Origin of the sequence: Microbaculum marinum, assembly GCF_037855135.1 — a bacterium.
Classification (GTDB): Bacteria; Pseudomonadota; Alphaproteobacteria; order Rhizobiales; family Tepidamorphaceae; genus Microbaculum; species Microbaculum marinum.
In genome coordinates, this window is the sequence record NZ_JAZHOF010000005.1 from 57,672 (window position 1) to 114,666 (window position 56,995).

General features: G+C 66.5%; 52 protein-coding genes and 1 tRNA gene (1 of these 53 running past the window's edge). 30 read left to right on the top strand and 23 right to left on the bottom strand.

Translation table 11 applies throughout. From position 1 onward, the window contains the following. The first annotated feature begins 20 nt into the window (after positions 1–20). From V3328_RS13065 to V3328_RS13085, 5 genes are read left to right on the top strand one after another with little or no spacing between them, the layout of a single operon-like run. Entirely contained in the window at positions 21–1,841 is a 1,821-nt protein-coding gene (locus tag V3328_RS13065; RefSeq protein WP_452304561.1) for an ABC transporter ATP-binding protein, read from the top strand. A 17-nt stretch (positions 1,842–1,858) separates the two neighbouring features. After that, positions 1,859–3,769 (top strand): ABC transporter substrate-binding protein, encoded by a 1,911-nt coding sequence (locus V3328_RS13070; protein WP_340330119.1) that lies wholly within the window; start codon positions 1,859–1,861, stop codon positions 3,767–3,769. A gap of 55 nt (positions 3,770–3,824) precedes the next feature. Beyond that, positions 3,825–4,850: an ABC transporter permease gene (locus V3328_RS13075; RefSeq protein WP_340330120.1), complete on the top strand. Its 1,026-nt coding sequence runs from the start codon at positions 3,825–3,827 to the stop codon at positions 4,848–4,850. Positions 4,851–4,862: 12 nt separating this feature from the next. Beyond that, positions 4,863–6,029 carry an ABC transporter permease gene (locus tag V3328_RS13080; RefSeq protein ID WP_340330121.1) on the top strand — a complete coding sequence of 389 codons (1,167 nt, stop codon included), beginning with the start codon at positions 4,863–4,865 and terminating at the stop codon, positions 6,027–6,029. Between the two features lie 25 nt (positions 6,030–6,054). Further along, positions 6,055–6,642, top strand: a complete 588-nt coding sequence (locus tag V3328_RS13085) for a class I SAM-dependent methyltransferase (protein WP_340330122.1) — start codon at positions 6,055–6,057, stop codon at positions 6,640–6,642. 1 nt (position 6,643) lies between these two features. Here V3328_RS13085 and V3328_RS13090 read toward each other — a convergent pair whose 3' ends face one another. From V3328_RS13090 to V3328_RS13110, 5 genes are read right to left on the bottom strand one after another with little or no spacing between them, the layout of a single operon-like run. Continuing rightward, complete coding sequence (locus tag V3328_RS13090) at positions 6,644–7,405, bottom strand: polysaccharide deacetylase family protein (RefSeq protein ID WP_340330123.1); 762 nt, start codon at positions 7,403–7,405, stop codon at positions 6,644–6,646. After that, a complete protein-coding gene (locus tag V3328_RS13095) occupies positions 7,402–8,562 on the bottom strand; it encodes a glycosyltransferase family protein (RefSeq protein WP_340330124.1) in 1,161 nt (386 codons plus the stop codon). The genes V3328_RS13090 and V3328_RS13095 overlap by 4 nt, the downstream gene beginning before the upstream one ends. After that, on the bottom strand, positions 8,559–9,674 hold the full coding sequence (locus V3328_RS13100) for a glycosyltransferase family 4 protein (RefSeq protein ID WP_340330125.1): 1,116 nt from the start codon (positions 9,672–9,674) through the stop codon (positions 8,559–8,561). Before V3328_RS13100 ends, V3328_RS13095 begins: the two co-directional genes overlap by 4 nt. A gap of 10 nt (positions 9,675–9,684) precedes the next feature. Continuing rightward, positions 9,685–10,920, bottom strand: coding sequence for a glycosyltransferase family 4 protein (locus tag V3328_RS13105; protein ID WP_340330126.1), 1,236 nt, complete (start codon positions 10,918–10,920; stop codon positions 9,685–9,687). A 9-nt stretch (positions 10,921–10,929) separates the two neighbouring features. Beyond that, positions 10,930–12,180 carry a glycosyltransferase family protein gene (locus tag V3328_RS13110; RefSeq protein ID WP_340330127.1) on the bottom strand — a complete coding sequence of 417 codons (1,251 nt, stop codon included), beginning with the start codon at positions 12,178–12,180 and terminating at the stop codon, positions 10,930–10,932. A gap of 142 nt (positions 12,181–12,322) precedes the next feature. Between V3328_RS13110 and V3328_RS13115 the strand changes: the two genes are divergently transcribed. The 4 genes from V3328_RS13115 to V3328_RS13130 all read left to right on the top strand — a co-directional run bounded on the left by V3328_RS13115 (position 12,323) and on the right by V3328_RS13130 (position 16,884). Further along, positions 12,323–12,811, top strand: coding sequence for a class I SAM-dependent methyltransferase (locus tag V3328_RS13115; protein ID WP_340330128.1), 489 nt, complete (start codon positions 12,323–12,325; stop codon positions 12,809–12,811). A gap of 106 nt (positions 12,812–12,917) precedes the next feature. Then, positions 12,918–15,545, top strand: coding sequence for an ABC transporter transmembrane domain-containing protein (locus V3328_RS13120; protein ID WP_340330129.1), 2,628 nt, complete (start codon positions 12,918–12,920; stop codon positions 15,543–15,545). Between the two features lie 32 nt (positions 15,546–15,577). Further along, the gene (locus V3328_RS13125; protein ID WP_340330130.1) at positions 15,578–16,048 is read left to right on the top strand and encodes a cyclic nucleotide-binding domain-containing protein; all 471 of its coding nucleotides are present in this window, start codon (positions 15,578–15,580) and stop codon (positions 16,046–16,048) included. A gap of 23 nt (positions 16,049–16,071) precedes the next feature. Beyond that, the gene (locus V3328_RS13130; RefSeq protein ID WP_340330131.1) at positions 16,072–16,884 is read left to right on the top strand and encodes an MBL fold metallo-hydrolase; all 813 of its coding nucleotides are present in this window, start codon (positions 16,072–16,074) and stop codon (positions 16,882–16,884) included. Here the strand turns inward: V3328_RS13130 and V3328_RS13135 are convergent. After that, positions 16,860–18,200 carry an adenylate/guanylate cyclase domain-containing protein gene (locus tag V3328_RS13135; protein ID WP_340330132.1) on the bottom strand — a complete coding sequence of 447 codons (1,341 nt, stop codon included), beginning with the start codon at positions 18,198–18,200 and terminating at the stop codon, positions 16,860–16,862. The genes V3328_RS13130 and V3328_RS13135 overlap by 25 nt on opposite strands. A 93-nt stretch (positions 18,201–18,293) precedes the next feature. Here V3328_RS13135 and V3328_RS13140 point away from each other — a divergent pair, with 93 nt between their 5' ends. From V3328_RS13140 to V3328_RS13175, 8 genes are all read left to right on the top strand, one after another. Next, the gene (locus V3328_RS13140) at positions 18,294–19,232 is read left to right on the top strand and encodes an ATP-grasp domain-containing protein (RefSeq protein ID WP_340330133.1); all 939 of its coding nucleotides are present in this window, start codon (positions 18,294–18,296) and stop codon (positions 19,230–19,232) included. Positions 19,233–19,403: 171 nt separating this feature from the next. Continuing rightward, positions 19,404–19,733: a c-type cytochrome gene (locus V3328_RS13145; protein ID WP_340330134.1), complete on the top strand. Its 330-nt coding sequence runs from the start codon at positions 19,404–19,406 to the stop codon at positions 19,731–19,733. Between the two features lie 4 nt (positions 19,734–19,737). After that, a complete protein-coding gene (locus V3328_RS13150; protein ID WP_340330135.1) occupies positions 19,738–20,223 on the top strand; it encodes an MmcB family DNA repair protein in 486 nt (161 codons plus the stop codon). Between the two features lie 70 nt (positions 20,224–20,293). Beyond that, positions 20,294–21,040: an SDR family oxidoreductase gene (locus tag V3328_RS13155; RefSeq protein ID WP_340330136.1), complete on the top strand. Its 747-nt coding sequence runs from the start codon at positions 20,294–20,296 to the stop codon at positions 21,038–21,040. A gap of 29 nt (positions 21,041–21,069) precedes the next feature. Next, positions 21,070–22,296, top strand: a complete 1,227-nt coding sequence (locus tag V3328_RS13160; protein WP_340330137.1) for a lytic murein transglycosylase — start codon at positions 21,070–21,072, stop codon at positions 22,294–22,296. A gap of 121 nt (positions 22,297–22,417) precedes the next feature. Beyond that, entirely contained in the window at positions 22,418–23,839 is a 1,422-nt protein-coding gene (locus V3328_RS13165) for an adenylate/guanylate cyclase domain-containing protein (protein WP_340330138.1), read from the top strand. A gap of 408 nt (positions 23,840–24,247) precedes the next feature. Further along, complete coding sequence (locus tag V3328_RS13170; RefSeq protein ID WP_340330139.1) at positions 24,248–24,754, top strand: hypothetical protein; 507 nt, start codon at positions 24,248–24,250, stop codon at positions 24,752–24,754. Positions 24,755–24,872: 118 nt separating this feature from the next. Continuing rightward, positions 24,873–25,391: a hypothetical protein gene (locus V3328_RS13175; protein ID WP_340330140.1), complete on the top strand. Its 519-nt coding sequence runs from the start codon at positions 24,873–24,875 to the stop codon at positions 25,389–25,391. Positions 25,392–25,455: 64 nt separating this feature from the next. Here the strand turns inward: V3328_RS13175 and V3328_RS13180 are convergent, their stop codons facing one another. From V3328_RS13180 to V3328_RS13200, 5 genes are all read right to left on the bottom strand, one after another. Beyond that, positions 25,456–26,178, bottom strand: coding sequence for a DNA-3-methyladenine glycosylase I (locus tag V3328_RS13180; RefSeq protein ID WP_340330141.1), 723 nt, complete (start codon positions 26,176–26,178; stop codon positions 25,456–25,458). Between the two features lie 83 nt (positions 26,179–26,261). Further along, positions 26,262–26,738, bottom strand: a complete 477-nt coding sequence (locus tag V3328_RS13185; RefSeq protein WP_340330142.1) for a YaiI/YqxD family protein — start codon at positions 26,736–26,738, stop codon at positions 26,262–26,264. Then, the gene (locus V3328_RS13190) at positions 26,735–27,976 is read right to left on the bottom strand and encodes a serine hydrolase domain-containing protein (protein ID WP_340330143.1); all 1,242 of its coding nucleotides are present in this window, start codon (positions 27,974–27,976) and stop codon (positions 26,735–26,737) included. The genes V3328_RS13185 and V3328_RS13190 overlap by 4 nt, the downstream gene beginning before the upstream one ends. A gap of 150 nt (positions 27,977–28,126) precedes the next feature. Beyond that, the gene (locus tag V3328_RS13195; RefSeq protein WP_340330144.1) at positions 28,127–28,687 is read right to left on the bottom strand and encodes an ActR/PrrA/RegA family redox response regulator transcription factor; all 561 of its coding nucleotides are present in this window, start codon (positions 28,685–28,687) and stop codon (positions 28,127–28,129) included. A 17-nt stretch (positions 28,688–28,704) separates the two neighbouring features. After that, a complete protein-coding gene (locus V3328_RS13200) occupies positions 28,705–30,090 on the bottom strand; it encodes an ActS/PrrB/RegB family redox-sensitive histidine kinase (protein WP_378759311.1) in 1,386 nt (461 codons plus the stop codon). A 142-nt stretch (positions 30,091–30,232) separates the two neighbouring features. Between V3328_RS13200 and V3328_RS13205 the strand changes: the two genes are divergently transcribed. From V3328_RS13205 to V3328_RS13245, 9 genes are all read left to right on the top strand, one after another. After that, on the top strand, positions 30,233–31,114 hold the full coding sequence (locus V3328_RS13205; protein WP_378759291.1) for an ABC transporter ATP-binding protein: 882 nt from the start codon (positions 30,233–30,235) through the stop codon (positions 31,112–31,114). A 2-nt stretch (positions 31,115–31,116) separates the two neighbouring features. Then, positions 31,117–31,956 (top strand): ABC transporter permease, encoded by an 840-nt coding sequence (locus tag V3328_RS13210; protein WP_378759294.1) that lies wholly within the window; start codon positions 31,117–31,119, stop codon positions 31,954–31,956. 3 nt (positions 31,957–31,959) lie between these two features. Beyond that, positions 31,960–32,505: a cupin domain-containing protein gene (locus V3328_RS13215; RefSeq protein WP_340330146.1), complete on the top strand. Its 546-nt coding sequence runs from the start codon at positions 31,960–31,962 to the stop codon at positions 32,503–32,505. Positions 32,506–32,677: 172 nt separating this feature from the next. Further along, complete coding sequence (phaZ, locus tag V3328_RS13220) at positions 32,678–34,240, top strand: polyhydroxyalkanoate depolymerase (protein WP_340330147.1); 1,563 nt, start codon at positions 32,678–32,680, stop codon at positions 34,238–34,240. Between the two features lie 117 nt (positions 34,241–34,357). Beyond that, positions 34,358–34,765, top strand: a complete 408-nt coding sequence (locus V3328_RS13225) for a DUF2852 domain-containing protein (protein WP_340330148.1) — start codon at positions 34,358–34,360, stop codon at positions 34,763–34,765. A 139-nt stretch (positions 34,766–34,904) separates the two neighbouring features. Continuing rightward, positions 34,905–35,654 carry a M48 family metallopeptidase gene (locus V3328_RS13230; RefSeq protein ID WP_340330149.1) on the top strand — a complete coding sequence of 250 codons (750 nt, stop codon included), beginning with the start codon at positions 34,905–34,907 and terminating at the stop codon, positions 35,652–35,654. Positions 35,655–35,760: 106 nt separating this feature from the next. Continuing rightward, positions 35,761–35,836, top strand: a tRNA-Ala gene (locus V3328_RS13235). 806 nt (positions 35,837–36,642) lie between these two features. Further along, positions 36,643–38,307, top strand: a complete 1,665-nt coding sequence (locus tag V3328_RS13240; protein WP_340330150.1) for a zinc metalloprotease — start codon at positions 36,643–36,645, stop codon at positions 38,305–38,307. Between the two features lie 85 nt (positions 38,308–38,392). After that, positions 38,393–38,827 (top strand): hypothetical protein, encoded by a 435-nt coding sequence (locus V3328_RS13245; protein WP_340330151.1) that lies wholly within the window; start codon positions 38,393–38,395, stop codon positions 38,825–38,827. On the opposite strand, the gene V3328_RS13250 is transcribed toward V3328_RS13245, so the two are convergent. The 12 genes from V3328_RS13250 to V3328_RS13305 form a co-directional block, all read right to left on the bottom strand. Continuing rightward, entirely contained in the window at positions 38,808–40,400 is a 1,593-nt protein-coding gene (locus V3328_RS13250; protein ID WP_340330152.1) for a GSCFA domain-containing protein, read from the bottom strand. The genes V3328_RS13245 and V3328_RS13250 overlap by 20 nt on opposite strands. A 90-nt stretch (positions 40,401–40,490) precedes the next feature. Beyond that, on the bottom strand, positions 40,491–41,195 hold the full coding sequence (locus V3328_RS13255; RefSeq protein WP_340330153.1) for a CoA-transferase: 705 nt from the start codon (positions 41,193–41,195) through the stop codon (positions 40,491–40,493). Between the two features lie 70 nt (positions 41,196–41,265). Then, entirely contained in the window at positions 41,266–42,102 is an 837-nt protein-coding gene (locus V3328_RS13260; protein WP_340330154.1) for a CoA transferase subunit A, read from the bottom strand. A gap of 13 nt (positions 42,103–42,115) precedes the next feature. Further along, on the bottom strand, positions 42,116–43,516 hold the full coding sequence (locus tag V3328_RS13265; RefSeq protein ID WP_340330155.1) for a multicopper oxidase family protein: 1,401 nt from the start codon (positions 43,514–43,516) through the stop codon (positions 42,116–42,118). 226 nt (positions 43,517–43,742) lie between these two features. After that, the gene (locus tag V3328_RS13270) at positions 43,743–44,900 is read right to left on the bottom strand and encodes an iron-containing alcohol dehydrogenase (RefSeq protein ID WP_340330156.1); all 1,158 of its coding nucleotides are present in this window, start codon (positions 44,898–44,900) and stop codon (positions 43,743–43,745) included. Positions 44,901–45,150: 250 nt separating this feature from the next. Next, on the bottom strand, positions 45,151–46,548 hold the full coding sequence (locus V3328_RS13275) for an aldehyde dehydrogenase family protein (protein ID WP_340330157.1): 1,398 nt from the start codon (positions 46,546–46,548) through the stop codon (positions 45,151–45,153). Between the two features lie 84 nt (positions 46,549–46,632). After that, complete coding sequence (locus V3328_RS13280) at positions 46,633–46,803, bottom strand: hypothetical protein (RefSeq protein WP_340330158.1); 171 nt, start codon at positions 46,801–46,803, stop codon at positions 46,633–46,635. 334 nt (positions 46,804–47,137) lie between these two features. Then, positions 47,138–48,511: a glutamine synthetase family protein gene (locus V3328_RS13285; RefSeq protein WP_340330159.1), complete on the bottom strand. Its 1,374-nt coding sequence runs from the start codon at positions 48,509–48,511 to the stop codon at positions 47,138–47,140. Positions 48,512–48,786: 275 nt separating this feature from the next. Beyond that, a complete protein-coding gene (locus tag V3328_RS13290) occupies positions 48,787–49,851 on the bottom strand; it encodes a TRAP transporter substrate-binding protein (RefSeq protein WP_340330160.1) in 1,065 nt (354 codons plus the stop codon). 275 nt (positions 49,852–50,126) lie between these two features. Next, a complete protein-coding gene (locus V3328_RS13295) occupies positions 50,127–51,449 on the bottom strand; it encodes a TRAP transporter large permease (protein ID WP_340330161.1) in 1,323 nt (440 codons plus the stop codon). Continuing rightward, complete coding sequence (locus tag V3328_RS13300; RefSeq protein ID WP_340330162.1) at positions 51,446–51,988, bottom strand: TRAP transporter small permease subunit; 543 nt, start codon at positions 51,986–51,988, stop codon at positions 51,446–51,448. The genes V3328_RS13295 and V3328_RS13300 overlap by 4 nt, the downstream gene beginning before the upstream one ends. A gap of 93 nt (positions 51,989–52,081) precedes the next feature. Beyond that, positions 52,082–52,858, bottom strand: coding sequence for an N-formylglutamate amidohydrolase (locus tag V3328_RS13305; RefSeq protein ID WP_340330163.1), 777 nt, complete (start codon positions 52,856–52,858; stop codon positions 52,082–52,084). 181 nt (positions 52,859–53,039) lie between these two features. Between V3328_RS13305 and V3328_RS13310 the strand changes: the two genes are divergently transcribed. The 4 genes from V3328_RS13310 to V3328_RS13325 all read left to right on the top strand — a co-directional run. Beyond that, complete coding sequence (locus V3328_RS13310; RefSeq protein ID WP_340330164.1) at positions 53,040–53,894, top strand: MurR/RpiR family transcriptional regulator; 855 nt, start codon at positions 53,040–53,042, stop codon at positions 53,892–53,894. A 92-nt stretch (positions 53,895–53,986) separates the two neighbouring features. Beyond that, the gene (locus V3328_RS13315) at positions 53,987–54,847 is read left to right on the top strand and encodes a DUF533 domain-containing protein (RefSeq protein WP_340330165.1); all 861 of its coding nucleotides are present in this window, start codon (positions 53,987–53,989) and stop codon (positions 54,845–54,847) included. Between the two features lie 208 nt (positions 54,848–55,055). Further along, positions 55,056–56,306, top strand: coding sequence for a putative DNA modification/repair radical SAM protein (locus tag V3328_RS13320; protein ID WP_340330166.1), 1,251 nt, complete (start codon positions 55,056–55,058; stop codon positions 56,304–56,306). Then, on the top strand, positions 56,303–56,995 hold the start of the coding sequence (locus V3328_RS13325; RefSeq protein WP_340330167.1) for a UdgX family uracil-DNA binding protein. Its footprint extends 777 nt past the window's final position; only the first 693 of its 1,470 coding nucleotides appear in the window; its start codon is at positions 56,303–56,305; its stop codon lies beyond the right edge, outside the window. The genes V3328_RS13320 and V3328_RS13325 overlap by 4 nt, the downstream gene beginning before the upstream one ends.

The window sequence follows — 56,995 nt, forward strand, 5'->3', positions numbered from 1 at the left end:
TGACGATCGACTTCCGGTCGATGGAGGGAGGGCTGCGCGCCGTCGACGGCGCCAGCTTTGCCGTCGAACCGGGGCGCACGACCGCCCTGGTCGGCGAATCGGGTTCGGGCAAGAGCGTGATATCGCAGGCGGTGATGGGTATCCTTCCGACCGCCGCCAGGATCACCGGTGGCCGCATCCTGTTCCGCGACCCGGCAGACGGCAAGGAAACCGACATCGCCGGGCTCGATCCAGAAGGCTCCGCCATGCGCGACCTGCGCGGCAACCGGATCGGCATCGTCTTCCAGGAGCCGATGACCTCGCTGTCGCCCCTGCACACGGTCGGCGACCAGATCGGCGAGGCGGCGAGGCTGCATCTCGGCCTGACCCGCCAGCAGGCCCGCGCGGCAACCCGCGACATGTTGCGGCTGGTGCAGTTTCCCGATCCCGAACGGGCGCTCGACACCTATCCCTTCGAATTGTCCGGCGGCCTGCGGCAGCGCGCCGTCATCGCCATGGCGCTGATCTGCCGGCCGGCGCTGCTGATCGCCGACGAGCCGACCACGGCTCTCGACGTCACCATCCAGGCGGAGATCCTGCGGCTGATGAACCAGCTGCAGTCGGAACTCGGCATGTCGATCCTGCTGATCACCCACGACTTCGGCGTCGTCGCCAACATGGCCCAGGACGTGGTGGTGATCTTCCGCGGCCGGATCATGGAATCCGGGCCTGTCGACGAAATCTTCCGCGACCCCCGGCACCCGTATCTGAAGGCGCTGCTGCACGCGGTGCCGCGCTTCGACATGAAGGAGGACGAGCGCCTGGTCCCGCTGCGCGAGATCAAGCCCGAAACGAGCGGCCACCTGATGAAACCGCGCGCCGATACCGGCAAGCGCGGCGAGCCGATCATCGAGGTCGACAGAATTTCCAAGAGCTTCCTGCTGCGCAGCGGCGGACCGTTCAAGGGCGCCCGGACGGTGAAGGCGCTGGACGGCGTCGACTTCAGCGTGATGCGCGGCGAGTGCCTGGGACTGGTCGGCGAATCCGGCTCGGGCAAGACCACCACGGCCATGGCGATCCTGCGGGCACTGGAGCCGGACAGCGGGACGATCTCGTTCTCCATCAACGGCGAGATGCGGGATATCGCCACCCTCGAGGGGGCCGACCTGATGGCCTACCGGCGCAAGATGCAGGTCGTCTTCCAGGATCCGTTCTCGTCGCTCAATCCGCGCATGACGATCTACGACATCCTGTCCGAGCCGTTCATCATCCACAGGACCTGCGACCTGAAGGAGCGCAACGAGCGGATCGGCGAGCTGATGCGACTGGTCGGGCTCGACGAAAAGCATCTCGGCCGCTATCCGCATTCCTTTTCCGGCGGACAGCGCCAGCGCATCGGCATCGCCCGCGCACTGGCGCTCGGTCCGGAAGTCATCCTCTGCGACGAACCCGTCTCCGCCCTCGACGTCTCCGTGCAGGCGCAGATCCTGAATCTGCTCAAGGATCTGCAGGACAAGCTGGGGCTGACCTACATCTTCGTCAGCCACAATCTCGCGGTCGTCGACTACATCTCCGACCGGGTCGCCGTGATGTGCCGGGGCATGGTTGTGGAACTCGCCGACAAGGTGTCGCTGATCAGGGATCCCCGGCACCCGTATACGCAGGCGCTGCTGGCCGCCGTCCCCGAGCCGAGCCTCGACAACCTCCTCGATTTCGAGGAGTTGTCGGCGGGCCGTGCCTCGAACCCGACAGCCTGGCCGGACCCGTTCACGCCGCTGCCGGGTCCGGCTCCGGAGCTGACCGAGGTCGCGCCGGGACATTTCGTTCTCGCCCCCGGGCTTTCGAAGGCCGCGGCGGCGTAACTGGAGGAGAACTGTCGATGTGGAGTCGCGCAGGTGCATTGGGTGCCGGTATGGCATTCGCACTGGCTCTTGCTTTCAATCCGGCCGCAGCACTCGAATACAAGGAGACCGAGTCGCTCGGCCGCACGCACGATGCGGCCGCGTTGCCACCGGTCGCCGAGCGGCTGCCCAGGGAACCGCTGGTGGTCGATCTCCAGGCGCAGGGCCGCGAGATCGGCAAGCACGGCGGAGACCTCGAAACGCTGATCGGGCGGGCCAAGGACGCGCGCCTGATCAACGTCTGGGGTTATGCACGCCTCGTCGGCTATGACGGGAAGCTGAACCTCGTCCCCGACATCCTGGAGAGCGTCGAGGTCGAAGACGACAGGGTGTTCACCCTGCACCTTCGCGAGGGCCACAAATGGTCCGACGGCGAGCCGTTCACCTCCGAGGACATCCGGTACTGGTGGGACGACATCGTCAACGAGCCCTCGCTGACCCCCTCCGGCCCGGATCCCTTCATGCTGGTCGACGGCAAGCCGCCGACGTTCGAGGTGATCGACGAGACGACGGTGCGGTTCAGCTGGGACGGTCCGAACCCGCTGTTCCTGCCGACGCTGGCCGCGGCCCGCGATCCGTTCATCTACCGTCCGGCGCACTACCTCAGGCAGTTCCACACCAGGTACGGCGACGAAGCCAAGATCCAGGAACTGGTCGACAAGTACCGCGCCTCTAGCTGGGCGGCGGTGCACAACGGCATGGACGAGATGTACGACGCCACCAATCCGGACCTGCCGACGCTGCAGCCCTGGGTGCTGGAGTCCGACGGCGACGGCCAGCGCTTCGTCATGGTGCGCAACCCCTACTACCACCGGGTCGACACCGCGGGGCAGCAGCTTCCCTATATCGACAGGATCGTCATGTCGGTCGCCGACGGCCGCCTGGTGGCGACCAAGACCCAGGCCGGCGAAAGCGACCTGCAGGCCCGCGGCCTGTCGCTGTCCGATGCCACCGTGCTGAAGCGCGGCGAGGCCGACCAGCACTACAAGACGCTGCTGTGGCCGCTGTCCTATGCCTCGCAGGTGGCGCTGTATCCGAACCTCACCGTGAAGGATCCCGAATGGCGCAAGCTGCTGCGCGACGCGCGGTTTCGGCACGCGCTGTCGCTCGCCATCAATCGCGACCACATCAACCGGGCGATCTATCTCGGCCTCGGCAAGCCCGGCAACAACACCGTCCTGCCCGAGAGCCCGCTGTTTGAGGAAAAGTTTCGCATCGAGCACGCGACCCTGGACATCGAAGGCGCCAACAAGCGGCTCGACGATCTCGGGCTGGCAAAGCGCAATGCGGAAGGCATCCGCCTGATGCCCTCCGGGCGGCCGCTGGAGATCATCGTTGAGACGGCGGGCGAGAGCCAGGAGCAGCTCGATGTCCTCGAACTGATCGCAGGCGACTGGAAGAAGATCGGCATCGCCCTGTACGCCAAGCCCTCGCAGCGCGACGTGATCTTCAACCGCGCGCTGTCCGGCGATCTGGTGATGGGCGTCTGGTCGGGCTGGGACAACGGCATCGCCACCGCCGACATGGCCCCGGACGAGCTGGCGCCGGTCCACGGCGATTCCTCGCTGCTCTGGCCGGCCTGGGGAGACTACTGGGAGAGCAAGGCGGCGTCCGGCGAACCGGTCGACTATCCGCCCGCCCAGGAGCTGCTCGATCTCTACAAGCGCTGGCTTTCGTCCGGCTCCGATGCCGAACGCCGGGAGATCTGGAAGAAGATGCTGGAAATCCACGCCCGGGAGACGCTGATAATCGGCATCGTCAACGGCGTCCGGCAACCGGTGGTTGTCAGTGACCACGTCAGGAATGTCCCCGTCGACGCCTTCTACGGCTGGGATCCGGGCGCGCAGTTCGGTATCTGGCGGATGGACGAATTCTTCATGACGAACTGACCCCCCGGGACTCGTCGACAGAAGGCCGAAAAGGAAAAATGGACAGGGAGTCGTAATGCTCGTCTACGCCCTCCGACGAATCGCCGGAATGGTGCCGACGCTCTTGGTGATCAGCTTTCTCATCTTCTTCGTGATCGAGCTGCCGCCGGGCGACTACCTGTCCAACCAGATCGCACAGCTCAAGGCGCAGGGAGAGGCGTCGAGTGTCGCCCGGCTTGAATTCCTGCGCCACGAGTTCGCGCTCGACGCGCCGTTCTGGCAGCGCTACCTGATCTGGATCGGCGCCTGGCCGGGCCCGCACGGGTTCTCCGGCCTGCTGCAGGGCGACTGGGGCTGGTCCTTCGAGTTCGCCAGGCCCGTCGAGCAGGTCGTCGGGCCGACGCTGCTGCTGACGATCATCCTCAACTTCACCACTGTTCTGTTCGTCTACGTGGTGTCGTTTCCGATCGGCATCTACTCGGCGACGCGGCAGTACAGCTGGGGCGACTACGGCTTCACGCTGATCGGCTATTTCGGCCTCGCCACGCCGAACTTCCTGCTCGGCCTGATCATGCTCTACCTGTCGAACCGCTGGTTCGGCCTGTCGGTCGGCGGCCTGATGGCGCCGGAGTTCGTCGGCCAGCCGTGGAGCGTCGACAAGGCGCTGTCGGTGCTGGCCCATCTGATCATCCCGACCATCGTGATCGGCACGTCCGGGACGGCCGGGATGATCCGCAGGCTCCGCGCCAACCTGCTCGACGAACTGCACAAGCAATACGTGACGACGGCCCGTGCAAAGGGCCTGCGCGAGGCGCGGCTGCTGGTCAAGTATCCGATGCGCATGGCACTCAATCCCTTCATCGCCGACATCGGCAACATCATCCCCTCGCTGGTGTCGGGATCGGTGATCGTGTCGGTGGTCCTCAACCTGCCGACGGTCGGGCCGATCCTGCTGACGTCCCTGCAGAGCCAGGACCAGTTCCTCGCCGGCTTCATCATCCTGTTCGTCTCGGTTCTGACACTGGTGGGGATGCTGATCTCCGACCTTCTGCTCGCGGTCGTCGACCCGCGCATCCGGCTCGGCGCCGAAGCCGGGCGATAGGGAGGCTGGCCGATGAGTATGGCGGACGACAAGCCGAAGCATTTCGTCGATACCGAGCCGTTCGACCCGAACCGCGAGGCGCCGGCCGACCCCGATCGCGAACGATACTATCAGGCGTCGCAATGGCGGATCGTCTGGTGGAAGTTCCGGCGCCACAAGATCGCCGTCGCCGCGGGCATCGTGCTGCTCATCTTCTACATGGCGGTTCCGTTCGCCGAGATCATCGCGCCCTACGGCGCCAACCAGCGCAACGACGACTTTCTCTATGCCCCGCCGCAGGCCATCCACTTCTTCGATCAGGGCCGGTTCGTCGGCCCCTTCGTGCGCGGCTACACGGCGGAACTCGACATGGAGACGCTGTCCTGGCGGTACGGCCCCGACCCGGACGGGGTGCAGCCGCTCCGGTTCCTCTGCCTCGGCGCGCCCTACGAGTTCTGGGGCCTCATTCCGGGGCGGTTCCACCTGGTCTGCCCGGCCGATGGCGGCACGCTCTTCCTACTCGGCACCGACCGGCTCGGCCGCGACGTCTTTTCCGGCCTGGTCTACGGTGCACGCCTGTCGCTGACGATCGGCATCGTCGGCGTCACCATCTCGATCGTGCTGGGCATGTTCTTCGGGGGAATCGCGGGATATTTCGGCGGCTTCGTCGATTCCGCCGTGAACCGTCTGATCGAGATCCTGCGCTGCATTCCCGAACTGCCGTTGTGGATGGCGCTTTCGGCGGCACTGCCGGTGACCTGGAGCCCGATCTGGATCTATTTCGGCATCACGGTGATCCTGGGCATGCTCGACTGGCCCGGGCTGGCACGCGCGGTGCGCTCCAAGCTGCTGTCGCTGCGCGAGGAGGACTATGCCCGCGCCGCGGTGCTGATGGGAGCGCGGCCGCGGCGCATCATCGGCAAGCACCTGCTGCCCGGCTTCACCAGCCATCTGGTGGCGAGCGCGACGCTGGCCATTCCCAACATGATCCTCGGGGAGACGGCCCTGTCCTTCCTCAACCTTGGCCTGAGTCGTCCGGCGGTAAGCTGGGGCGTGCTGCTCAACGAAGCGCAGAACATCACCATCGTTACCGTCTATCCGTGGCTGATGGCGCCCGTCATCCCGGTGATCATCGTGGTGCTGGCGTTCAATTTCCTCGGTGACGGGTTGCGCGACGCAGCCGATCCCTACAAGACATAGCACCGACTCCACGAAAGGACCTGTCATGCCGAACGCCGCGACCGGCGAGGAATGGGATGCCGAGTTTCGCGAAGGCCGCTGGCGCTTCCTGCTCGACATCAAGGAGATCGCCCGCACCGGGGCCATCGCCGGCTGGCTGAGAGCGACCGATACCGGAGCCCGGGTCCTGGATGTCGGCTGCGGCGAAGGCGTCCTGTTCGGCCACCTCGACGGGGCGGCGCTCGAAACCTATGTCGGCGTCGACATTTCGAGCGAGGCGCTGGCGCTGGCCAAGGTCGATGAGGGTCGTTCGCGACTCGTGGCCGCCGATCTGTCCTCCTTCGCTCCCGATCCCGGCGAGGCGTTCACGGCAATCGTCTTCAACGAGGTCCTGCATTTCGCCGACGACCCCGGCGCGGAACTGCGGCGCTATTCCGACTGGCTCGCGCCCGGCGGCGTCATCGCCGTCTCGATGTACGCGCCCTGGAAGGAGACCGGCGGCGGCTACGCCAAGGTCCGGGCGATGGAGACGGCCTGCGAGGACCCCTACTGGGACATCCTCGACGCGCTCGAGCTGACGAGCCAGTCGAAGAACGTGCGCTGGCGCCTGCGGCTGATCCGGCCGGCCGCCTGACTCAGGCGCCCTCGCCGCCGAACAGGTCTGCGAGGGCCGGCCAACTGGCCGCAGGATGGGTGGCCGCGAGGGACAGGAAGCAATCCAGGAACGACCAGACCCCCTCGTCGTGGGCGAGGTGGTGCGTCAACAGCCCTATCGGAGACCTGTCGCCGGCCACGCGCCGCTCGAGTTCCTCGTCCAGCACTCTCGACATCTTATCGAACCCCGCGAACCCGCGGCTGCCCTTCCAGTCGATGACGTCGACATGGGTGTTCACGCAGGCGTCGTCGCCGGCGTGCATGCGGGCGAAGGTCGACAGCCAGGTCAGTCCGGCCTCGCCGCGGCGTGCGGCGACCTCGTCACCGACGCGATTCCAGGGCGGCGTCAGGACCGGGAGGAACCTCTCCCCGAACAGTTCGGTCAGCTTGTCGTTGCCGCTCCGCAGTTCGCCGAGCACGGTATCGGCGGCGCGGTGGGCACCGAGTTCGGCCGCCTTCTCGCCCTTCGGCGCATGATTGCGATGGACGAAGCCGTGCTGGAAGACGACAATACCCCCGGGCGCATCCGAAAGCCGCTGCCCGAGTTCGGGTCTCGCCGGTTCGGGAATCACGGCGAGCGCAACCGGAACGGCGTGCCGCTCGGCGATCGCGATCAGCCTGTCGAGGTCCGCCGTCGGCTCGACGGCATCGTCGTCGCGCCACCAGAAGTCAATGCTCTGGCCATCGCCGGCGAGCCCGTCCAGGCGGGAGACAAGACGGCTCTCGAACTCCGCCGGACTCATGCCGGCTCTCCGCGGATCTGGTTCAGGGTGTCGACGAGAAGGGCGGCGGCGTGACGCGCGCCGTCGCGGTCCAGCGCAAGCGTCGTCTTCGGCAGCGCCAGTGCCTTGTCGATCGCCGTCGCCAGCCGCTGCGGCGTAAGCCCGGTCTCCTCGACGACCGCCGCGGCACCGCGTTCGGCGAGAACGGCGGCACGCTGCGTCTGTTCGGTCTCCGCCCCGGCGGCGAACGGCACGAAGACGGCGGCGCAGCCGGCAGCTAGAACGTCGACGGCAGTGTTGTAGCCGCACTGGCTGACCGACAGGCGCGCGCGCCGCAGCAGGCCGGGAAAGTCACGACGCGCCCGCTCAACGAGGATGCCGGGACCCGCCCTGGTCTTCAGGTCGGCCAGCACGAGGTCGTCGAGATCGCTGCCGACCAGCACCCGCCAGCGCGCATTGCCTGCGCGTTCAGACAGGGCGCGTGCCGACAGCGCGGTCTCCAGCAGGGCGGCGCCGACGGCCCCGCCGCCGCAGGAGACGACCACCTCGTCCTGCCCGTCGCCCGGGGGCGGCTCCGGAGCGCCGGTACCGGTGTCGATATATCCGGTGTAGCGGACCAGACGGGCGATATCGGCGGCGAACGGGAAGCTCTCGCCGAAGGAAATGAACCGGGGGTCGCCGTGCACGAGCACCAGGTCGCAGAAGGACCGCGCGCGCTCGGCCATTCGCCGTTCCTTGTCAGCTTCCGGCTTGCGGACGAGAATGTCGCGTACCGAGGCCGCGACCAGCGGCCGCGGCACCAGTTCGCGCGTCGCCCGCATCAGCGGCTCCAGCTCGAAGGCGAATGCGTTGCGGCCGAACGGCCATGTCTCGGTGACCAGGATGTCCGGCGCCACCTCGTCGAAGAGCGACAGGAGCTGGCGGCACCGGCGGTCCTTCCAGCCCTCATCGATCCGTCGTCCCGCCTCGTCGACCACGGCGGAGAAGCTTTCGTCGGCCGATCGGGCAGCGGGCAGCTCGATCGCTCTCAGGCCGTGGCTATCGACCGTCGGCGGCACCCGGTTGCCGGACACCAGCGTGACCTCGACGCCTCGCGCCGTGAGCGCACGCCCGAGCGCGGCGGCGCGGACCACGTGGCCGGTGCCGAGCAGATGCTGGACGTAGACGAGGGCTTTCATGACGGTACGCCAGACGCTGCCCGGCGGCGGGAGTGGCCGGCTTCGGCCGCCTCCAGAATGCCCGCAAGCGTGCGCCGCGCCGTGGCAATATCGTGGCGCTGCCGGATATGTGCGGCAGCGGCGCGTCCATAGTCTCGGCGCAGATCGGCATGGTCGATGAGCGTTGCCAATGCATCGGAAAAGGCGACGGCATCACCCTCGGGCACCACGAGACCGGTCTCTCCGGTCCGCACGATGTCCGGCACGCCTCCGGACTGTCCCGCCACGACCGGCAGGCCGGCTGCCTGCGCCTCCAGCAATGCAACGCCGAAGGCCTCGTTGATCGCGGGCCAGACGAAGATGTCGCCCTCGGCATAGACATCCGCGACGGTTTCGGGAGGCACGGCGCCGCGCCAGTCGAGCCGGTCGCGCGGGAACAGCGCCAGGATATCGTCGCGCAACGGGCCGTCGCCGGCCAGGATCAGGCGCCACGGCCGGCCGGAGAGGCGGGCCAGCGCGTCGGCCAGCAGCCGGTAGGACGCTTCCTTGTCGCCCGGGCGCATCATTGCGACCGCCACGAGAGCCGGCGGGTCGCCGTCACGCTCCCGCGCTGCCACCGCGTCGAAGCGCGCCGCGTCGACGAACGGGCTGAGCCGGTGTAGCCGACCTGATTGAAGGAACGTCTCCAGCCCCTCTGCATCCTCTTTATGCAGGGCAGCGACGGCGTCGGCGCGCCTCAACGCCCGGTCGGCGTCGGCGAACTCCCGGGCCCACGGTCCAGTTGCCCGACTGGCGGCCCGGCAGCCCTCCAGGACGACGTACGGAATGGCGAGTCCGTCGGCGACCGTCGGCCCGATCAGGTCCGGCGCCTTGTGATAGAGGTGGTAGGTGATCCAGACGTCCGGAAAAGGCGGTTCGCCGAGCAACCTTTCGCACTCAGCCTTCGCCTGCTCCAGGATTTCGGCATAGCGCGCCTCGTCCGGCGTCCGTTGCCAGCTCCTCAGCCGCGAGGCGAGCGCGACCTCGTGACCTTCCTCGGCGAGCGCCCGCAGGATCAGTCGCGCGGTTTCCCGGTCGCCGGAGACGACCGGGTCGTCCGGCGGTTTCATCGGCGCGTAGAAGGCGATCCTCATGCCGGGTTGCTCAGGCCGCCTTCCGGGCGAGCGCGTCCTTCAGCATCGTGGCGATCCGGTCGAGGCCGGGCGCGGTGTCGAACTCGCCGCGTACCCTTTCGTATCCGGCCCGCACGATCGCGGCGCGGCGGACGGGATCGCCGGCAAGGTCGCAGATGGCCTCGGCCAGTGCGGCAGGGTCGCGCGGCGGCACCAGCACGCCGGTGCGGCCGTCGTCGATCAATTCGGGGATCGCCGAAACGGGGGTGGCGATACAGGCGACACCGAGGGCCTGCGCCTCCATCAGCACGTTGGGCAGGCCGTCGCGGTCGCCGGACCTGGCGATGCGGCTCGGCAGGACGAAGAGATCGGCGCGGCGGAGGGCCTCTATCACCTTGTCGTGCGACAGCGCCCCCAGGAACGAGATGCGATCGGCAACGCCGAGCCGCTCGGACTGGGCCTTGAGTTTCTTCAGCAGCGCGCCGCCGCCGATATGCTCGAAGCGCCAGTCGATCGCATCGCCGAGACCGGCAAGCGCGCGGATCAGGTCGTCGAACCCCTTCTTCTCCACCGCGCGGCCGACGGAGAGGATGCGGATTGCGCCGGCCCGGCCGCCATCGTGGCCGGATGGCTCGTCGGCATCGGGAAACCTGGAGAAGTCGAGCCCGTGATAGACCAGACCGACCTTGCCGGGGCGGTTGGCGAGGCCAGCCAGATAATCCCGGTTGGCCGCAGTGCAGGTCACGCCCCAGACCGCATCCCGGAGCTTGTCTTTCAGTTCCCACTGGGCGGTGGTCCATATGTCCTTGGCGTGCGCCGAGAACGACCAGCCGAGGCCGGTGAGCTTCGCCGCATAGCGCGCCACCGAGGCGGGCGTGTGCAGGTAGTGCACGTAGAGCCAGCCGACGTCGGCCGGCAGCTCGCGCGCCAGTACCTGCGCCTGGCCCCAGCGGCGCCAGCGGTTGACCGTCCGGTCGCGGTCGAGGTCGCGCCGGAACGCGGCCTCCGCGGCACGGTAGCCGGACAGCCCTTCGGAATGGCGCCGCCCCAGCCGGACGCGCTTCGGATCGTCCTTCAGGTATTCCGGCAGATACAGGACTTCGGCCCTGATCCTGCGGTGCAGGTCGTGGACGTCCGGATCGGTCGGCCTGCGCAACGAGACGATCAGCACCTCGATGCCGCGCTGCTCGAGGCCGAGGATCTCCTGCGCGATGAAGGTTTCCGACAGCCGCGGATACCCTTTGACGAGGACGGCGACGCGCGGCATCGGCCGGGATCAGGACGCCGCGGCGGACTGCGGCGCGTAGGCCGCAGAGCGCGCCTGCAGGATGTCGGCCGCGCGCTCGTTGATCCGGTCGAGCCCGTCCAGAAGGCCCGGGATCCCCTTGGCGGACGGGGGATTCTGGCGCGACACGCGCGCCAGGGCGTCGATCATCCGGCCGGTGTCGGGATAGAGGTCGATCGGCAGCACGCTCAGCAGCCCGGCCTCTTCGGCCTTGAGGGCGCGGATCATCTGTTCCTGGCGCGGCACGACGCGCGGCACCAGCAGTGCCGGCTTGTTGAAGGACAGGATCTCGCAGAAGGTGTTGTAGCCGCCCATCCCGACGACGCCCGTCGCCGCCTGCAGGAGCGGCTCCATGTTCGCGGTGAAGCGCTTCACCTCCAGGTCGCGGACCTGCTCGGCCCGCTCCATGAAGGCGATCTGGTGGGAGGCCTCCATGAACGGCCCGAGTATGATCAGGGCCGGAAACAGCGGTCGCGTGCGCGCCTCGTAGGCGCGGATCACCCAGTCGACCAGCTCGACGCCGTCGCCGCCGCCGCCCGGCGTGACCAGCAGGAAGGGATCCTCGCCGAACGGCAGCGCGTCGGGTGTGTGCGCGTCGTTCGGCGGCTGGCTGCGCAGATAGCCGGTGAACAGCGTCTTGTCGTAGACGCTGCTGGCGATGCCGACGCCTTCCAGCGGATCGAATATCTGCTTCAGGCCGAATACCCAGATGTCGTCGTAGATGTCCTCCAGCGCGGCGGGGGCGCGCTTGCGCTCCCATTCCTCGCGCAGCACCTCCGGATCGTCCATGACGTCGCGCAGACCCAGGACGAGATGGACGCCGTCGTTGCGCAGACGTTCGAGCGTCTCGCGCACCTCCCCGCGCAGGCCGAGCGGCTCCTTGTCGACGATGAATATGTCCGGCTCGAACACCTCCGCCACCCGGTCGATGATCGAGGTGCGGATCGCCATGGTGTGCTCGATGTCGAGCGGCAGGCTGAGGGAGGTATAGGCGCCGTCGCGCAGCTTCGTGACGCCCGGCACGCGGACGAAGTCGACCCGCGAGCGGAACTCGAAGGAGCCGATGATCGGCGAGCCGGACAGGATCATCACCGACACGTCCGGATTGTCGCCGACCAGCGAGTGGGCTATCGCGCGGCAGCGGCGCAGGTGTCCCAGGCCGAAGGAATCGTGACTGTAGATGAGAATCTTCGGCTTGGCGTTTGGCATGTCGCAAAGAGTGTGGACGCTGGATTGCCGCACGGCTGCCCCCGGCACGAACGCGGCGAACCTACGCTTCGAGAGCCGACGGGGCAATCGGGTTGTCGACTTTCTCTGCTTCGCCTATGACACCGCCAGCATCGGGCACGGCGCTCACGCGCAACATGAAGGACCGGCCGCAGCCATGAGTCGCCTGGACAGCATGATCAACCGCCTGGTCGCCCAACGCAGCATCCTCGACCATGCGGCGGCACTGATCGCGGGGGTACCCGGACCGGTGCTCGAACTGGGTCTCGGCAACGGGCGCACCTTCGACCACCTGCGCGAGAAGCTGCCGGACAGGGAAATCTTCGTGTTCGAGCGCAAGATCACGGCCTCGCCGAGGTCGATCCCGGATTCCGACCACGTCATCCTCGGCGAGATCCGCGACACGCTGCCGTTCTGCGGTCCGCGCGTCGGCGCGGCGGCCGCTCTGATTCATGCCGACCTGTCGAACGGCGACCCGACCGACGATCTCTCCCGCAGGTCCTGGCTGTCGCCGATGGTCGCAGACCGCGCGGCACCCGGCGCCGTCGTCGTCAGCGGACACGCGCTCGACCTGCCCGGCTTCGACGAGCTGCCGCTGCCCGAGGGCATCCGCCCCGGCCGCTATTATCTGTATCGAAAGCAATAGGTCACTTGCCGTTTGCCACGGGGCGCGAACGGGCTAATGTCTGCTCCGGGTGCCACGGGCCGGCATTTCGCGTCGCTGGTTAGCCGTCCTGCCCGGGGGGAGGTTCATGGATCCGTCGCTCTTCCGGTACATCTGGAAGCACAGCAAGCGTGAACAGATCATCATCCTGATGGTCACGTTCTGCTCGTTCCCGCTGATCTATTATTCCCTCGACCTGCCCAAGCAGATCGTCAACCAGGCGCTGCAGGGCACGAACTGGCCGCAGCCGGTGCCGATTCTCGGCATCCAGCTCGACCAGGTGCCCTACCTGCTCACCCTGTGCTTTCTGTTCCTGGCGCTGGTCATCATCAACAACGGCATCAAGTTCTGGCTGAACACAGCCAAGAACCTGCTCGGCGAGCGGATGCTGCGCCGCCTGCGCTACGACCTCTATCAGCGGGTGTTGCGCTTCCGTCTGCCGCGCTTCCGGCAGGTGAGCCAGGGCGAGATCATTCCGATGATCACCTCGGAGGTGGAGCCGCTCGGCGACTACATCGGCGACGCGATCGCGCTGCCCGCGTTCCAGGGCGGTACGCTGATCGTCTATCTCTACTTCATCTTCGCCCAGGATCTCATGCTGGGCGCCGCGGCTATCGCTCTTTATCCGCTGCAGATGTGGATCATCCCCTGGCTGCAGGCCAAGGTGAACCGACTGGCGCGCGAACGCGTGATCAATGTCCGGCGGATGGCCGACCGCATTGGCGAGACGATCTCCGGCGTCAGGGAGATTCATGCCAACGACACCAGCGCCTGGCACCTCGCCGACCTGTCCGACCGGCTTTACACCAACTTCGACATCCGCTACCGCGGCTTTCAGCTCCGCTTCCTGATCAAGTTCGTCAACAACTTCATCAACCAGCTGACGCCGTTCTTCTTCTATTCGATCGGCGGCTACCTCGTCATCAAGGGCGACCTCAGCTTCGGCGCGCTGGTCGCCGTGCTGGCCGCCTACAAGGACCTTGCCAGCCCCTGGAAGGAGCTTCTGGCGTTCTATCAGGCCCGCGCCGACGTCGAGATCAAGTACCAGACGGTGGTCGAGAACTTCGACGTCCCCGACGTCAAGCCGCTGCCGCTGCTGATCGACGACGCCGAGGGCGTCGAGCGCCTGAGCGGCGAGATCGAGCTGAAATCCGTCACCTACAACGGTGCCGGACATCCCTTGACCGATGTCTCGGCGCGAATACCGCAGGGCGCCACGGTCGCGGTCGTCGGCGAGGACACGGACGGGCGCGGCGACCTGCTGGAGGTAATGGCCGGACTGGTGGTTCCCAACGGCGGCGAGGTGAAGATCGGCGGCCGCGATATCGAGACGCTGCCCGAGGCCGTGCTCGGCCGCTCGATTGCGTATGTCGGTGCCAATCCCTACGTATTCTCGGAGACCATTCGCGGCAACCTGACCTATGGGCTGAGGCATCGCCCGGTTCTGGGCGACGGCTGGCCCGACACGTCGCTGGCCAAGCGGATGGTCGAGGAGGCAGAGAAGACCGGCAACACCTGGTTCCCGATATCGGCACGTTGGGACGATCTGTCGGAGGCGAAGGTCTCCGATGTCGCCGAACTCGACGAGCGCTCGCTTGCACTGCTCGAAGAGGTCGGCCTGGGCGACGACGCCTTCCGCCTCGGACTCAAGGCCAGGATCGATCCGAAGGCGCCCGGCGCGCCGGTCGCCGAACTGATTGCCGCGCGCAAGAAGGCCGCCGAGCGGATACTCGCCGATCCGCAGGCAGCCGATCTGGTCGAGCTGTGGGACGCCGACCGTCTCAATCCGAGTGCGACTCTGGCCGAGAACGTGCTGTTCGCGCTGCCCTCCGACCCGACCGTCGGCATGCGCGACCTGGCCAGGGACCCTCTGGTGATCCGGTTCCTCGATGAGGCCAAGCTGACCGACGAGTTCCTGCAGATGGGCGTCGAGATCGCCCGCACGATGATCGAACTGTTCGCGCAGCTGTCGGGCGAGGGCTCGCTGCTGGCCGAGTTCTCGTTCATCACGCCCGACGAGATGCCGACCTACGACGTGATGATCAAGCGGGTCGACAAGCAGGGCATCGGGAAGCTGTCGAAGGGCGAGCGCGCCGACCTGATCGGATTGGCTTTCGAACTGGTTCCGGCTCGCCACCGCCTCGAGGTGCTCGACGAGGAGCGGGAGCGCCGGATCGTCGCGGCACGGCCGATCTTCCGCAGGCTTGTGGAAGCCGAGGAGGATGCCCATTTCGTGCCCTTCGATCCGGAACTGCTGATCGCGCCGCTGTCGATCGAGGACAACGTGCTGTTCGGCAAGACGCGGGTCGACCGCCGCGGCAGCCATGAGCGGGTGGAACGGATCATCCGCGATGTGATTGTCGACATGGGGCTGCAGGGCCAGATCCAGCGTGCGGGCCTCGACTACAATGTCGGCGTGGCGGGATCGCGCCTGTCGCCCGGCCAGCGCCAGCGCATCGCGCTCGTGCGCGCGCTCATGAAACGGTCGAACGTGGCGATTTTCGACGGCTTTTTCTCCAGCGGCGACGATCCGCTGCTGCAAACGGTGCGCGAGGAGACCGAAGGGGCTACTCTCGTCATCGGAATGGAACAGCTGGAGGGCGCCAGGGGGTTCGACACCGTGCTGGTGATGTCGAACGGCCGGCTGGCGGCATCCGGGAGCTATGATGAGGTCGCTGCGGTCGTGCGGGGCGGCGAGGCCGCGGGGGCCGGTTAGCCCCGGCGACGGTCGAGGACGGGATTGGTGATATGAGCATCAATACGGAAGTCGAGACACTTCGGACGATCCCGATGTTCAGGACGATCGATCCGGGCAAGCTGCGCTTGCTCGCCTTCATCTCCGAGCGATCGATGTTTCGGGCCGGAGAGGTGCTCTGCAAACAGGGGGAACCGGGCGATTCGGCATTCATCATTCTCGACGGAGTGGGCGAGGTGCTGGTCGATTCCGGCGGCGGCGAGCAGCGCAAGGTCGCCGAGATCAAGAAGAACGACGTGGTCGGCGAGATGTCCCTCCTCTGCGACACGCCGCGCACCGCGACCGTTGCCGCGGCGACGGATGTCACGGCGCTGACGATTTCCAAGGATAACTTCTTCCGCATCCTTCAGGAGTTCCCCGAGGTATCGCTCGAGATCATGCGGGTGCTGGCGCGCCGTCTCGAACGCACTACCCGCGATCTGGCCGAACTGCGGGGACAGTTGCCCAACCACGGAACCAATTGATGGCTTCAGGCGGCGAGCCGGCAATGACCCTACGCCTCTGGGGTGTCAGGGGCTCGACCCCGGCGGCCGGTCCTGAAACGGAGCGTTACGGCGGCGAAACGACGTCGATGGAGCTGGAGATCGGCGGCCGGTCGGTACTGATCGACTGCGGCTCGGGGGCCCGGGCGCTCGGCCGCAGGCTGACCAGCAGCGCGGCGGCCGACATCGACATCCTGTTCTCCCATTTCCATCTCGACCACATCTGCGGCCTGCCCTTCTTCGCGCCGGCCTACAATCCCGCCGCCACCCTGCGCCTCTGGGCGGGACACCTGGAAGGCGAGCAGGATCCCAAGGACGTGCTCTGCCGGGTAATGTCGCCGCCGATCTTCCCCGTCGCGTTCGATCATCTGGCGGCCTGCAGGTGCCTGACCTTCGCGCCGCCGAAGACGTTGCATCTCGGCGGCGGCATCGATGTCGAGACCCTCGCCCTCAACCACCCCAACGGCGCGGTCGGCTACCGCTTCAGGAGCGGCGGCAGGACCCTGGTGACGGTGACCGACCACGAGCACGGCAATGCCGCGATCGATGCCGCGGTGGAGGATTTCGTGCGCGGAGCCGACGTCATGATCTACGACGGCATGTTCGACGACAGCGAGTACAACGCCCATGTCGGCTGGGGCCACTCCACCTGGCAGGAGGGGCTGAAGCTCGCCGAGCGTGCCGGCGTCCACAGGCCGGTGATCTTCCATCACCATCCCGATCGCTCCGACGAAGCGCTGGACAACTATGCGATGGAGGCGGAGAGACGTTTCCCAGGCGCCCGGTTTGCCCGTCAGGGAGCCGAAATCACGCTTTGAGCCGCCGCGCCCTGCAGGGCGGCCCTCTGCGTGGCGACAGTCTGCTCCGGGGCCGGCAGCGTCAGGCCCGCGTCCGTCGTCGGCAACTCGGGATGGAAGACGCGCTGCGGCTGGCGGACCCCGCGCAACGGATAGGTACCGACCTCGGCGAAGGCCGCCTCGGCGTATTCGACGAAGTCCTCGCTCGCCAGGATGGTGTGACCGAGGTCGCGGGTCAGCTCGTTGATGCGGCTGCCGATGTTGACCGCCTCGCCGATCACCGTGAAGTCGAGCCGCTCGCGGCCACCGACATTGCCGTAGAACACGGCGCCCATGTGCAGCGAGATGCCGACGGACAGGCTCTTGACGCAGGCGGAGAACGTGGCGTCGCTGATCCGGGACAGGCTGTCGACTGCCTCGTGGGCCGCCTGCAGCGCGTCGGTCGCCGCCTTGCGCGCCTCGGATTCGTTGGTGAACGTGAAGATCGCCAGCACCGCGTCGCCGATGAATTTCAGCACCTCGCCGCCGTGCGCCTCCACCGCGTCGGTCATGCTCTCGAAGTAGAAGTCGAGCACGTCGACCAGTTCACGCGGGGTGAACTTTGCGGAGAGGTCGGTGAAGCCGCGCAGGTCGGAAAACCAGATGATCGCCTCGATCTGCTGGCCGTCGCCGCGCAGGATCTCGCCTGCCAGCACGCGCGGCGCCGTGGAGCGGCCGAGATAGGTGCCCAGCAGCGTCACCGCGGAGCGGCGCTGCGTGTGGATCTCGAACACCAGCGCGATCGGCTTGAGGATCGATTCCATGATGTCGATGTGCGCGTCGGAAAATCCGTTCGGGTGGCGCGTCGCCAGCGTCAGCGACTTGTTGGTGCTGTCGGAATAGGTCAGCGGAAACGCAACGTAGTCCGTCGCGCCTTCGGCGCGCAGGTCGGCGAGAATGCCGAACTCGCCCGGTTCCGGCTCCGGTTTCACGGCGACCCGCACCGTCTTGCCGCTCTTGTAGACGTGGTAGAGCGGGCTGTTCGTGTACATCTTCTCGCTCGACAGCGACTGCGGGAACTGCCGCCAGGAGATGCCCGCCCCCTCCATCCAGATGGCGGTCTCGGCGCGGATCAGCGGATGCAGGATCGGGATGCCGCTGGTGATCCGGTAGACGGGAATGCCGGCGACGACCAGCTTGCCGGCGAGCCCGCCGATGAACTCGCCGAGGTCGGCACTCATGTGCCCCTTGTCGAGGACCCAGTCCCTGAGATCGCGGGTAACCGGACGGGTCTCTGCGGTCGTCGGAAAAAGCGCGGCAGCGTTCCTTGCCGCAGACGGGGGAGTGTCTGTCGTCATGAGCCGACCTTTCCAGCAAATTGGCCGTTTGACCGGCCCGTCCTATCGGGCTAGGCAGCGCGGCGACGCGACAACCGGGTACACCGCCGATCCATGCCCAATCTGATACTCGTCCACTGGCCGGAACGACAGTCCATCGAAGACTTCCAGGAAATCGCCCGCCGCATTTCGGCCCGTGCCCCGGAAATAGGAGTGCTGATTGCCAAGAACAAGGAAGAAAACCCGGAAATCCTGAAACAAGCCGCCGGCCAGCCAACCGTCGTCGTCTCGATGATGGAACTGCGGCGCTTCCGCATTGATCATGCCACGGTCTTCGAAGGCCATGATCTGCCGAAAAGCGAGCAATACCGCCGCTACCGCGCCGCCGGACTGCCGGTTCCCGACTGGGAGGTGATCACTCCCGAGACGAAGCTCGATCCTAAGCAATGGGGCGACTACGTCATCGTCAAGCCGGATCTCGCCCGCAAGGCTGCCGGGATCGTCATCAAGAAGACCGGCCGCGTCCGCTACGCCGCGCCGGAGAGCTACCCTGACGACCATCCCGGCCGCAACGCGCCGATGGTGGCCCAGAAGTTCGTCTATACCGGCCGCTGGGCCAACCACTACCGCATCACCACCCTGTTCGGCCGCACCCTGTTCGCCATCCGATGCGAGGCCGACAACGGCTTCCGGCCGCTGGAATCCCGGGACGGCTTCAAGGGCGCTGCGGGCGTCGGCGGAGCCCCCGTGGTCTCCAACAAGAAGACATCGCACTACACGCTTACCGATGACGAGGAGGTCATCGCGCTCGGCGAGAGGGCCCATTCCGCATTTCCGGAAATCCCGCTGCTGGGTCACGACATCGTCCGCGATGCCGATACCGGCGAGGTCTTTCTGCTCGAGAGCAACACGCGCGGCGACGTCTGGCTGTTGTCGTCGGGCACCGGCCGCAGCCTGCAGGCGGCAAACGGATTCGACCTGCACGGCCAGTTCGGTGCCCTGGACGTCGCAGCCGACGCCCTGATCGCCAAGGTCAGGGACGTCTGCGGCTGAAGCCGCCATCTTTCCAGCCGATTGTCCGCCGACACTGCCCGTCTGCGGCCCCTGTCCGGGATCGGGAGCCGGGCGGCGATGGGCGCCGGGCGAGGTTCTTCCGTCCGCTGGCGGCTCGTCCTACCCTCGCCAGGAAGATCCGCACCGATTCGCGTGCGGAAGGAGGAGTGAATGATCAGACAGGTTGGATTTGCCGCCGGTGCGTTCGCCGCGCTGTTGGGCTGCGCCGCGCAGGCGGCCGACGATCCGGAGGCCGGGCATGCTCTCGTCGAGCAAAGGTGCGCCGGCTGCCATGCGATCGAGGCGACGGGCGAAAGCCCCAATCCCGATGCGCCGCCGTTCCGCACGTTCAAGTCGAAATGGCCGCTGGAGAATCTGGAGGAGGCGCTGGCGGAAGGTATCGTGGTCGGCCACGAAGGCCAGGAAATGCCGGAGTTCACCTTCGAACCCGAGCAGATCTCCGATATCATCGCCTATCTCGATCGGGTCGGCGACAGCTAGGCACATGTTCGCACCGAGCACTGCGGAGCTTCTGGCGGACGGCCGCCAGTCCGAGGCGGCGCTGGCGGTGCAGCGGGGCACCGGGCGGCTCTTGCGCGCGCTCGGGTTCTCGCTGGTCACCGAGTTGCCGCTCGCCTCGGGCCGCCGAGCCGACATCGTCGCGCTGTCGCCCAGGGGAGACTTCTGGATCGTCGAGATCAAGTCGAGCCTGGCCGACCTGCGGGCGGACGCCAAGTGGCCGGAGTACCGGCTGCACTGCGACCGGCTCTTCTTCGCCGCGCCGCCGGCGCTCGGCCGGGAGATCTTCCCCGCCGAAGCCGGCTTCATCGCAGCCGACGCCTATGGCGCGGAGATCCTCGACGACGCCCCGGAGCACCGCCTCTCAGGCGCGACGCGACGGGCGATGATGCTACGGTTCGCCCGCTGCGCCGCGCTGCGCCTGCACGGTCTGGCGGATCCGACCATGCGGTTCGACGAGACGGCAATCTAGGGGCCCGCGTACCGCCGATCGCCAGACCCCCGCGACCGATATCAGCAAGACCAACGGGTGAGGGAACTGCATGTCGAAGACCATTCTGATTACCGGCGCGAGCCGTGGCATCGGGGCGGCGACGGCGCGGCTGGCGGGGGCCCGCGGCTGGGCCGTCGGCGTCAACTACGCCGGCAACGCCGAGGCGGCGGCCGCCACCGTGAAGGCGGTCGAGGCCGCGGGCGGCAAGGCGATCGCGATAAAGGGAGACGTCGCCGAGGAGGCCGACGTGATAGCCATGTTCGACGCCACCGAAGCCGCGTTCGGCAAGCTCGACGGCGTCGTCGTGAACGCCGGCATCCTCGATGTCGCGGCGCAGCTGGCCGACATGCCGGTGGAACGCCTGCGCAAAGTGTTCGACGTCAACATCCTCGGCGCGGCGCTGACCGCGCGGGAGGCGGCGCGGCGCCTGTCGACCGGGCGCGGCGGCAACGGCGGCAGCGTGGTCGTGGTTTCATCGGCGGCGGCCCGTCTGGGCGGCGCCGACGAGCGGATCGACTACGCGCTGAGCAAGGGCGCGATGGACACCATGGCAATCGGCATGTCGAAGGAGCTCGGACCGGAGGGGATCCGCGTCAATTCGATCCGGCCCGGACTGATCGTGACCGACATCCACGCAAGCGGCGGCCAGCCCGAGCGCGCCAACACGCTCGGCGGCGGAACGCCGCTGAGGCGCGCCGGCACTGCCGAGGAGGTCGGCGAGGCGATCGTCTGGCTGCTCGACGATGCATCTTCCTACGTCACCGGTGCGCTTCTGGACGTGACGGGCGGACGCTGATGCCGCCCTTTCGAGACGGGGACCACGCAGTGAAGCTGATATCTCTCCTCCTGGCCCTGGTCGTCGCGGCCTTGGCGCCCCAGTCCGCGAGCGCGCAGTCGAAGCAGGCCCTGGAAGGGCAGTTCCGCGGCTGGCTCGAGCAGACGGTGTGGCCGGCGGCCAGCCGCCAGGGCGTGTCGCGAACGACCTTCGACCAGGCGCTCGGCGGCATCGGGCTCGACTGGTCCCTGCCGGGGCTCGATCCCTCCGGCACCGGGCCCCAGGTGAACTGGCAGTCGGAGTTTTCCGCGCCGGGCCGGTACATGGCCGAGGCCAACGTCGCGCCGCTGGTCGGTATCGGCCGCGGGCTGATGGGCCAGTGGAAGTCGACGCTGGACGCCGTCGAACGGCGCTACGGCGTGCCGAGGGAGATCGTCGTGGCGATATGGGGCCGCGAATCGGCGTTCGGCCGCGCCTCGATCCCGAAGAACGCGGTCCAGACCATCGCCACGCGGGCCTTCGTCGGCGAGCGCCGCGACCTGTTCCTGCCCGAACTGGTCGCCGCCCTGAAGATACTGCAGGGCGACCACATCCCGCTGTCGCAGATGAAGAGTTCGGTCGCCGGCGCGCTCGGGCAGCCGCAGTTCCTGCCGTCGAAATATCTCGAATATGCAGTTGATTTCGACGGAAACGGCACGCGGGACATCTGGAACTCGGTGCCCGACACGCTCGCCTCGATCGCCAACTACCTGCGCCAGCACGGCTGGCAGCCGGGCCAGCACTGGGGCTACGAGGCGCTGGTCCCCGACACCGTCAATTGCGCGGTGGAGGGCCCCGAACAGCCCTACTCGCTGAGCGAATGGCAGAAGGCCGGCGTCACCCGCGTCGACGGCTCGCCGCTGCCGGGAAGCGCGCGCGACGCCCGCCATCTGATGATGCCGGCCGGCCGGCTCGGCCCCGCCTTCATCGTCTCGAAGAACTTCTACGTCCTGAAGGAGTACAACGAGTCCGACCTCTACGCGCTGTTCGTCGGTCATGTCGCGGACCGGCTGGGCGCCGATGCGCGCATTTCCGGCAAGTGGGCCACGACCGCCGGGTTCAGGCGCGGCGACGTGCGCGCCATGCAGGAGCGGCTCGTGGCGAAGGGCTACGACGTGGGCGGCGCCGACGGCCTCGTCGGATTCAAGACCCGCACCGCCATCGGCATGTGGCAGCGCCAGGCCGGGATGGCGCCGACCTGCTTTCCCGACGCGGACCTGATCGGGTCGATCCGCTAGCGGTGCAGGTCAACGTTTTCGCTTTGCCGGATTTCACTCCTGCATGGGCGGCCGGTGCCAGGAGACACTATTTCTGATAGCGCAACATCCCGGCGGCAACCGGCGAGACGGAGCTGATCGCATGACGGACACCACCACTCCGACATTCGGGTCTATCCTCGCGGCGTTCAGGCGGGTCGAGGAGAGAAGCGAGAACGCGCAGCCGGACCGCTTCGCGGCGGAAGCACTGGAGCGCAACAAGCGGGAGGGACTGATCCTGGCGGTCAAGGCGCGCTGGATCGCCCTGGCCGCGATCGCGATCCTGATCGCCGTCCTGAACCGGACCTGGGACCAGCTCTACTACGAGGCGCTGCTCGTCGGCTTCGCGCTGATCGGCTGGGCGCAACTCAGGGTCGGCCGCGTCGGCAAGTCGCGCGTCGAGCTGCTGCTGATGTTCTGCGACCTCGCCCTGATGACCTTCACCCTGGTCGTGCCGAATCCCTTCAGCCCGGACACGGGCCCTCTGGCCATGCAGTACCGCTATGCCGGTTTCGTGTTCTTCTTCGTGCTGCTGGCCGGCGGCACCCTGTCCTATTCCTGGCGCACCATCGTCGCCATGGGCACCTGGACGGCAAGCCTCTGGCTCTGTGCGCTCGCCGTGGTGATGCTGCTGCCGACGCGCTACCCGGAGCTCAGCGTGCAGTTCCGCGACCTGTTTGCAGGCTGGCCGGACATCCTCCAGCATCTCGACCCGAATTCCTTCGAGGCGCCGCACCGCATCCAGGAAGCGATCGTCTTCTTCATCGTCGCCTGCATCCTGGCGCTCGGCGTCCGCCGCTCGAACTACCTCGTCATGCAGCAGGCGGCGCTGGAGCGGGAGCGGGCCAATCTCGCCCGCTACTTCTCGCCCAACGTCGTCGAACAGCTGGCTCACAACGACCAACCCCTGAAGGAGGTGCGCGCGCAGAAGGTGGCCGTCCTGTTCGTCGACATCGTCGGCTTCTCCGCCTTTGCCGACACGCGCGATCCGGTCGCCATCATCGCCACGCTGCGCGACTTCCACGCGTTGATGGAAAGCGAGGTGTTCCGTCACAACGGCACCCTCGACAAGTATCTGGGCGACGGCCTGATGGCAACCTTCGGCACCCCGATCGCCGGCGATACCGACGCCGGCAACGCTCTAAGGTGCGCCCGCGCCATGCTCAGGTCCGCGACCGAATGGAACGAGGCGCGCGTCGCCCGGGGCGAGGCACCGGTTCCGGTCAGCTTCGGCCTGCACTACGGCGATGCCGTGCTCGGCGACATCGGCGCGACACGGCTCGAATTCGCCGTGATCGGGACGACGGTCAACGTCGCCAGCCGGCTCGAGGCGATGACCCGCAGCCTCGGCGCGCCGATCGTCGTCAGCGACGACCTGCTGTGCCGGGCCCGCGAGGAGGCAAGCTGCCCGGACGGCGAATTCGACGGTTTCGAGAAGAAGCCGGCGCAGGCAGTGCGCGGCCTGGCGCAGCCGCTCGACGTGTGGATGCTGGTACCGGACATGCCGACGATGGGCACGGCCTGAGGCGTCCAGTCCACGGCCCGTCAAGGGCCTATCGTGATAGCGGGGTGCGTGCAAACCGGCATTTATATCGATTGTCGAATATTTCGGCAGTTATTTTTGATATCGCTATATACATCATCAACTTTGTATCAACTTCTCTGACTTTTGACTCCAATCACTAAAGTATTTTCTGATATTAATTGACATTTTTCCGCCTATTACGCGGTGCGCCTATAATGTTTGTTTGATACATGCTTATACCGTGTTCGGAACTATTCCTAGTTTGATCTGATTGACTGAAGATTTGACCACATAAATAATTATGCGGGCATTTCTACCCAAGATTCTCTATCTGGTTGCAATTAAGTCATTTTTGAGATATGTACAAATATAAACGTATCAGTGGACCTAAATTTTTGGGCGGTATTCGTGATGCGACTTTCGTCTCTATCAATGGCCTCCTTTTTTATTTTTGCAGCTAATAGTTTTGCATTTGCTCAGCAAGAGGATTTTTCATTTAATTCTCTTCGAAATATGAGCAGTTTCGAGAGGAGCTTGCTGGAAAGCGCTATTAAGACTGGTCAATTGCGTAACGTGAGTAGACCTTCCGAGAGAGAGATTTATTTTGACGGAATCAGTTATGGAGACAGGGACGACATCTCTCTGTTTATTCAATTAATTATATTGGATGTTTGCCCAGCGTGTTCGACTACCACCAGCGGAAGCACGGTTCGAGTTAAATATGGCGGTGGGTCGAGTAGCGGCAGAGATACTTACGCGGTCGATCGAAGCGATGATTACTATGCCGATAAGGTCGAGGAAAACTGCGAAGAATTGCTTGATAGGCACAAGTACGACCGAGATAGTAAAGATATACTTATTATTGAGGATAATGACGACGATAATAAAATAGCTATATGTTTCCACCGAGATTAAAGAACGTTTTATATGTCGAATTATGAAAAATATAGCCAATAATATTTGGTTCCGGGTTTTTCTGACACTAGTAGTATCGATAGTTATTTCAATTTTTGTCTACAAAATCGCATGGAATATGACCTATTACTACAGTGCGCCGCTGAAATTTATTGAACAAGGCGAGCACGTTGCTGCCGAAATACGCAATATTCACGATAGCATAGGCGCCTCTTCCGTTGATTCGATCAAGTGCAAACTGATTATTTCCATGGAGCTATATAGTATTCAAAGTGGTATTTCTGAAAACGTACATAGAACAGAAACATTGTTTTCAAATCTCGCGCACACAAATGCACTCTTTTTGTCAATACTTTTTGTTCTATTTGTTAGTATTATATTTGCTATATTTCAAATGGCTAGTGCCTATGAAGATAATATTCCGCATAACAACCCAATAGAAATAGAGGGTGCAAGCATTAAAATAAAGACCGGATATGTTTCATTAGCTGTTGCAATGATCTCAATGATCGCTTTGTCATTATATCTTCCCAATGCGCATGAAGTTAAGTTGCTTCCGGATTCAAAAACTACAGTTATTACTTTTGATGTCGACAATTTTTTTGACTTTTGTGCGCAATACATAAATGTAAAATAGATTAATTTCTTGCTGGACGCCGTTGAACTGGAGGACCAGTTAGACGAACTGGAGGAGGGACGCCCTACTCCCCGCCCGATCGCATCCGCTCCCGCAGCGCGTTCGGATCGTGGTTCTCGCCGATCGACATGGCGCAGATCCGCGAGATCTCGGTGTAGGAGCGCCCGCTCTCCTCCGCCCAGGCGTTGAGCTGGTCCTGGATCCGGCGCAGGTCCTTCTTCGAGGTCGGGCTCTCGGCGATGTCGAGGCCGGCGTCGCGCAGGCAGGCGATCATGTCCCTGGAGACGATGAAGCCGTCCTTGCCGAGGAAGCGCAGCAGGTACTGGCCGGTGTTGCCGCCAAGCCGCCTGCCGCGCTTGGCGAGGAAATCCATCAGCCCGACCTGGTCCTCCGGCGGCCAGCCCGCGAGGAACCGTCCGAAGCCCCCGTGCTCGTTTGTAACGTCGACCACGAAACGGGCATTGTCGCGCACCGCCATGATCTTTTGGGCGTTGCGGACGATGCGCGTGTCGGATGCCAGTTCGTGCCAGTAGTCGTCGGGCTGGAACAGCAGCCGCTTCGGCTCGAAGCCGAGGAAGGCCTCCTCGAAGCCCGGCCACTTGTTCTCGATGACGCTCCAGACGAAGCCTGCGGAGAATATGCGCTTCGTCATCTCGGCGAGCACGCGATCGTCGGAGATCGCCGCCAGCTTGCGCGGTGCTGCGGGCCTGACCAGCAGCGTCTCGAGCGCCGCCGCACCGCCCTTGCGCTCGGCGGCACGCGCCTCGATCTCGGCGAAGGATTTCATGGCGCCATCCGGATCGGCATCTGTGACCCCCACACTATCAACGTGCGCCGGTGAACGGCATCGCAAAAACCCGCGGGGTGACGTCAGGCCGTGAACCCGTCGCGCTTCAGGCGGACGACGACGAGATTGAGGGCCTGCAGGAAATCCGAGCGGTCTCGCGCCGAGAAGGGCGCCGGTCCGCCGGTCGTCTCGCCGGCCGACCTTAGGTCGGTCATCAGGTTGCGGGTCGCCACCGCCATGCCGATCGTGCCCTCGTCGAATATCTTTCCCTTCGGCGAGATCACGTCGGCCCCTGCCTTGACGCAGCGGTCGGCGAGCGGGATGTCGGCGGTCACCACGACCGCGCCGCGGGCGGCCCGCTCGGCGATCCAGTCGTCGGCGGCATCCGGACCGGCGGGCACGGCGACCCGCTCGATCAAGGGATCGCGCGGCACGGCCATGAAGCTGTTAGTGACGACGTAGACCTTCAGCCCGTTGCGGCCGGCGACGCGGTAGACCTCGTCCTTGACCGGACAGGCATCGGCGTCGACGTAGATCTCGATGCGGCCGGCCCCGGTCATTCGCCCCTGGCCTGCCGTGCCAGGTCGTAGAGTTTCGCGATCATCGGCACGAGGTGGTCCTCGTCCCCGGCCGGCTGGCTGTTGGTGGCCGCGGAGACCAGCACGTCGCTCTCCGGGGAAAACAGGAACGCCATCCGGTAGCCCAGCGTCTCGCCCTCGTAGAACCAGACCTTTCCGACCTGCGGGTTGAAGACGCGAACCAGCCCGAGGCTGAAGCCGCGCGGATCCTCCGCGGTAACATCGTCGATCGGATCGCCGGTCCTGGTCGAGACGAAGGACAGGAACTCCTCGAGCTGCTCGGGCGGCAGGACCTTTCCGGAGAAGACCACGCGGATCCAGCGGGCCAGTTGCCGCGGCGTGCCGATGATGCCGCCGGCCGGCCCGGCCCAGCTGACGTCGGTCGTGCGGACGTCGCGGCCGATCATCGGTGCAAGAACCGCTTCGGCGCAATCGGGCTCGTACAGACCGCATTCCGGGTTGTTGAAATAGCCGCTTGCCGTACGGTCGAGCACGGCGTCCGGATAGGCGACCGGCTCGTAATGCATGTCGGTGAGGCCGGCCGGCTTGAACAGCTTCTCCTCGACGGCGTCCTTGTAGGACATGCCGGAGGCCTTCTCGGCGATCATGCCGGCGAGGACGTAGTTGGTGTTGGAGTAGAAGTAGCCCTCGTTCGGCGGCAGATCGACCGTGTCGCTGGGGTAGGCGTAGTCGATCAGGTCCTCCATGGTGTAGTGCCGGTCCGGGTCGGTGACCCAGAGCCGGCTCAGCGGCAGGCTCTCCGAATAGGTGGGCAGGCCGCTGGTCATGTTCAGGAGCCGCCGGATCGTGACGTTCTTCCATTCGGGATAAAGCGGCAGCCAGTCGCCGACGGTGTCGTCGATGTCGAGCTTGCCCTCGGCTTCGAGCGCCAGGATCAGGGCACCCGTGAAGGCCTTGGTGTTGCTGCCGATCTGGAACAGGGTGTCGCCGGAAACCGGAACGCCGCCCCGTTCGGACGTGTCGCCGGCGAACAGTTCGATCGCCGGGCCGGGATCGCCGAGGCTCACATAGGCGGAAACGCCCGTGATCATCTCCGCCTCGCGCCGGTCCTCCAGGTAGCTGTCCACCACGGTCTGGAAGTCAGCGATGCTGGCGGCGCGGGCCTGCCCGGCAAGGCCGGCCGAAAGGGCGGCCGCAAGCAGCGCGGAAACCGCCGAAAGAGTGAACCGGGCGGCGCCCGTCGAGACTGTGCCGATCATCTGTTACCCCCGAATTCCGCTGCGGCGGCGGCGCACCCGCCCGTCAGATTAGCTTGCCCACGAGTTCCATTGTCGACCCCCGCCTCCACTGCCGCGCGCCGACCGGCAACCCGTCCCACGCCGGGACGCCGCTGTCCGGGTCCCGCTGCATCAGCGCGGTGCGCGCTTGGCCAGGATCCGCTGCAGCGTGCGCCGGTGCATGTTGAGGCGGCGCGCGGTCTCGGAGACGTTGCGGTCGCACAGTTCGTAGACCCGCTGGATGTGCTCCCAGCGGACCCGGTCCGCCGACATCGGATTTTCCGGCGGCGACGCCTTGTCCTCGCCGGTCGCCATCAGCGCGGCGAACACCTCGTCGGCGTCGGCCGGCTTGGCCAGGTAGTCGACGGCGCCGAGCTTGACCGCGGTCACCGCGGTGGCGATGTTGCCGTAGCCGGTCAGGATGATGGCGCGCGCATCCGGTCGCACCTCCTGCAGCTTGCTGATCACGTCGAGGCCGTTGCCGTCCTCGAGCCGCATGTCGACCACCGCGAAGGCCGGCGGCGATGCGTTCACCGCGGCCAGTCCGGCGCTCACGGTCTCCGCCTCGGTCACCTCGAATCCACGGCGCTCCATGGCGCGGGCGAGGCGATGCAGGAAGGGCAGGTCGTCGTCGAGGACGAGGAGCGTCCGGTCGGGGAGTGCGAGGACCGCTTCGTCGGCGGTATCGTTCATGACATTAGCCGTCTGTTCTATTTCGCCGCTGTGTGTTGTGCCGCCGGGGCGGCGCGATTGTCTGAAGCCGTAACAGTTCCCTCGTTAATATCGCCCGAAGCCCGATCGGCAAAGCCTGGACCCTCCGAAAGGCTCGCCACCTCGAATCTGGCCCGCTCCCAGGTCGCCCGCGCCAGGGCCCCCTGGGCGGGTGGCGCGCGGTTGCCGAAGGTGACCTGCGCGCCGGATCGTTCCAGCAGCGTCTTGGCGATGAACAGCCCGAGGCCCAGTCCGGATTCCTCGGTGCTGCCGCGCCGCCGCCCGCGGGTGGATATATAGGGTTCGCCGATCTTGCTGAGAACATCTGGGGGGAAGCCGGGGCCGTCGTCGGCGATCTCGATCGTCACGGTGCGGTCCGTCCAGCCCGCCCGGATCACGGCGGTGGAGCCGGCGAAATCGACGGCATTCTCGGCCAGATTGCCGAGCCCGTAAAGGATTCCGGGATCGCGGCGGCCGACCGGCTCCGGCCGCTGGCCATCCATGACGATTTCGATGGAGATGCCGAATTCGCGGTGGGGGGCGGCGATCTCCTCGATCAGGCTCGATAGCGGCAGCCGGTCGAAGTGGCCGCCGGTTTCCTCGCCGAGCGAGCCGATCCGCTCGAGGATGCCGCGGCACCGCTCGACCTGGCTCCGGAGCAGCCGGACGTCGTCGCTGTGCGGTCCCTCCGCCGGCATGTCGCGCTCCAGTTCGCGCGCCACCAGGGCGATCGTGGCGAGCGGCGTTCCCAGTTCGTGGGCTGCGGCGGCGGCCAGGCCGTCGAGCGCCGAGATGCGATGTTCGCGGGCCAGCACCAGTTCGGCCGCCGTCAGCGCGTCCGACATCTGCCGTGCCTCCTTGGCGACGCGGAAGGCGTAGATGCCCATGAACCCGATCGCCAGCGCCAGCGCCACCCAGATGCCGGCAAGATAGAGCAGCGGCAGTTCGGGCTCGTCGCCGGGTATCCATGGCAGCGGCAGGTGAACGGCGGCGATCAGGCTCGCCACCGCCAGCGCGATGCCGCCCAGCACGATCGTATTGAGCGGCGGCAGGGCGCTCGCCGAGACGACCACCGGCACCAGCAGCAGGATCGAGAACGGGTTCGACAGCCCGCCGGTCAGGGCCAGCAGCGCGGCGAGCTGGATGATGTCGTATCCCAGCAGGATCGTCGCCGCCCGCGCCGACAGTTCCCGCGAGGCGGGATAGCGAATGCGCAGGTAGATGTTCAGCCAGGCCGACAGCGCGATCAGCGAGAAGCAGAAGCCGAGCGGCAGGTGGAAGCCGAACAGCGCGTAGACGGCGAGCACGGCGATCGACTGCCCGGCGACCGCGATCCAGCGCAGCCGCACCAGCGTGCGCAGGCGCAGCCGGGTGGCGCCGGGCATGAAATCGTCGGGCAGGGTCGTCGGCACGCCTTGCTGCTCCGTTCCGCTGACTCGGCAAATCACCGCCGCCCCTCTATATAGGCCATCAATCGCCCGCGAATCGACGCATACACATGCGGGCGCGCGGAAACGGACGTCGGGGATGGATGCGCAGACAACCGAAGGCGGCCGCGGCGACGACCGGTCCTCCGGCGCCGGCGGGACCCCAATCGCCGTCCAGGTGCGCGGCCTGACCAAGCGGTACGGCGATGTCACCGCGGTCGAGGCAATTGATTTCGACATCGTCGGCGGCTCGACGACCGGCCTGCTCGGCGGCAACGGCGCGGGCAAGACCACGACGATCGCGATGCTGATGGGGCTGGTGTTGCCGACCGGCGGCAGCATCAGCGTGATGGATGTCGACATGTTGCGGCATCGTCACCGCGTGCTGCACCGCATCAATTTCGAAAGCCCGTATGTCGACATGCCGATGCGGCTGACCGTCAGCCAGAACCTGACGGTGTTCGGACGTCTCTACGGGCTCGACCGGCTGCGCGACCGCATCGCCGAGATCGCCTCGGCGCTGGACCTGACGCACCTGCTCGATCGTCCGTGCGGCCGGCTGTCGGCCGGCCAGAAGACCCGGGTCAGCCTCGCCAAGGCGCTGATCAACCAGCCCGAACTGCTGCTGCTCGACGAGCCGACGGCATCGCTCGATCCCGATACCGCCGACTGGGTGCGCAGCCATCTGGAGGCCTATCGCGCGGAGCGTGGCGCGACCATCCTGCTCGCCTCCCACAACATGCCGGAGGTGGAACGGCTCTGCGACAGGGTGATGATGATGAAGGAAGGCCGCATCGTCGACGACGGCGCGCCCGGCGAGCTGATCTCGCGCTACGGCCGCGACACGCTCGAGGACGTCTTCCTCGACGTCGCGCGCGGGACCGGTCGTGCCGAAGCCGGTGGGGCCGAAGTCGGTCGTGCCGAAGCCGGCCGGGGCGCCATCGCCGAGCGTGGCGGGCGCGCATTGCAGGACAGCGACTGATCATGGACACCCGCAGCAAGCCGCTGTTCTCGCCCCCCGTCTACCGCTCGGTCTCTCCGGCCCGCACAGGGGCTATGGTCCAGCGCTATCTCTACCTGCTGGTCGGCTCGTGGCCGCGCCTGCTCGAACTCGTCTATTGGCCGACCGTGCAGATGCTGATGTGGGGCTTCCTGTCCCTGTACCTGTCCGGGCAGTCCGGCTTCTTCGCCGAGATCGGCGCCGTCTTCATCGGCTCGGTGCTGCTGTGGGACATCCTGTTCCGCGGCCAGCTCGGCTTCTCGATCTCCTTCATGGAGGAGATGTGGTCGCGCAACATGGGCCACCTGATGATGACGCCGCTCAGGCCGCTCGAATTCGCCGCCGCCCTGATGGTGATGAGCATGGTGCGGCTGGCGATCGGCCTCGTGCCGGTCACGATCATGGCGATCGCCTTCTTCGGCTTCAACCTGTGGGGCCTGGGTCTGGTGCTGGTCGCGTTCTTCGTCAACCTGTTCCTGACGAGCTGGGCGATCGGCCTGTTCGTCTCAGGGCTGATCCTGCGGTTCGGGCTCGGCGCCGAAAGCCTCGCCTGGTCGCTGGCCTTCCTGCTGCTGCCGCTGGCCTGCGTCTACTATCCCGTCGACGTGCTGCCCGGCTGGCTGCAGTGGATCTCGCTGTCGCTGGCGCCGACCTACGTGTTCGAGGGGATGCGGGCGCTGCTGATCGACGGGGTGGTCAGGATCGACCTGATGGTCTGGGCGCTGCTGCTCAACGTCGTCTATTTTTCGCTGGGCCTGTTCGCGTTCCTGCGCTTCTTCGACGCGGCGCGCGACGCGGGATCGCTGCTGCAGCTGGGGGAGTGACCGATGGCCGGCGAGCTGTCCGCGGAAGAGGTAATCGCCCTGCTCGGCCTGCAGCCGCACCACACCTGCGGCTTCGTCGCGCAGACCTATGTCAGCCCGCACATGCTGCCCGAGAGCGCGCTGCCCGACGGCTTCAGGGGCGCCCGCTCCGCCGGCGCGGTAATGTATTTCATGGTCACCGGGGACGCCCACATCGTGATGCATGCGATCCGCTCCGATCAGGTCTATCACCACTATCTCGGCCGGCCGCTGGAAGTCCTGCTGCTGTATCCCGACGGGCGGGGCGAGGTGCGACTGATGGGAGGTGACCTCGCCTCGGGCCAGCGGCCGCAGCTCTTCATTCCGGGCGGAACCGTGCACATGTCGCGCGTGAGCGGCGGAGAGGGTTATGCGCTGCTAGGCACCTCCGAATGGATCGGCGTCGACCCGGCCGACGTGGTGACGCCGGCGCTCGAGGATCTCGTCGGGACCTATCCGGCGCATTCCGAGGAGATCAGGGCATTCTCGCGCGGCACGGCGCCCCTCGCCCGTCCGCTTGTCCGGACCTGAAATTTACGCTTCGGTAAGGTTAACCAATCCTGAAGGCGTTGCGGCCGACACTTGCAAACGGGTCGTGCAGGGACTAGTTTTTCGCAGTGCACACAAAATGGCGACACTTAGAGCGCCGGTGCAGCAAAGCGGGGGGAACGCGCGGATCAACAACCGGGGGATCCGGACAGGCATGTCTTATTACCAGTGGTACGAAATGACCCACGCGGCGCTGAGCCCGGCGCGTGCGGTGGCGGACGCGACGCGCCTGTATTACAAGAACCCGCTCAATCCGATGACCCACACCGCCATGGGGCGCGGCGTCGCCGCCATGATGGAGATGTTCGAAAGGGTCACCCGCCGCTACGGCAAGCCCTCCTTCGGTCTGGAAACGACGCTGGTCGGCGGCATGCGGGTGCCGGTCCGCGAGGAGGTTGTCTGGGAACGGCCGTTCTGCCGCCTCCTTCACTTCGCCAAGGCCCTCCCCAGCCGCAGCGATCCCGGTCCGAAGCTGCTGATGGTCGCGCCGATGTCGGGCCACTACGCGACGCTGCTGCGCGGCACCGTCGAGGCGATGCTGCCCGACCACGACGTCTACATCACCGATTGGATCGATGCGCGCATGGTGCCTTTGGCCCAGGGCACCTTCGATCTGGACGACTACATCGACTACGTCCAGAACATCCTGCACGTTCTCGGCGGCGATACGCACGTCATGGCCGTCTGCCAGCCGTCCGTCCCGGTACTGGCCGCCGTCGCCCTGATGGAGGGGCGCAACGACCCCTACGTGCCGCTGACGATGACGCTGATGGGCGGACCGATCGACACGCGCGCCAATCCCACCGAAGTCAACAAGCTGGCGGAAACCCACGATATCGACTGGTTCCGCCGCAACGTCGTCATGAAGGTGCCGCTGCCGCATCCCGGCGTCATGCGCGACGTCTATCCGGGCTTCCTGCAGCTCACCGGCTTCATGAGCATGAACCTCGACCGCCATGTCGCCGCCCATCGCGAGCTGTTCTCCCACCTTGTCGACGGCGACGGCGATTCCGCGGAGAAGCATCGCGAGTTCTACGACGAGTACCTTGCGGTCATGGATCTGACGGCCGAATTCTACCTGCAGACCGTCGAGACGGTGTTCATCGAGCATGCGCTGCCTAAGGGCGAGATGGTGCATCGCGGCCAGCCGGTCGACTGCTCGGCGATCCGCAACGTCGCGCTGATGACGGTGGAAGGCGAGAAGGACGACATTTCCGGCCTCGGCCAGACAAAGGCCGCCCACCGGCTGTGCACGTCACTGCCCGACGAGAAGCGGGTCCACTACATGCAGCCGCGGGTCGGCCACTACGGCGTCTTCAACGGCTCGCGCTTCCGCTCCGAGATCGCGCCGCGCATCGCCGACTTCATCCGCTCGAACACCGGCACCGTCGTGCGCCGCGCCCCGGCGCCGCGGGCGGCCGTCCGCAACGGCAACGGCAAGACGGCCGATGCCGCGCCTCAGCAGCCCCCGGCGCCGGAGCCGAAGCCGGAGCCCAAGGCTTCCGTCAACGGAGCGGGTGCGGCCGACGACCTGACGAGGATTTCGGGCATCGGCAAGAAGCTGCAGGAAACCCTGAACGCCGCCGGCATCTTCACCTTTGCGCAATTGGCCGGACTGAAGGCCGCCGACATCGAGGAACTCGACGGAAAGCTCGGCTTTCCCGGTCGCATCGTGCGCGAGAAATGGGTCGACCAGGCCCGCAAGCTTGCCAAGTAGGCGCCGCAAAAGCCCAAATCTCTCAAAGGTTTGTCCGATTCTCGCGGGGCCGATCTTGAATCGGCGGCTTCGCTTACCCACCTCGAATGTATCGCCGATTTACATTGGAGGGAATCCGTGTCCAATTTTCCCATTCGCCCGGCCTGGTCGCCGCTCACCATCGCGCTGATGGTCATCGGCTTCATCGTGTGGTGGCCGCTGGGTCTTGCCATGCTCGCCTTCATCATCTGGGGCGACAGGATGCTCGCCTGGTGGGACGAGAGCCGGCACAAGATGCAGGTCCGCAGCTCGACCGGCAACGCCGCCTTCGAGGACTATCGCAGGGCCGAGCTCGACCGGCTGGAGCGTGAGCGCCGCCGCATCGAGCAGGAAGCCGTCGAGTTCCAGGAATTCATGCGCGAGCTGCGCAAGGCCAAGGACCGCGAGGAGTTCGACCGGTTCATGGCCGAACGCCGCCGCCACGCTTCCGGCGAGGCCGGCAAGGGGACCGGCCCGGCGCCCGGCACCGCCGGCGCGGCCGCCTGACCTCGGTGCACACGCCGGTATCTGCGCTCAAGGCGCGGCGGGCCACCGCCGCGCCTTCGTTTTGTTCGGCTGTCGTGGCAACCTGACCGAAATCGATTCGTTGTCGCGCCGCCGCCGACGCACCCGCCAAGACGCTGCCATGTTCCGACGTGCCCGCAAGATCGACATCCCGGAGGCTGTGGAGATCGCCGTAGACGGCCGGCCGGTGCGCATCGCGGTGCGCCATTCCTCGCGCGCCAGCCGCTACACGCTGCGCGTCCAGAACGCCACCGGCGAGCCGCTCCTGGTGATCCCCGCCCACGGCAACCTCGACCGCGCCATGGCGTTCGCCCGCTCCCAGGCCGGGTGGCTGCGCGAGCGGCTGAGGCGGATGCCCGAACGGGTGCCGTTCGCCGACGGCTGCGAGATTCTCCTGCGTGGCGATCCGCACCTGCTGCGCCATACGGGCAGGTCGCGCGGCACGGTCGAACTCGCCGCCTCCCCTTTGCCCGGCATGCTGCCGGAGATACGGGTGTCCGGGGGGCCGGAGCACATGTCGCGACGGCTGGTCGACTGGCTCAAGGCGGAGGCCCGCCGGGATCTGGAGCTCTCGGTGCAGGTTCATACGGCGAAGCTCGGCGTCCGCGCGAAGCGGATCACGGTGCGCGACCAGACCTCGCGATGGGGCTCGTGCTCCACCTCGGGCACGCTGTCGTTTTCCTGGCGCCTGGTCCTTGCGCCGCCGTTCGTCCTCGACTATCTGGCCGCCCACGAAGTCGCTCATCTCGTCGAGATGAATCACTCGGCCCGCTTCTGGAAGACGCTGGAGCGGATCTGCCCGCAGACCCGACAGGCGGAAGCCTGGCTCAAGGCCAACGGCACCTCGCTGTTTCGCTACGGGCCCCGATAGCGGGGAATTTTCCGTCCCGTTCATCTGCCGGTCGCAATCCGGTGCGGCGGCTATTGCGTTCGGACCATGATTGTCTTAAGTCACCCCGGTCGCGGCGCGATCCCGTGGGGCCATAGCTCAGTTGGGAGAGCGCTTGAATGGCATTCAAGAGGTCGGCGGTTCGATTCCGCCTGGCTCCACCATCCACCGGCCGATCGTCCGATCCGGCGGTGGTACCCCCGCCGCGCCGCGTACATCCTCCCTTTCGGTCTTCCCTGTTCCCTCCCCAAGTCGTCGCCGCCGAAACCTCAGGCGGCCGCGGGTAATCGCCCGCCCATCCGAGTAGCCGTTCATTTCTTCAAACGGCGAAATCCTGCGCGACTTGAGTAGCCCGCGCGGAGACTTGGTTGATTCATGTCATTCTCCCGTTATTATCGGTGTCTCAGAATCATAATGAGGCTCTTCACCAAGGAAGAGGAGTCCGAGCTGCGTTCTGATCAGATGCACCCAATAAATATTATTGTTCTGATCGGGCAAAATTTTTCAGAATTGCCATAAATGGAAGGGGCAAACCACCATGAATACGTCCAATTCACGGCGCCTGTTGCGAGGCGCTATATTGTGTGCTGCGTCACTGCTACTTGCAGTGCCAGCAAGTGAAGCAGCGGAGGGTGCCGCCGGCAGCATTCCGTTTGGTTATTCCGATTCGGGAGCAAAGCATTCCGCACCGGAAGCGGCCTCCGGCCTGAAGGTGTTCTATCGCAAATACGGAAAATACGAACTGTCCGTGGATGCGATCGGGAGCAACGACCTCGTACACAAGGTAAGGGTAAACAAGCCGCACAGAAGGGCAAAGGTCGTAAAAGCCTATCTTCTGGCGTCGAGCAATTTCTCCTCTCCCATCGCCAACGGTTCCATAGAACTACAAGGCAAGAAGGTAAGTTGGATTGCATCCGAAGTAAATTCGGTCTCTTCCGACCCGGATTTCTTCTACAGCTATCTCGCTGACGTGACGAGTATCGTCAAGAAGAGGATAGACCGCGCGAAGTCCGCGGGAACCATCAGGTTCAAGATCGAGGAGCTGGTCGGAAACAACACCATTGACGGAGAAATTCTCGTCGTCGTGTTCGCCAACGACCGGCTGCCCGAAAAGCAGACGGTCGCCCTCATGTTCGGCGGTCAGCAACTCGCCGGCGACCGCTTCGAGATCACCCTGAAGAGCCCGATCGACAAGACCGACAAGGATTCGGTCGCGCACATGGGCCTCGGCATCTCCTTCAGCTGCCAGTATCCCCCCAGCTGCGCCTCATCGGGGCAGCAGTACACGATCGTGGACGTCAATTCGCAGCGGCTGACGACGGCTGCAGGCGGAGAGGATGACGGCGCCTCGGCCAACGGGGCCCTGATCACGGTCGGCGGCATCGGCGACAACTTCAAGAACCCCGCCGATCCGTTCGCCACGCCCACCGATCCCCGCGATGACGACGAGATGTACAACCTCAAGCCGTTCCTGGGACGGAAGACGAAGACCATCTACGTCGACACGGTGAACCCCTCCGACGACGACAACATGTTCTTCGCCTGGTTCGAACTCTCCTCGAAGGGCGACATCAACAAGGATACCGACGGCGACGGCCTGCTCGATACCTGGGAGAAGAAGGGCTACGACCACGACGGCGACGGCAAGGTCGACGTGCCGATCCACAAGCGTGGCGCCAACTGGAAGAAGAAGGACATCTTCATCGCCTACGCCTGGATGCAGGCGTCGGATACAGAGGCCAAGTCGCACAAGCCGAACGGCACCGTGCTCAAGGCGGTCAAGAAGGCCTTCGCCAATGCCCCGGTCAGCAATCCGAACGGGACCAAGGGCATCAACGTCCACTTCTCGAACCGCGGCAGCGTCCCGCACGACGACGACCTGCTCCCGGTCTGGGATCAGTTCGACGCCCTGATGAACCCCCTGGTGTCGGAAGCCGAGCGCAAGATCTACCACCGCATGCTCAATGCGCATGCCTATGGCGGTGGCGGTTCGAGCGGCCTGTCCCGTGGGATCCCGGCCAGCGACTTCATCGAATCGCTCGGCAGGTTCCCGACCAATCCGGGCACCAACCAGCAGCGGGCCGGCACCATCATGCATGAGCTGGGACACAATCTCGGCCTGCGCCACGGCGGTCCGGACCACGTGAACTACAAGCCCAACCACCTGTCGGTGATGAGCTACTTCAACCAGCTCGGCGGCCTGATCTACAAGGGCAAGCCGCGCATCGACTACGAGCGGTACGACATCAAGAACCTCGACGAGACCGCCCTCAACGAGAAGCGGGGGCTCGACCGCGTCGGCGGCGACGGCCCGCTCAAGAAGTACGGCGTCCGCTACTACTCCTGCGGGACGGCGGCCACGTCGAAGAATTCCAAGTCGAACGCGAGGGTCGACTGGAACGACAACGGCAATCCGACCGACAACCCGATCGTCTGCAACCTGAACAACGAAGGTGGCACGACGACGTTGCTGGCGCGGTATCCCGAGTGGCAGAACATCGTCTACGACGGTGGCGACGTCGGTCCCGGCAAGCCTGCCGAGGAACTGAACATGGTCACCTCGAGCGAGGACCTGAGGGAAATGACCTGGGAAGACTACGTCAGGATGTTCCCGGACGAGGCCTCGCAGGAATAATCTGCCTGACCTCCGGCCGGGGCGGCTTCCGCCGCCCCGGCCTCTTTTTGCTTGCGATTCCGGGCGCTGCGCCCATGTTTAGAAGATGTTTCCGAACCTCCCTAAGACCGGCCTGTCCGTCCTCGTCATGGCCCTCGCCGTGCTTCTCCCGCCGACCCGGTCGCTTGCCGAAGCGGAGGATACTGGCGGCGGCATCTCCTACGGGGAGTATGTCAGGACGTTTCCGGCCATGCCGGCCGCGGTGCGCGTCGATCTCGACAACGGCAAGCCGTTGATCTGCTGGGAGGCCCCCGATCATCCGCCCCCCGGCGAACTCGCCTACGACCCCGTCATCGCCGGCTACCGGGTCTATTCACTGGCCGGGACCGGCCGTCAGGTCCGCCTCGGCGAGACGGCGACCACCTGCTTTCACGACACGGAGGCCCCGTCGGGGACGATCCGCCGCTACGCGGTGACCGCTGTCCAGCGCTCCGGTCAGGAAAGTGACCCGACCCAGGCCGTCACAATACGGGTGCCGTAGCCGGCGCTCCGTCCGCTACAGCGCCTGCGAGCCGCCTCTCCAGATCCGCGACCCGGTCTTTCAGCTCGTCGCTCTGCCAGCGGAACTTCGCCGCAAGCCGCGCGCTTTCCAGGGCTGCCCCGATATCACCGAGGGCTTCATGTGCCTGGCTTGCGACCGTATGGCAGACGTCGGTGGCCGCCCGCGCGCTCGCCAGCCGCTCGGTCACCGCCAGACAGTCGGCGAACCGCTGCGCCGCCAGATAGGCCATCGCAAGCGCCAGTTCCGCGTACGGGGTATGGGGATGCCTCGAAAGATAGGCCTCGGCAACCTCCGCTCCCGCCTGCGGCGAGCCGGCGGCGATGTGCGCGACGGCGAGCGAATGGACGGCCAGGACATTGTCGGGCGCCAGCGCACAGACCCTTTCCCAGGCCTCGACAGCCTTGACCGACGCGCCGGCGCGCTGCCGGCACTGCGCGAGATGGTACCAGCCGCTGAGCGACGCCGGTTCGGCCGCCAGCGATCTTTCGGCGAGTTCGATGGCCGTGCCGACATCGTCGTCGTGGAAGGCGCTGATGCTCGCGATCAGATCCCGCTGGGCCGCCGACACGTTGACGAAATAGCGTTCCATCACCTGTGCGATCACACGGGCGGCGGCGGACGGCGATACGTGGCGAAGGTCATCCTGGTAGACCGACCAGTCGCGCGTCAGCACGACGCTTTCATAGGACGGGAAGTAGTCGACGTTCGGCGCGCGTTCGGCGAGCTCGCCGCTGACGGTGCGCAGCAGGCTCTTGCCGTATGTGTTGGCGACGATGATGTCGTCGTCGGTGAAGGTACGCGCAAGCGGCACGGGCGACGTGGTGATCAGGAACTTCTTGGGATGATGGACGGAATCCACCAGCCGTATGGTTTCCTGCAGCAGCGCCCGGCAGCGATCGTAGTCGAGCCGGTAGAAGTGTATCCGGCCGGCATAGTGGCTTCGCAGGGGAGTCGCCAGCGGGACTTCCTCGATGAAGCGACGGCGTTCGCTGTCCCACCAGCACTCGACAAGGCCGAGCGTGATGACGACCGCTTCAGCCTCGAAGATATTCCTGAAGTAGTCGTACAGCGCTGAGCGCCGCTCGATCGCCCGCTCCCGCGACAGCGGTCGCAGACCCATGAGGCCGCCGTCGACCACCTCGCCGTTGCCGACGTCGTAGAGCAGCTCTTCGGCGTCCGCGGGCTGGAATCCGTCGCCCCGCACGTAGATCCGGTGGCACCAGCTGATCTCGCTGTGGATGCTCGCCGGCGTGAACTTGTTGATCAGGTTCGAGGGCAGGCTCGGCCACTCGTGGGCGGTCATGCGGAAATCGAACTCCGGCACCAGGCCGCCCATGTCCCGCAGCCGGGCCTCGATGGCGCGCGCGAAACAGCTGCCGATGACGAAGACGGACTTGCGCGCGTCGATCTGGAACTTCGGCCGGACCTCCGGCCGGCAGATCGGTCGCATCCGATCCGTCGCGTCCCGGTGCGCCGCGATCGAGATGTCCCGGCTCGGGTCGACCACCCTGCCGAAGGGGATCAGGCGGTCCTGTTCTGGCGACGGCTTCATCAGGCGGTTCCTTGTCCTCGGTCGGACGCGGCGGGGCGCTGGCGAAAGAGCACAAGAAGTAGCGGCTGCCGCCGTTCTTCGCCAGCGCGATCACGGCCCGGTCGTCCCCAGCACGTCGCGCGCGAACTGCGGATAGGGTCCGGCGATGTCGCGGGCCACGTCGCCGCGGATCAGCGACACGGTCGTGGGGTCCGGAAGCGGCGTGACGGCGGGGTCGTCGGCTGCGTCGAAATCGAAGCCGGTGTTGTCGCGCACCTCTTCGAGCGTGTGGCCGGGATGGAGGCTTTGCAGGCGGAATCGCGCTGCGGCACGATCGAAGCGCATCACGCAGAGGTTCGTCACCAGCGCGTAGGGCCCGCCCGGCCGATAGACGTTCGGCGCGCTCGTCCCCGGCGCGCTGACGAAATCCACCCTCGGCACGAAGATGCGCCGGGTGTGCTCGGCGCGAAACAGGATCACCCGCGGCACGAGGAAGTAGAGATAGGCCGAGCCGAAGGCGCCCGACCAGCGCACGTCAAGCTCGGGGTATTCGCCGATGCCCGTCAGGTTGACGTTTGCCTCGCCGTCGATCTGCCCCCCGCTCAGGAAGAAGGCGTCGATGCGGCCCTGGCCGGCGCTGTCGAACAGGTCGACGCCGCCATCGGTGCGGAATTCCGGATCGGCCGACCCGATGATCGACACGCGCGCCCCGGTCCGCGCCCGGGTCAGCAGTGCGGCGGAGCCGGGAATCGGCGACAGCACGCCGACGGCGATGTGACCGCATCCCTCCAGCAGGCCGGCGATCGCCGTGATCATGATCTCCTCGGTGCGTACGGGTCGTTCCGCAGGGGGGCCCGACGGCGTCCGGGGCACCGCGCCCATTGGCCTATTCCGCCGCAGCCGGGGCCGCCTCGACGAGGGCCCTGACATAGGCGGCGGTCCCTGCCGCCTCGCGGGTCTGCTCCGCGTAGCCCCGCATGTGCCCGCTGTCGACGCCGTAGCGGCCCGGCATGTCCATCGGCCAGGCACCGCGAGGAGCCTGCGCCAGCGCCGACACGTAGTGTCGCGGCAGGCAGGCGGCCGCCAGCCGCTCGTCCTCCAGGATGTTGTCCTCGACGATTTCCTCGGCGCTCGCCAGCGTCCGCGCCGAGGCCTGGGCGAGTATCCGCAGTTCGGCCGCCCGGCCGATCCACAGGTTGCCGAAGCGGTCGGCGAGCGGCACGTGCACCAGTGCGATGTCCGGGCGGATCGCCGGGATCGCCACGATCGGATCGTTCTCGCCATAGGGATTGTCGATCACTCGGTAATCGTCGCGCACCCGCATCAGGTCCGACCCGATGAGCCCGCGCAGCGGCATGAACGGAATCCCCTTATGGGCGGCCTGCAGGCCGGCATAGACGGCGGGGCAGGTCGAATCCCGGATCGTGACCGTCCCCGTCTTCACCGCGCGCGCGAAATTGTGGGCCGGGCCGAACTCGCCGAGCGAGACGCCCGCCGTCTCGATCGTCGCCACGCAGCCCGCCGCGATCAGCAGGTCGGCGAACAGGCCCGACGTCGGCACCGTCACGAGATGGAGATCCTTCGCGCCGCGCCGGATCAGCGCCCGCGCGGTTTCCATCGGTACGCCGGAATCCTTGAACACGACGATCGTCGCGCCGTCCGGCACCTCGCGGGCGAGCTCGTCGGCGGACGCCAGGATCCGGGTTTTCGACAGGTCTGCCATCGGCGGTGCCTCCTCAGCCGAAGCCGCGGTAGGTGAGCGTCGTGAACATGCCGGACGCCAGGTGGTACAGGTTGTGGCAGTGGAACGCCCAGATGCCCGGGTTGTCCGCCTCGAAGGCGATCCTCACCCTCGACTTCGGCGTCACCAGCACCGTGTCGCGGATCGCGCCGGAGACCGGTTCCCCGTCGATCTCGACCACCTGGAACACGTGCCCGTGCAGGTGCATCGGGTGCGACATCATCGTGGTGTTCTCGAAGACGATCTCGACGCGCTCGTCCTTGGTCGCCTGCGCCGGCAGCCCGACCAGTTCGTGGACGGGCATCTGCCAGTTGTAGCCGAGCATCTGGCCGGTCAGCTTCACCGGGACCGTCCGGTCGGGGGCCCTGCGCGGCAGCGGCGCGCTTGCCCGCAGCGTCTTCTCCTGCTCGAGGGTGACGCGCGGCGTCGCCGCCTGCGTCCTGACCGGCACCTTGGCGACGCTCGCGCCGGGCGCGCGCAGGATGATGCCGGCCTGCATGTCGCGGCCCTCGGCAAGCGCCAGCACCGGCGCGGCGGCGCCGGCGGGAACCCGGACCACGACGTCGGCGCGTTGCGCGACCGCCAGCGGCACGCGCTGCACGGCCAGCGGCTCGATTGGATTGCCGTCCACGGTGACCAGCGTTCCCTGGAGCGCGCCGAGGTCGATCCAGTAGTTGGTCGACGCAGAGGCATTGATGATACGCAGCCGCACCTCGGCGCCCGCCTCGACATCGATCACCTCGGGATCCTCGAGGGTGCGCTCGTTGGCGAGGAAGGCGGGATAGGTCACGTCGTCGAGATCCGGCTCCATCGCCTTCGGCGCCGTCCCGGCCAGCTCCGCCACCTGCTCCGGGGAGATCTTGCGCAGGTTGGCGTAGATCTCCTCGGGCGGCTCCCAGGCGAAATCCTCCAGGAACAGCACCACTTCCTGCGCGCCGCTGTCGATCGCCGCGCGCTCGCGGATGATCAGCGGCGCGCCGAGCAGGTTCTGCTCCTGCAGGCCGAAGTGCGAGTGCATCCAGCGGGTGCCAGGCGGGATCGCCGCGAACAGGTAGTCGGCCGAGCCGCCCGGCTGGATCGGCGGCCCGGACAGGTAGGGCACGCCGTCCTGGCGCCAGGGTTCCGTCATCCCGTGCCAGTGCAGGCCGGAGGGCTGCGCGATGCCGTTGCTGAGCCGGACATAGAACGCGTCGCCCTCGTCGAGGGTGAGCCCCATGGTGCCGGACGGCTGCACGACGCGGTAGCGGGTCGCCGGCTTGCCGTAGACCTCGATCTGCCGCGAGTCGATCTTCAGCGGCGTAGCGGCGGGGCCGGCGGCCATGCCCGGCCGCGCCATCAGCGCACCGGCCGTGAGGCCGGCGCCGCCGGCGAGGAGCATGCGGCGCGAGATCTGCATGTGAAGCCCCCGTGATGTTTGCAGCGTCCCGCACCTGCCGGTTCGGTCGGCCGTGCGAAATCATACCGGGAAATCGTCGCGCGGCCACCCTTCAGGCGTGGAAGCCGGCCGCAGCGGCTCGTGCATCCGCCGCTGGAGGGGCTGCGCACGGGCATGCAGACCAAAGGCTGACCGCAGAACCTTGCCGGCACAGCCCTCACCCCGCGCCGGCGCCGTGATCGGGCTGTCAGACCTCGCCGGCAAGCGCCCTGTCGAATATTGACCGGGCGGCCTCCCTGGTCAGCTTCACGGGATTGCTGCCCGCGGTGGGATCGGCGATCGCCATTTCGGCGATCAGGTCGGCCTTCTCCGCGTCGACGCCGAGGTCGGCGACCGTGGCGGGGATGCCGAGTTCCCCGCGCAGCTCCATCACCCAAGCCAGGAAAGCGTCGAAGGACGGCTCGAGCCCGCAATAGGCGGCCAGCCGTGCGATCCTCTCCTCGATAGCCGGCCGGTTGAAGGTCAGCACGTAGGGCATGAACACGGCATTGGTCAGGCCGTGATGGGTGTCGTAGAGCGCGCCGACCGGGTGCGACAGCGAGTGAATCGCGCCGAGCCCCTTCTGGAACGCGGTCGCGCCCATCGCGGCCGCCGACATCATGCCGGCGCGCGCCTCGATGTCGTCGCCCCTGGCGAAGGCGCGCGGCAGGTATTCCTTGCACAGGCGCACCCCTTCCACGCCGATGCCGTCGGCCATCGGGTGGTAGCCCGGGGCGCAATAGGCCTCGATGCAGTGGGCGAGCGCGTCCATGCCGGTTCCCGCGGTCAGCTTCGGCGGCAGGCCGACGGTCAGCTCCGGATCGCAGATGACGATCTTCGGCATCATCAGCGGATGGAAGATGATCTTCTTGGTGTGGGTCTCCTCGTTGGTGATGACGCCTGCGCGGCCGACCTCCGAGCCGGTGCCCGCCGTCGTTGGCACCGCGACGATCGGGGCGATCACCGCGGCGTTGGCCCGCGTCCACCAGTCGCCGATATCCTCGAAGTCCCAGATCGACCGCGTCTGACCCGCCATGAAGGCGACGCACTTGCCGGCGTCCAGCGCCGAGCCGCCCCCGACCGCGACGACGCCGTCATGGCCGCCCGCCTTGTAGACCTCGACGCCGCCGGAGACGTTTGCCTCGACGGGATTCGGCTTCACGTCCGCGTAGACCGCCGTCCGCATCCCCGCCTTCTCGAGGATATCCTTCATCGCCCCGATCATCGGCATGCCGGCGAGGCCGGGATCGGTGACGATCAGCGGCGTCTTCATGCCCGCCGCCTTGCAGGCCTCCGCCAGTTCCGCGATGCGCCCCGGTCCGAAGCGCACCGAGGTCGGGTAGTTCCAGTTGGAGGTGAGGATCATGTGAGGCTCCGGGGAGTGAATTGGACTTCGAGGTCAACCGAGAATTTGTCGAGCATAGCAATTCGAAGCCCTCATCCTGAGGAGCGGCGAAGCCGCGTCTCGAAGGGCGAGGGCGGGCATGTCAACGCCTGCCGAAATTGCGGCCCATCCTTCGAGACGCGCCCATGGGCGCTCCTCAGGATGAGGTTTTCCTTTGTGGCGAGGCTGCACAAACATGGTACTTGCAGCGGCGCGGCGAGGTGAGACGCGGTCATCCCGTAAAGCTCATCCGCATGTGCCAGGACTTCGGCCGGGTCAGCGTCTCGTAGCCGACCCGCGACAGGGTGGCGCCGCGGCCGGTGTCCTTGACCCCGGTCCAGGCGAGCGCCGGATCGAGATAGTCGCAGCGGTTCATGAACACCGTGCCGGTCTCGATCCGTTCGCCGATGCGCTCGGCCGCGTCGAGGTCCTGCGTCCACAGCGACGCGGTCAGCCCGTACGGGCTGTCGTTCATCAGCTGCACCGCTTCCTCGTCGTCGGCGACCGGCATGATGCCGACGACGGGGCCGAAGGATTCCTCCACCATCACCGCCATCTGGTGGTTCACTCCGGTCAGCACCTGCGGCGCCATGTAGGCGGTGCCGGGCCTGTCGGCCGGGAAATCCTTCGGGTCGAGATGGGCCTTCGCCCCGCTGCGCACCGCCGCATCGATCTGGGCGCGCACGAAGTCGGCAGCCTGCGGCTTCACCATCGGGCCGATGGTGGTCGCCTCGTCTAGCGGGTCGCCGAGCACGTACTGCCGGGTCAGGTCGACGAAGCCGCCGACGAACTCGTCATAGACGTCCTTGTGGACGTAGATCCGCTCGATCCCGCAGCACGACTGGCCGGAATTGAAGAACGAGCCGTCGACGAGGTTCTCGACGGTGGCCGGCATGTCGCAGTCGGGCCGCACGTAGGCGGGATCCTTGCCGCCGAGTTCCAGGCCGAGCCCGGTGAAGGTTCCGGCCGCCGCCTTCTCCATCGCCTTGCCGCCCGCAACCGAGCCGGTGAAGTTGACCTGGTCGACATGGCCGCCGGAGATGATCCGGGCCGCCTGGCCGTGGCTGAGGAACAGGTTCTGGAACAGCCCGGCCGGCAGCCCGGCCTCGTCGAAGGCCTTCTGGAAGCGCTCGCCGACCAGCAGCGTCTGGCTCGCGTGCTTCAGGATCACGGCGTTGCCGGCCATCAGGGCGGGGACGATCGAGTTGACGGCGGTGAGGTAGGGAAAGTTCCACGGCGCGATCACGAAGACGATACCCACCGGCTCGCGCGTGATCCAGCGCCGGAAGCCCTCCTTCGGCGTCGGGTCCATGCGGGCGAGCGAGATGTCGGCGATGTCGATCATGTGCAGCGCCCGCTCCTCGAAGCCGCGCAGCTCGCCGGCCCCCGACCTGACCGGCCGGCCCATCTGCCAGGCGAGTTCGGGGACGATCTCCTCGCGCATGCCCGTCATCGCGGCGGTGGCCGCCGTGCAGACCTTCGCCCGCTCGAACACCGGCAGCCGCCGCCACTCCGCCTGCGCCGCGCGGGCACGGGCGAGCGCGGCGTCGACGTCGGAATCGGGCGTGATCGGCCGCTCGGCATAGATCTCGCCGTTGACGGGGGAAACGCAGCGGATGGTGTCGGTCATGTCGGGTCTCTGTCAGCGAAAGCGGTTGTGATGTGTAGCCCGGATGGCGCGTCAGCGTAATCCGGGAACGGCGGCTATCAGGGGCTACGAACTTCCCGGATTGCGCTGCGCTACATCCGGGCTACGGCTTGTTTCGCCGGAGCTTTGGTCTGGAATTTCGGGCAGGAACCAGGACGGCTCGGTCAGGTCCGCGCCGGGCGCAATTGTTGGCTTTCCCTTCAGGATGCCAAAGAGCGGGTGTTGTTTGCTGTTCATGTCTATAATCGGGCCCTGCCGTACGTCTCAGAAAGGTGTCCAACCATCTTCTCTGATGTCATGCCCGGACGTGTTCCGGGCATCCATATCCACTGTCGCAGGCGAATGTGGTCATGGATTGCCGGGCCAAGCCCGGCAATGACAGGCTGAGTGGAGCACACGTCCGGCTGCACTCCATTGCCTTGTCGCAACGTCCGCGCTGGGCCCCGGATCAGGTCCGGGGCGTCGGTCCGTCGTGTGGCGGAAACGGAGCGCAAGACCGCAGCGGACGTCCCGGACCTGATCCGGGGCCCAGGAGCGACAGGCGCGGTGCTTGCAGCTGCCATCGCCTCGCTCACGCGCGCTCGAAGCCGCGCTTCAGCTCGAGGTCCGTCACCCGGCGGTCGAACTCGGCCTGCTCCCAGCGCGCCGTGTGCACGTAGTGATCGACGACCTGGTCGCCGAAAGCCGCCCGCAGCATCTTCGACTTGTCCATCAGCTCGGTCGCCTCGCGCAGCGTCCCGGGAATGTCGCGCAGCTTCTTGCCGTGGTAGGCGTCGCCCTCGAAGGCCGGCTCCAGCTCCAGTTCCTGCTCGATGCCGGCAAGGCCCGCCGCCAGCAGCGCGGCGAAGGCGAGGTAGGGGTTGAGGTCGGCGCCGCCGACCCGGCACTCGATGCGCACCGCCTTCGTGTCGGCGCCGCACAGCCGGAAACCGGCGGTGCGATTGTCGTGGCTCCACACCGCCTTGGTCGGCGCGAAGGTGCCGACCTGCTGGAAGCGCTTGTAGGAGTTCACGAACGGCGCCAGGAACCAGGTGATCTCGCGGGCATGCTTGAGCTGGCCGGCGATGTAGTGGCGCATCATCTTCGACATGCCGTGCTCGGCCTTCGGGTCGTGGAACAGCGACTTCTTGCCGGCCTTGTCCCACAGCGAGGAGTGCACGTGGCAGCTCGATCCGGCCAGGTCGTAGTTCCACTTGGCCATGAAGGTGACGGCCTTGCCCTGCCTGTCGGCGATCTCCTTGATGGCGTTCTTCATGACGACGTGGCGGTCGGCCATGGTCAGCGCGTCGGCGTAGCGCACGTTCAGCTCTTCCTGGCCCGGCCCCCACTCGCCCTTGGAGTTCTCGATCGGGATGCCGGCTGCCTGGAGATTGGTGCGGATCGCCTGCATCACCGGCTCCTCGCGCATCGTCTGCAGGACGTTGTAGTCCTCGATGTAGTAGCCGCTGGTCTGCAGGTCCCGGTAGCCCTTGTCGTAGGCTAGGCGAAACGAGTCGTCGAACAGGTAGAACTCGAGCTCGGAGGCGAAGAAGGCCTGCGCGCCGAGCCCCGTCAGCCGCTCGAGCTGCTTCTTCAGGATCGCCCGCGGCGAATGCGGGATCGGCTCGTGGTGATGGTGGTCGACGAGGTCGCACAGCACCATCGCGGTCTTTTCCAGCCACGGCACCGGCATCAGCGTCGCCATGTCCGGCCTGAACACGAAGTCGCCGTAGCCCTTCGACCAGTTGGCCGCCGCGTAGCCCGGCACCGGCTCCATCTCGATGTCGTTGGCCAGCAGGTAGTCGCAGCCGTGCGTCTCCTCGTAGGCCGACTCGACGAAATGCTCGGCCTGGAAGCGCTTGCCGACCAGCCGGCCGATCATGTCGGGAAAGCAGACGACGACGGTGTCGATGTCGCCGGCCTGCACGGCCTTCTTGAGGGAATCGAACGTGAGCTTGGCTGGCATGGGTTTCAGGTCCGTTTGGTACTGCTTCGGCTGATAGGCATCTGGTTTGCAACAGGATGCCTTCGGGGCAGTTGCCCCGCCCATGGTTCGAGACGCGGCCGGCGCCGCTCCTCACCATGAGGTTTCCCGTGTTACAAGGGTCGCCTCACACACCGACCTCATCCTGAGGAGGGCGCGACAGCGACCGTCTCGAAGGATGGGCGGCACGGCACCCTGAACACGAAATCCTTCCATACGCCGGACCCGGAGGCATCCCCCGGGCCCGGTCGTCTCGCTCACGCGCAGCGGTAGGGCGGGCCCGCCTTCTCCATCACGCCGGCATACTTGCGCAGGATCTCGACGACGCGCTTGGAGCGGTCGCTCTCGGCGGCGATCTCCTCCCAGAACGTCTCGGCGGCCTTCACCACCTGGTTCCATTCGGAGTCCGGGATCGAGGTCAGCTCCAGCTTGTCGCCGTTCACGCGCAGGTTCGCCTCGCCGCCCCAATACCACCACTGCCGGTAGTAGTGGGAGGAGTCCATTGTCAGGCGGAACAGTTCCTTCAGATGGTCCGGCACCTCGTTCCAGCGCTCGGTGTTGGCGAAGAACGAGCCGATCCATGCGCCGGTGATGTTGTTGGTCAGGAAGTACTTGGTGACGTTCGCCCAGCCGACCGTGTAGTCCTCGGTGATGCCCGACCAGGCCATGCCGTCGAGCTCGCCGGTCTGCACCGCCACCTCGGCGTCCTCGTAGGGGATGTTGACCGGGATGACGCCGAACTGGGTCAGGAACCGGCCCGCCGTCGGGAAGGTATAGACCCTGAGACCCTTCAGGTCCTCCAGGCTGCGGATCGGCTTGGTGGTGTTGAAGTGGCAGGGGTCCCACGAGCCGGCCGACAGCCAGGTGACGTTCTCGACCTCCGAATACGCCTCCTCCCAGATCTCCTTCAGGCCGTACTGGTTGAACAGCACCGGCACGTCGAGGGAGTAGCGGGTGGCGAACGGGAAGTAGCCGCCGAACACCGACACGTCGACCGGCGCGGCCATCGAGTCCTCGTCGGACTGCACCGCGTCGATGGTGCCCGCCTGCATGGCGCGGAACAGTTCCCCGGTCGGCACCAGCTGGTCGGCGGTGTAGAGCTCGATCACCATGTCGCCGTTGGCGACCTTGTTGAAGGAGTCGATCGCCGGCTTGATGACGTGCTCGGCGAGCGCGGCGCCGGCATAGGTCTGCAGGCGCCACTTGATCGGCGACTGGCCGAGCACCGCCGGCGCGGCGAGCGCCGAGGCGCCGGTGGCGGCGGTGGCCATCCCGGCCGTCCGCAGGAAGTCGCGTTTGCTCAGCTTCTTGGTATCGGTCATGTCCCTTTGCTCCCTTCTGGTGTGTGGTCCCGGACCGGGCGCTGCACCCGTCCCGGCTCCTCCTCGCCTGCCGTTCCTCCCGTGAACGGCGTACCTGCGGATCTGACGTCCGCTTTCGTCTTTCTCTTCCTCACGTCATCCCGGACGGCCGAAGGCCGAGCCGGGATCGCAAGGGACCGCAGCGCTGCGGCTCGTGGCGATCCCGGCTCTCCGCTTCGCTTCGGCCGGGATGACGACGGAGAGTTGGTTGCGTGTGTCCAAGGCTTCCTCTCTCCTCAGTTCCCGTAGACCTTGTTCGGCAGCCACAGGGCGATCTGCGGGAACACCATCAGCAGCACCATCGCCACCACCATGACCAGCACGAACGGCACGATCGAACGATAGATGTCGCCGAGCGTCACCTCCGGCGGCGCCATGGCGCGCATCAGGAACAGGTTGTAGCCGAACGGCGGCGTCATGTAGGCGATCTGGCAGGTGATCGTGTAGAGCACGCCGTACCAGATCAGGTCGAATTCCAGCGCCCTGACCAGCGGCACGTAGAGCGGCGCGACGATCACCAGCATCGCGGTGTCGTCGAGGAACATGCCCATCAGGATGAAGGAGATCTGCATCATGATGATGATCTCCCACGGCCCCAGCCCAAGCTTGTCGATGAACAGGTGCTCGATCGCCTTGACCGCGCCGAGCCCGTCGAACACCGCGCCGAAACAAAGGGCGGCCGTAATGATCCACATGAACATGCAGGAGATGTTCAGCGTCTTGCGCACGGTGGTGTGGAAGACGGCGAAGCTCAGCCGCCGCTTGACCAGCGCGGCGATCGTCGCCGCCACGGCGCCGACGGCGGAACTCTCCACCAGGCTGGTGTAGCCCATGATGAACAGGCCGGTCATCGCGAAGAAGATCAGGAACGGCAGGATGCCGGCCTGCAGCAGCCGGATCTTCTCGCCCCAGCTCACCTGCCGCTCCGCCTTCGGCAGCGTCGGGCCGAGGTTCGGCTGCAGCGCGCAGCGCACCAGGATGTAGATGACGAATAGGCCGGCCATCATCAGGCCGGGAATGGCGCCTGCGAGCCACAGCTGGCCGATCGGCTGGCGGGCGATCATGCCGTACAGCACCAGCACCACGCTCGGCGGCACCAGGATGCCGAGCGACGAGCCGGCCTGGATGACGCCGGTCACCATGATCTTGTCGTAGCCGCGTCTGAGCAGTTCGGGCAGCGCGATCGAGGCGCCGATCGCCATGCCCGCGACCGACAGCCCGTTCATCGCCGAGACCACGACCATCAGCCCGATGGTGCCGACCGCGAGCCCCCCCGGCACCGGCCCGAACCAGACGTGGAACATCTGGTAGAGGTCGTCGGCGATGCCGGACTCCGACAGCATGTAGCCCATGAAGATGAACATCGGCAGCGTCAGCAGCGGGTACCACTTCATCAGCTTCATCGCCGCCGAGAAGCCGAGCTCGGCGCCGCCGTCGCCCCACAGCAGCAGCGCCGAGGCCGTCGCCACGAAGCCGATCGCGCCGTAGATGCGCTGCCCGGTCAGGAGCAGCAGCATCATCGAGGAGAACATCATGAGCGCGATCATCTCGTAGCTCATGAGGCGCTCTCCGGGTCGATCTCGTGGCCCGTGACGATCGGCATCCCGCGCGCCTCCGCGACATTGCGGAAGAAGGTCGCGATCGCCTGCAGCAGGGTCAGCAGGATCGCCAGCGTCATGATCGCCTTGATCGGCCACATCTTCGGCGCCCAGGCCGAGTAGCTCTCCTCGCCGTACCTGATGGCGTATTCGGTCGACGAGATGCCGCCGTAGAGCAGCATGACAAGGAAGAAGATCAGGAACAGGATGGTGACCGAATCGACCGCCGCCTTGGTGCGCGGCCGGCAGCTGCTGTAGAGCAGGTCCATGCGCACGTGGGCGCCCGTCTGCAGGGTGTAGCCGCCGCCGAGCAGGTAGTAGGCGACCATCACGAACTGCGCCATTTCCAGCGTCCAGAGCGACGGCAGGAAGAAGGCCTTGGTGATCGCCGAGTAGAACAGGATGCCGAGCATCGCCACGATGAGATACATCGCGACCAGACCGACGACCCGGTTCACGGACTCCACGTAGCGGACATATGACTTGATGGCCTCAGGCATGCCGGCCCGTCGTCGCCGCCATGTCGGGCGCTCCGAACCCCCACCGGACATGCTGTCGGATGTTCACCGGTCCGCCCCTTCCCGGATCGTGCTTCATCTGATCGCCCGCACGCCGTCCCACAGCGCCGCCGCGAGGCGTTCCGCCCAGATAACTTGGCCTTCGGCCTCGCCGATCAAGTCGTTGCGGATCTCGATCATGACGCTGGCGAGTCCGCGCGCCTCTCCGTGCCTGTGGAGCGTGTGATAGACGCCGTCCCAGGGACCGTAGGGCTCGTTGTCGCCGACCACCAGATCCGCCTCGCCCTCCAGCGCCTCGAACAGCCGGTCGGCCAGCCTGCGATCGGCATTGTAGAGGATGCCCACATGCCACGGCCGGGGACTGGAGCGGTAGGTGGGCGTGTAGCTGTGCACGGCGGCCAGCGCCGTGTCGATGCCCGCTGCCGCGCGCCGGTCGAGCAGCGCGTCGATGGCGTCGTGGTAGGCGTCGTAGATGCCGGCGATGCGGTGGGCCCGCACGGCCGGGTCCAGGTCGACATTGCCCGGTATCTCGGTGTCCTCGCTGAGGGTCGTGGCGGAGTCCGGGGCGTCGGTCGGACGGTTGCAGTCGATCAGCAGCCGCGAGGCGTCGGGAAAGACCAGCGGCGAGCCGAGGCGCCGCGCCATGTCGCGGGCGACCGGCAGGGCGCCGGGATCCCAGGCGATGTGGCGCTGCATCTGGGCCGCAGGCAGCCCGGGCGAGCCGAAACCCGCCGGGACGCGGTTCGAGGCATGGTCGCACAGCACCAGGAAATCGCCGGCGACCGCATCGCCCTCGAGGCGGATCAGCCCGTCGGCATCGACACGCGGTTCCGGCTCCGCAAGACCGTTCATCTTTCCCCGCGTTTCGCGCAGTACACCGTCGCGGACGCCCGGTTGCGGCACCGTCCCGAATTCATAATTCTAGATACAAGGAGACCGTCATTGTCAAATCTGAAACGAAGATTTCACCAGGTGGACGACCGGCCTTCCGCGCGTTAGTGGTGGGCACGGTATTGGGGTCCGGAAATCTGAAATGGCCGAAGCCGTTCTGACGATTGCCGAGCAGGTGCGCGAACGGCTGCACGAGTTCACCGCGACGGAGCGCAAGGCCGCGCATGTGCTGCTGGCCACCTATCCGCTGGCGGGGCTCGAGCCGGTCGCGGAGTTCGCCGGGCGCGCCGGCGTCAGCGCGCCGTCGATCCTGCGCTTCGTTGCCCGCCTCGGGTTCCAGAGCTATCCCGACTTCCAGAAGCGGCTGCGCGAGGAACTGGAGGCGCAACTCAAGTCGCCCTTGATGAAGGCGAGCTTCGAGCCGGGCACCGCCGGCGCCGAAAGCCGCCTGTTCGACCGGTTCCGCGCCGCCGTCCAGAACAATCTCTCCGAGACCTTTGCCCACCTGCCGCCGGGCGAGTTCGACGCCGTCACCGAGCTGATGTCGGATCCCAAGCGCCGCATCTACCTGATCGGCGGCCGGTTCACCGACCCGCTGGCGCGCTACCTCGCCTCGCACCTGCGAATCGTGCGCACCCGCGTCATCCACCTGTCGGGTCAGATCGAGAACCTGCGCGACCAGGTTCTCGACATGCGCAAGAACGACGTTCTGGTCGTCTTCGACATGCGCCGCTATCAGGCCGACATCGTGTCGCTCGCCAAGCTCGCGGCAAGCCGCGGCGTTAGGATCGTGCTGATCACCGACCAGTGGCTGTCGCCGATTTCCCGCGTCGCCGCGCACATCCTCTCGGCCCACATCTCGGTGCCGTCGAACTGGGATTCCAACGTCGCCCCGCTCGCCCTCGTCGAGGCGCTGCTGGCCGCCGTCACCGAGCGCCTGTGGCCGAGCGCGAAGACCCGCATTGCCGAGATCGAGAAGCTCCGGCCGGAGGGCTGAGCGGCTTTCATCGGCCGCCGGCGGCCATGGCCATCATTGCAACACGAAGCGGTCGCTACAGTCGCAGCGCCAACGACGGGAAGGAGACTGCAATGAACTTCGCCAACATGGTCGGACAGCTGATGCGCGAAGGGCTGTCGCCGGCGACGCAGTCGCGGCTTCAGAACGCCGTCGGCCAGAACAGTCTCGGCGGGCTCGGCGACATTCTCGGCAACGTGATGGGCGGCTCGGGGGCGTTCGGCTCCGGCCAGGGCGGCGGGCTCGGTGACGTGCTCGGCAGCCTGCAGGAGGCGATGAAGGCCGACAGCGGCGTCGGCAATCTCAGCCGCGGCCAGGTCGGCGGCATCGGCGCGCTCGCGGGCGCGATCCTCGGCGGCGGATCGGTGAAGGGCGCCGTCGGCGGCGGCGCCATGGCCGTGCTCGCGACGCTGGCGCTCGCCGCGCTGAAGGACCGGCAGGCCCCGATGGCTTCGGGTCAGTCGGCGCCCGGCAACTCGGCGCCTGTTCAATCGGCGCCAGGTCAGTCTGCGGGCGTCGCAACGGCGACAGCCGCACCGGCCGTTGCGGAGGCCGAGCTGCGTCGGATGACCTCGCAGGAGACCGCCGAACTGTGCCTGCATGCGATGGTCGAGGCGGCCAAGTCGGACGGCCAGATCGCGCCCGACGAGATCCGGCGGATCCTCGGCAAGGTCGAGGAATACGGCATGCCTGCCGAGGAGCGGACGTGCCTGATGGACCTGCTCGGCAAGCCGCAGGACGTCGACGGGCTCGTCGCGGCGATCCCCAGCAGGGAGGTCGGCGCGCAGGTCTATACCGCCGCCCTGATGGCGATCACCGTCGACACGCCGGAGGAGCGCGGCTTCCTGTCGAAGCTCGCCGCCGGCGCAGCGCTCGATGCCGCCACGGTCGCCCGGCTGCACGCGATGGTCGGCGCCCCGGCCCCCGGCGCATAGGACGGACCCGCACCGCCGATCCCCCTTGTCGTTCCTGTCCGGTCTCGGTGGCGCGGCCGGGATCGCCGGCCGTCCCGTTGAGGCCGGTCCGGTCAAGGCGGGGCCCGTCGACGCGGATCCCGGCGGAACCGATCGGCTCTTGAGATGTTTTGTCGTCGGCTTATAATGAGAACAAAACAGAAACACTCTCACGCGACACACGGCACCCATGACCAATCTGGACCTGGCGGGAAAGCTCGCGATCCTGGCGGACGCGGCGAAGTACGACGCCTCCTGCTCCTCGAGCGCTGCGCCGAAGCGGACCTCGGCCGGCGGCCGCGGCGTCGGCTCGACCGAGGGCTCGGGCATCTGCCATGCCTACGCGCCGGACGGCCGCTGCATCTCGCTCCTGAAGATCCTGCTGACGAACTACTGCAAGTACGACTGCGCCTATTGCGTCAACCGCATCTCCTCCGACGTCCGGCGCGCGCGGTTCACGGCGGCCGAGGTCGTCGGCCTCACCCTCGACTTCTACAAGCGCAACTACATCGAGGGCCTGTTCCTCTCCTCCGGGATCATCCGGTCGTCCGACTACACGATGGAGCAGATCGTCGAGGTCGCGCGCAGCCTGCGGGAGGACCACGACTTCCGCGGCTACATCCACCTGAAGACGATCCCGGAGGCCGATCCGCTGCTGCTCGAAAAAGCCGGCCGCTATGCCGACCGCCTGTCGATCAATGTCGAGCTGCCGAGCGAACAAAGCCTCGGGCAGCTGGCGCCGGAGAAGGACCTCGGCGGCATCAAGCGCGCGATGGGCCGGTTGCGGCTGAAGATCGAGGAGGCGAAGGACGAGCGGAAGGCGTCGGCCGCGCCGCCGCCATTCGCCGGCGCAGGCCAGTCGACCCAGATGATCGTCGGCGCCGATCCCTCCAGCGATCTCGACATCCTGTCCACCTCGACCAGCCTCTACGCGAGCTACCGGCTGAAGCGGGTTTACTACTCGGCCTTCTCGCCGATCCCGCGCGCCTCCGCCGCGCTGCCGCTGGTACGCCCGCCGCTGATGCGCGAGCACCGGCTCTATCAGGCCGACTGGCTGCTGCGATTTTACGGATTCTCGACCGGCGAGATCGCCACCGGGATGCGCGGCGGAATGCTCGACCTGAAGATCGATCCGAAGTTCGCCTGGGCGCTGGAGAACCGGCACGGCTTCCCGGTCGACGTGAACCGGGCGGCAAAGGAGCAGCTCCTGCGCGTGCCGGGGCTTGGCACCAGGGCGGTCAAGCGGATCCTGCAGTCGCGTCGCCATCGCCGCCTGCGGCTCGAGGATGTCGGCCGCATCACCGCCTCGATCGCCAGGGTGCGTCCCTTCATCGTCGCCGAAGACTGGCATCCCGGAACCCTGCTCGATGCCGCCGACCTGCGGGCGAAGCTCGTGACGCCGCCGCGCCAGCTCGACCTGTTCACGGAGCAGGCGGCGTGACCCGATACGTGGTCCGGCTGCCCGGCGACGCCGGCGAGACGGAGTGGCGGGAGGCCGCCCGGGCGCTGGACAGGGGCCTCGTTCCGCCCGCGCAGGTCGACTGGCTCGACGGGTCGGCCGGGCAGGACGACCTGCTGGCTGCTCCGGACCCCGGCCTGCCGGCGCCGGTGTCGCCGCCGCGGCGTGTCCCCCGGGCGCTGATGTCGCTCGTCTCCGAGGTTCTGATGCATGCCGATTTCGGCCGGTTCGCGCTGTCCTACCGGCTGCTCTGGCGGACCCGCGACGAGGCGGGGCTCGCGCAGATCGCCTCCGATCCCGACGTCGCCCGCGCCGAGGCGATGGCGCGCTCGGTGCGCCGCGACATGCACAAGATGAAGGCCTTCGTCCGCTTCCGCGAAACCCGCGACGGCGACGGCGCGCAGCGTTTCATCGCCTGGTTCGAGCCGGACCATCACATCGTCGCGGCGACCGCGCCGTTCTTCTCGCGTCGTTTCGCCAACATGGACTGGTCGATCCTGACGCCGCGGCTGTGCGCGCACTGGCAGCGCGGGGAACTGGTGTTCTCGCCCGGCGTTGCGAAGACGGATGCCCCGGCGCAGGACCGGCTCGAGGACGTCTGGCGTGTCTACTATTCCTCGATCTTCAACCCGGCGCGGCTGAAGGTGAAGGCGATGACCGCGGAGATGCCG

Bases quoted from the DNA above. Each gene is read 5' to 3' on its own strand.
- V3328_RS13135 (WP_340330132.1), bottom strand. From the start codon at position 18,200: ATGACGACAGACACTCCCCCGTCTGCGGCAAGGAACGCTGCCGCGCTT.
- V3328_RS13100 (WP_340330125.1), bottom strand. From the start codon at position 9,674: ATGAGGATCGCCTTCTACGCGCCGATGAAACCGCCGGACGACCCGGTC.
- V3328_RS13130 (WP_340330131.1), top strand. From the start codon at position 16,072: ATGACCCTACGCCTCTGGGGTGTCAGGGGCTCGACCCCGGCGGCCGGT.
- V3328_RS13105 (WP_340330126.1), bottom strand. From the start codon at position 10,920: ATGCCGCGCGTCGCCGTCCTCGTCAAAGGGTATCCGCGGCTGTCGGAA.
- V3328_RS13155 (WP_340330136.1), top strand. From the start codon at position 20,294: ATGTCGAAGACCATTCTGATTACCGGCGCGAGCCGTGGCATCGGGGCG.
- V3328_RS13210 (WP_378759294.1), top strand. From the start codon at position 31,117: ATGGACACCCGCAGCAAGCCGCTGTTCTCGCCCCCCGTCTACCGCTCG.
- V3328_RS13075 (WP_340330120.1), top strand. From the start codon at position 3,825: ATGCTCGTCTACGCCCTCCGACGAATCGCCGGAATGGTGCCGACGCTC.
- V3328_RS13265 (WP_340330155.1), bottom strand. From the start codon at position 43,516: ATGCAGATCTCGCGCCGCATGCTCCTCGCCGGCGGCGCCGGCCTCACG.
- V3328_RS13255 (WP_340330153.1), bottom strand. From the start codon at position 41,195: ATGATCACGGCGATCGCCGGCCTGCTGGAGGGATGCGGTCACATCGCC.
- V3328_RS13215 (WP_340330146.1), top strand. From the start codon at position 31,960: ATGGCCGGCGAGCTGTCCGCGGAAGAGGTAATCGCCCTGCTCGGCCTG.
- V3328_RS13080 (WP_340330121.1), top strand. From the start codon at position 4,863: ATGAGTATGGCGGACGACAAGCCGAAGCATTTCGTCGATACCGAGCCG.
- V3328_RS13200 (WP_378759311.1), bottom strand. From the start codon at position 30,090: ATGCCCGGCGCCACCCGGCTGCGCCTGCGCACGCTGGTGCGGCTGCGC.
- V3328_RS13320 (WP_340330166.1), top strand. From the start codon at position 55,056: ATGACCAATCTGGACCTGGCGGGAAAGCTCGCGATCCTGGCGGACGCG.
- V3328_RS13275 (WP_340330157.1), bottom strand. From the start codon at position 46,548: ATGACCGACACCATCCGCTGCGTTTCCCCCGTCAACGGCGAGATCTAT.
- V3328_RS13165 (WP_340330138.1), top strand. From the start codon at position 22,418: ATGACGGACACCACCACTCCGACATTCGGGTCTATCCTCGCGGCGTTC.
- V3328_RS13125 (WP_340330130.1), top strand. From the start codon at position 15,578: ATGAGCATCAATACGGAAGTCGAGACACTTCGGACGATCCCGATGTTC.
- V3328_RS13085 (WP_340330122.1), top strand. From the start codon at position 6,055: ATGCCGAACGCCGCGACCGGCGAGGAATGGGATGCCGAGTTTCGCGAA.
- V3328_RS13305 (WP_340330163.1), bottom strand. From the start codon at position 52,858: ATGAACGGTCTTGCGGAGCCGGAACCGCGTGTCGATGCCGACGGGCTG.
- V3328_RS13285 (WP_340330159.1), bottom strand. From the start codon at position 48,511: ATGCCAGCCAAGCTCACGTTCGATTCCCTCAAGAAGGCCGTGCAGGCC.
- V3328_RS13175 (WP_340330140.1), top strand. From the start codon at position 24,873: ATGACCTATTACTACAGTGCGCCGCTGAAATTTATTGAACAAGGCGAG.
- V3328_RS13185 (WP_340330142.1), bottom strand. From the start codon at position 26,738: ATGACCGGGGCCGGCCGCATCGAGATCTACGTCGACGCCGATGCCTGT.
- V3328_RS13145 (WP_340330134.1), top strand. From the start codon at position 19,404: ATGATCAGACAGGTTGGATTTGCCGCCGGTGCGTTCGCCGCGCTGTTG.
- V3328_RS13190 (WP_340330143.1), bottom strand. From the start codon at position 27,976: ATGATCGGCACAGTCTCGACGGGCGCCGCCCGGTTCACTCTTTCGGCG.
- V3328_RS13230 (WP_340330149.1), top strand. From the start codon at position 34,905: ATGTTCCGACGTGCCCGCAAGATCGACATCCCGGAGGCTGTGGAGATC.
- V3328_RS13300 (WP_340330162.1), bottom strand. From the start codon at position 51,988: ATGCCTGAGGCCATCAAGTCATATGTCCGCTACGTGGAGTCCGTGAAC.
- V3328_RS13070 (WP_340330119.1), top strand. From the start codon at position 1,859: ATGTGGAGTCGCGCAGGTGCATTGGGTGCCGGTATGGCATTCGCACTG.
- V3328_RS13195 (WP_340330144.1), bottom strand. From the start codon at position 28,687: ATGAACGATACCGCCGACGAAGCGGTCCTCGCACTCCCCGACCGGACG.
- V3328_RS13270 (WP_340330156.1), bottom strand. From the start codon at position 44,900: ATGATCCTCACCTCCAACTGGAACTACCCGACCTCGGTGCGCTTCGGA.
- V3328_RS13120 (WP_340330129.1), top strand. From the start codon at position 12,918: ATGGATCCGTCGCTCTTCCGGTACATCTGGAAGCACAGCAAGCGTGAA.
- V3328_RS13260 (WP_340330154.1), bottom strand. From the start codon at position 42,102: ATGGCAGACCTGTCGAAAACCCGGATCCTGGCGTCCGCCGACGAGCTC.
- phaZ (WP_340330147.1), top strand. From the start codon at position 32,678: ATGTCTTATTACCAGTGGTACGAAATGACCCACGCGGCGCTGAGCCCG.
- V3328_RS13315 (WP_340330165.1), top strand. From the start codon at position 53,987: ATGAACTTCGCCAACATGGTCGGACAGCTGATGCGCGAAGGGCTGTCG.
- V3328_RS13065 (WP_452304561.1), top strand. From the start codon at position 21: ATGGAGGGAGGGCTGCGCGCCGTCGACGGCGCCAGCTTTGCCGTCGAA.
- V3328_RS13295 (WP_340330161.1), bottom strand. From the start codon at position 51,449: ATGAGCTACGAGATGATCGCGCTCATGATGTTCTCCTCGATGATGCTG.
- V3328_RS13180 (WP_340330141.1), bottom strand. From the start codon at position 26,178: ATGAAATCCTTCGCCGAGATCGAGGCGCGTGCCGCCGAGCGCAAGGGC.
- V3328_RS13205 (WP_378759291.1), top strand. From the start codon at position 30,233: ATGGATGCGCAGACAACCGAAGGCGGCCGCGGCGACGACCGGTCCTCC.
- V3328_RS13290 (WP_340330160.1), bottom strand. From the start codon at position 49,851: ATGACCGATACCAAGAAGCTGAGCAAACGCGACTTCCTGCGGACGGCC.
- V3328_RS13095 (WP_340330124.1), bottom strand. From the start codon at position 8,562: ATGAAAGCCCTCGTCTACGTCCAGCATCTGCTCGGCACCGGCCACGTG.
- V3328_RS13280 (WP_340330158.1), bottom strand. From the start codon at position 46,803: ATGAACAGCAAACAACACCCGCTCTTTGGCATCCTGAAGGGAAAGCCA.
- V3328_RS13150 (WP_340330135.1), top strand. From the start codon at position 19,738: ATGTTCGCACCGAGCACTGCGGAGCTTCTGGCGGACGGCCGCCAGTCC.
- V3328_RS13090 (WP_340330123.1), bottom strand. From the start codon at position 7,405: ATGAGTCCGGCGGAGTTCGAGAGCCGTCTTGTCTCCCGCCTGGACGGG.
- V3328_RS13245 (WP_340330151.1), top strand. From the start codon at position 38,393: ATGTTTCCGAACCTCCCTAAGACCGGCCTGTCCGTCCTCGTCATGGCC.
- V3328_RS13115 (WP_340330128.1), top strand. From the start codon at position 12,323: ATGAGTCGCCTGGACAGCATGATCAACCGCCTGGTCGCCCAACGCAGC.
- V3328_RS13250 (WP_340330152.1), bottom strand. From the start codon at position 40,400: ATGAAGCCGTCGCCAGAACAGGACCGCCTGATCCCCTTCGGCAGGGTG.
- V3328_RS13140 (WP_340330133.1), top strand. From the start codon at position 18,294: ATGCCCAATCTGATACTCGTCCACTGGCCGGAACGACAGTCCATCGAA.
- V3328_RS13310 (WP_340330164.1), top strand. From the start codon at position 53,040: ATGGCCGAAGCCGTTCTGACGATTGCCGAGCAGGTGCGCGAACGGCTG.